At 51.7% G+C, this 57,671-nt stretch carries 50 protein-coding genes and 1 riboswitch (1 of these 51 running past the window's edge); of the genes, 41 read left to right on the top strand and 9 right to left on the bottom strand.

Annotated elements, in window-relative coordinates:
• The 7 genes from ppc to glmS form a co-directional block, all read left to right on the top strand.
• Positions 1 to 287, top strand: the final stretch of a protein-coding gene (gene ppc / locus HMPREF9412_RS01790; RefSeq protein WP_009589542.1) for a phosphoenolpyruvate carboxylase. Its footprint begins 2,500 nt before the window's first position; 287 of the gene's 2,787 nt are visible here — the last part of the coding sequence; its start codon lies off the left edge, out of view; it ends in the stop codon at positions 285 to 287.
• Positions 288 to 529: 242 nt separating this feature from the next.
• Positions 530 to 1,099: an RNA polymerase sigma factor SigW gene (gene sigW / locus HMPREF9412_RS01785; protein ID WP_009589526.1), complete on the top strand. Its 570-nt coding sequence runs from the start codon at positions 530 to 532 to the stop codon at positions 1,097 to 1,099.
• A gap of 221 nt (positions 1,100 to 1,320) precedes the next feature.
• Positions 1,321 to 1,935, top strand: coding sequence for a zf-HC2 domain-containing protein (locus tag HMPREF9412_RS01780; protein WP_009589556.1), 615 nt, complete (start codon positions 1,321 to 1,323; stop codon positions 1,933 to 1,935).
• Between the two features lie 313 nt (positions 1,936 to 2,248).
• The gene (gene cdaA, locus HMPREF9412_RS01775) at positions 2,249 to 3,082 is read left to right on the top strand and encodes a diadenylate cyclase CdaA (protein ID WP_015737608.1); all 834 of its coding nucleotides are present in this window, start codon (positions 2,249 to 2,251) and stop codon (positions 3,080 to 3,082) included.
• Positions 3,075 to 4,559, top strand: coding sequence for a CdaR family protein (locus HMPREF9412_RS01770; protein ID WP_009589541.1), 1,485 nt, complete (start codon positions 3,075 to 3,077; stop codon positions 4,557 to 4,559). The genes cdaA and HMPREF9412_RS01770 overlap by 8 nt, the downstream gene beginning before the upstream one ends.
• Positions 4,560 to 4,591: 32 nt before the next feature.
• Positions 4,592 to 5,932, top strand: a complete 1,341-nt coding sequence (gene glmM, locus HMPREF9412_RS01765) for a phosphoglucosamine mutase (RefSeq protein WP_009589545.1) — start codon at positions 4,592 to 4,594, stop codon at positions 5,930 to 5,932.
• 735 nt (positions 5,933 to 6,667) lie between these two features.
• Positions 6,668 to 8,500, top strand: a complete 1,833-nt coding sequence (glmS, locus tag HMPREF9412_RS01760; RefSeq protein WP_009589530.1) for a glutamine--fructose-6-phosphate transaminase (isomerizing) — start codon at positions 6,668 to 6,670, stop codon at positions 8,498 to 8,500.
• A gap of 169 nt (positions 8,501 to 8,669) precedes the next feature.
• Here the strand turns inward: glmS and HMPREF9412_RS01755 are convergent, their stop codons facing one another.
• The 3 genes from HMPREF9412_RS01755 to HMPREF9412_RS32745 all read right to left on the bottom strand — a co-directional run bounded on the left by HMPREF9412_RS01755 (position 8,670) and on the right by HMPREF9412_RS32745 (position 11,682).
• On the bottom strand, positions 8,670 to 10,586 hold the full coding sequence (locus HMPREF9412_RS01755; RefSeq protein WP_009589529.1) for a hypothetical protein: 1,917 nt from the start codon (positions 10,584 to 10,586) through the stop codon (positions 8,670 to 8,672).
• Between the two features lie 15 nt (positions 10,587 to 10,601).
• Positions 10,602 to 11,369 carry a hypothetical protein gene (locus tag HMPREF9412_RS01750; protein WP_254663982.1) on the bottom strand — a complete coding sequence of 256 codons (768 nt, stop codon included), beginning with the start codon at positions 11,367 to 11,369 and terminating at the stop codon, positions 10,602 to 10,604.
• Between the two features lie 160 nt (positions 11,370 to 11,529).
• Positions 11,530 to 11,682: a hypothetical protein gene (locus HMPREF9412_RS32745; RefSeq protein ID WP_009589533.1), complete on the bottom strand. Its 153-nt coding sequence runs from the start codon at positions 11,680 to 11,682 to the stop codon at positions 11,530 to 11,532.
• A 313-nt stretch (positions 11,683 to 11,995) separates the two neighbouring features.
• On the opposite strand from HMPREF9412_RS32745, the gene HMPREF9412_RS01745 reads away from it, so the two are divergent.
• From HMPREF9412_RS01745 to HMPREF9412_RS01715, 7 genes are all read left to right on the top strand, one after another.
• Complete coding sequence (locus HMPREF9412_RS01745; protein WP_009589518.1) at positions 11,996 to 13,783, top strand: vWA domain-containing protein; 1,788 nt, start codon at positions 11,996 to 11,998, stop codon at positions 13,781 to 13,783.
• A 102-nt stretch (positions 13,784 to 13,885) separates the two neighbouring features.
• Positions 13,886 to 17,275: a tubulin-like doman-containing protein gene (locus tag HMPREF9412_RS01740; protein ID WP_009589559.1), complete on the top strand. Its 3,390-nt coding sequence runs from the start codon at positions 13,886 to 13,888 to the stop codon at positions 17,273 to 17,275.
• A gap of 3 nt (positions 17,276 to 17,278) precedes the next feature.
• A complete protein-coding gene (locus HMPREF9412_RS01735; protein WP_009589524.1) occupies positions 17,279 to 19,663 on the top strand; it encodes a hypothetical protein in 2,385 nt (794 codons plus the stop codon).
• Between the two features lie 37 nt (positions 19,664 to 19,700).
• Complete coding sequence (locus tag HMPREF9412_RS01730; protein ID WP_009589562.1) at positions 19,701 to 20,966, top strand: vWA domain-containing protein; 1,266 nt, start codon at positions 19,701 to 19,703, stop codon at positions 20,964 to 20,966.
• 17 nt (positions 20,967 to 20,983) lie between these two features.
• The gene (locus HMPREF9412_RS01725; RefSeq protein ID WP_009589520.1) at positions 20,984 to 21,625 is read left to right on the top strand and encodes a hypothetical protein; all 642 of its coding nucleotides are present in this window, start codon (positions 20,984 to 20,986) and stop codon (positions 21,623 to 21,625) included.
• 80 nt (positions 21,626 to 21,705) lie between these two features.
• On the top strand, positions 21,706 to 22,965 hold the full coding sequence (locus HMPREF9412_RS01720) for a hypothetical protein (RefSeq protein WP_009589557.1): 1,260 nt from the start codon (positions 21,706 to 21,708) through the stop codon (positions 22,963 to 22,965).
• Positions 22,965 to 25,937, top strand: a complete 2,973-nt coding sequence (locus HMPREF9412_RS01715; RefSeq protein ID WP_009589527.1) for a GAP1-N2 domain-containing protein — start codon at positions 22,965 to 22,967, stop codon at positions 25,935 to 25,937. Before HMPREF9412_RS01720 ends, HMPREF9412_RS01715 begins: the two co-directional genes overlap by 1 nt.
• A gap of 132 nt (positions 25,938 to 26,069) precedes the next feature.
• Here the strand turns inward: HMPREF9412_RS01715 and HMPREF9412_RS01710 are convergent, their stop codons facing one another.
• Positions 26,070 to 26,708, bottom strand: a complete 639-nt coding sequence (locus HMPREF9412_RS01710) for a nitroreductase family protein (protein WP_009589546.1) — start codon at positions 26,706 to 26,708, stop codon at positions 26,070 to 26,072.
• A 116-nt stretch (positions 26,709 to 26,824) separates the two neighbouring features.
• Here HMPREF9412_RS01710 and HMPREF9412_RS01705 point away from each other — a divergent pair, with 116 nt between their 5' ends.
• The 5 genes from HMPREF9412_RS01705 (at position 26,825) to HMPREF9412_RS01685 (ending at position 32,967) form a co-directional block, all read left to right on the top strand.
• The gene (locus HMPREF9412_RS01705; RefSeq protein ID WP_254663981.1) at positions 26,825 to 27,187 is read left to right on the top strand and encodes a MerR family transcriptional regulator; all 363 of its coding nucleotides are present in this window, start codon (positions 26,825 to 26,827) and stop codon (positions 27,185 to 27,187) included.
• Between the two features lie 88 nt (positions 27,188 to 27,275).
• The gene (locus HMPREF9412_RS01700) at positions 27,276 to 27,644 is read left to right on the top strand and encodes a YybH family protein (protein ID WP_009589513.1); all 369 of its coding nucleotides are present in this window, start codon (positions 27,276 to 27,278) and stop codon (positions 27,642 to 27,644) included.
• Positions 27,645 to 28,086: 442 nt separating this feature from the next.
• A complete protein-coding gene (locus HMPREF9412_RS01695) occupies positions 28,087 to 31,794 on the top strand; it encodes a glycosyl hydrolase family 18 protein (protein ID WP_009589536.1) in 3,708 nt (1,235 codons plus the stop codon).
• A gap of 149 nt (positions 31,795 to 31,943) precedes the next feature.
• Positions 31,944 to 32,354 (top strand): VOC family protein, encoded by a 411-nt coding sequence (locus HMPREF9412_RS01690; RefSeq protein WP_009589550.1) that lies wholly within the window; start codon positions 31,944 to 31,946, stop codon positions 32,352 to 32,354.
• A 184-nt stretch (positions 32,355 to 32,538) separates the two neighbouring features.
• The gene (locus HMPREF9412_RS01685; RefSeq protein WP_009589534.1) at positions 32,539 to 32,967 is read left to right on the top strand and encodes a MarR family winged helix-turn-helix transcriptional regulator; all 429 of its coding nucleotides are present in this window, start codon (positions 32,539 to 32,541) and stop codon (positions 32,965 to 32,967) included.
• A gap of 47 nt (positions 32,968 to 33,014) precedes the next feature.
• On the opposite strand, the gene HMPREF9412_RS01680 is transcribed toward HMPREF9412_RS01685, so the two are convergent.
• Together HMPREF9412_RS01680 and cls are read right to left on the bottom strand one after the other, a co-directional pair.
• Entirely contained in the window at positions 33,015 to 33,419 is a 405-nt protein-coding gene (locus HMPREF9412_RS01680) for a VOC family protein (RefSeq protein ID WP_009589558.1), read from the bottom strand.
• A gap of 123 nt (positions 33,420 to 33,542) precedes the next feature.
• Positions 33,543 to 34,991 (bottom strand): cardiolipin synthase, encoded by a 1,449-nt coding sequence (gene cls, locus HMPREF9412_RS01675; protein WP_009589535.1) that lies wholly within the window; start codon positions 34,989 to 34,991, stop codon positions 33,543 to 33,545.
• 223 nt (positions 34,992 to 35,214) lie between these two features.
• Here cls and HMPREF9412_RS01670 point away from each other — a divergent pair, with 223 nt between their 5' ends.
• From HMPREF9412_RS01670 to HMPREF9412_RS01610, 13 genes are all read left to right on the top strand, one after another.
• Positions 35,215 to 36,294, top strand: a complete 1,080-nt coding sequence (locus HMPREF9412_RS01670) for an AI-2E family transporter (RefSeq protein WP_009589554.1) — start codon at positions 35,215 to 35,217, stop codon at positions 36,292 to 36,294.
• 245 nt (positions 36,295 to 36,539) lie between these two features.
• Entirely contained in the window at positions 36,540 to 37,493 is a 954-nt protein-coding gene (locus tag HMPREF9412_RS01665) for a ring-cleaving dioxygenase (protein WP_009589519.1), read from the top strand.
• Positions 37,490 to 38,101 carry a flavin reductase family protein gene (locus tag HMPREF9412_RS01660; RefSeq protein ID WP_009589552.1) on the top strand — a complete coding sequence of 204 codons (612 nt, stop codon included), beginning with the start codon at positions 37,490 to 37,492 and terminating at the stop codon, positions 38,099 to 38,101. Before HMPREF9412_RS01665 ends, HMPREF9412_RS01660 begins: the two co-directional genes overlap by 4 nt.
• Before the next feature lie 183 nt (positions 38,102 to 38,284).
• Positions 38,285 to 39,028 carry an SDR family NAD(P)-dependent oxidoreductase gene (locus HMPREF9412_RS01655; protein WP_009589549.1) on the top strand — a complete coding sequence of 248 codons (744 nt, stop codon included), beginning with the start codon at positions 38,285 to 38,287 and terminating at the stop codon, positions 39,026 to 39,028.
• A 366-nt stretch (positions 39,029 to 39,394) separates the two neighbouring features.
• Positions 39,395 to 39,541: riboswitch (cyclic di-AMP (ydaO/yuaA leader) on the top strand.
• Positions 39,542 to 39,896: 355 nt separating this feature from the next.
• Complete coding sequence (gene ehuB, locus HMPREF9412_RS01650) at positions 39,897 to 40,751, top strand: ectoine/hydroxyectoine ABC transporter substrate-binding protein EhuB (RefSeq protein WP_085981253.1); 855 nt, start codon at positions 39,897 to 39,899, stop codon at positions 40,749 to 40,751.
• A 1-nt stretch (position 40,752) separates the two neighbouring features.
• A complete protein-coding gene (ehuC, locus tag HMPREF9412_RS01645) occupies positions 40,753 to 41,406 on the top strand; it encodes an ectoine/hydroxyectoine ABC transporter permease subunit EhuC (RefSeq protein ID WP_009589548.1) in 654 nt (217 codons plus the stop codon).
• A gap of 3 nt (positions 41,407 to 41,409) precedes the next feature.
• The gene (gene ehuD / locus HMPREF9412_RS01640) at positions 41,410 to 42,072 is read left to right on the top strand and encodes an ectoine/hydroxyectoine ABC transporter permease subunit EhuD (RefSeq protein ID WP_009589563.1); all 663 of its coding nucleotides are present in this window, start codon (positions 41,410 to 41,412) and stop codon (positions 42,070 to 42,072) included.
• A gap of 12 nt (positions 42,073 to 42,084) precedes the next feature.
• Positions 42,085 to 42,936 carry an ectoine/hydroxyectoine ABC transporter ATP-binding protein EhuA gene (gene ehuA, locus HMPREF9412_RS01635; protein ID WP_009589522.1) on the top strand — a complete coding sequence of 284 codons (852 nt, stop codon included), beginning with the start codon at positions 42,085 to 42,087 and terminating at the stop codon, positions 42,934 to 42,936.
• A 24-nt stretch (positions 42,937 to 42,960) separates the two neighbouring features.
• Positions 42,961 to 43,473 (top strand): diaminobutyrate acetyltransferase, encoded by a 513-nt coding sequence (ectA, locus tag HMPREF9412_RS01630; protein WP_009589531.1) that lies wholly within the window; start codon positions 42,961 to 42,963, stop codon positions 43,471 to 43,473.
• 16 nt (positions 43,474 to 43,489) lie between these two features.
• Positions 43,490 to 44,782: a diaminobutyrate--2-oxoglutarate transaminase gene (gene ectB, locus HMPREF9412_RS01625; protein ID WP_009589525.1), complete on the top strand. Its 1,293-nt coding sequence runs from the start codon at positions 43,490 to 43,492 to the stop codon at positions 44,780 to 44,782.
• Positions 44,779 to 45,171, top strand: a complete 393-nt coding sequence (locus HMPREF9412_RS01620; protein ID WP_009589551.1) for an ectoine synthase — start codon at positions 44,779 to 44,781, stop codon at positions 45,169 to 45,171. Before ectB ends, HMPREF9412_RS01620 begins: the two co-directional genes overlap by 4 nt.
• A gap of 14 nt (positions 45,172 to 45,185) precedes the next feature.
• The gene (gene thpD / locus HMPREF9412_RS01615; protein ID WP_009589538.1) at positions 45,186 to 46,094 is read left to right on the top strand and encodes an ectoine hydroxylase; all 909 of its coding nucleotides are present in this window, start codon (positions 45,186 to 45,188) and stop codon (positions 46,092 to 46,094) included.
• Complete coding sequence (locus HMPREF9412_RS01610) at positions 46,091 to 46,621, top strand: DUF2179 domain-containing protein (RefSeq protein WP_009589515.1); 531 nt, start codon at positions 46,091 to 46,093, stop codon at positions 46,619 to 46,621. Before thpD ends, HMPREF9412_RS01610 begins: the two co-directional genes overlap by 4 nt.
• 137 nt (positions 46,622 to 46,758) lie before the next feature.
• Here HMPREF9412_RS01610 and HMPREF9412_RS01605 read toward each other — a convergent pair whose 3' ends face one another.
• Positions 46,759 to 47,280 (bottom strand): DinB family protein, encoded by a 522-nt coding sequence (locus tag HMPREF9412_RS01605; RefSeq protein ID WP_009589516.1) that lies wholly within the window; start codon positions 47,278 to 47,280, stop codon positions 46,759 to 46,761.
• Positions 47,281 to 47,355: 75 nt separating this feature from the next.
• Positions 47,356 to 48,315 carry a helix-turn-helix transcriptional regulator gene (locus HMPREF9412_RS01600; RefSeq protein ID WP_009589547.1) on the bottom strand — a complete coding sequence of 320 codons (960 nt, stop codon included), beginning with the start codon at positions 48,313 to 48,315 and terminating at the stop codon, positions 47,356 to 47,358.
• Between the two features lie 97 nt (positions 48,316 to 48,412).
• Between HMPREF9412_RS01600 and HMPREF9412_RS01595 the strand changes: the two genes are divergently transcribed.
• From HMPREF9412_RS01595 to rnhA, 3 genes are all read left to right on the top strand, one after another.
• Positions 48,413 to 49,069, top strand: a complete 657-nt coding sequence (locus HMPREF9412_RS01595) for a hypothetical protein (RefSeq protein WP_254663980.1) — start codon at positions 48,413 to 48,415, stop codon at positions 49,067 to 49,069.
• Between the two features lie 105 nt (positions 49,070 to 49,174).
• Entirely contained in the window at positions 49,175 to 49,399 is a 225-nt protein-coding gene (locus HMPREF9412_RS01590; protein WP_009589514.1) for a hypothetical protein, read from the top strand.
• A gap of 28 nt (positions 49,400 to 49,427) precedes the next feature.
• Positions 49,428 to 50,093, top strand: a complete 666-nt coding sequence (rnhA, locus tag HMPREF9412_RS01585) for a ribonuclease H (protein ID WP_009589560.1) — start codon at positions 49,428 to 49,430, stop codon at positions 50,091 to 50,093.
• A 359-nt stretch (positions 50,094 to 50,452) separates the two neighbouring features.
• Here the strand turns inward: rnhA and HMPREF9412_RS01580 are convergent, their stop codons facing one another.
• On the bottom strand, positions 50,453 to 51,331 hold the full coding sequence (locus HMPREF9412_RS01580; RefSeq protein ID WP_083829899.1) for a helix-turn-helix transcriptional regulator: 879 nt from the start codon (positions 51,329 to 51,331) through the stop codon (positions 50,453 to 50,455).
• A gap of 159 nt (positions 51,332 to 51,490) precedes the next feature.
• Here HMPREF9412_RS01580 and HMPREF9412_RS01575 point away from each other — a divergent pair, with 159 nt between their 5' ends.
• The 6 genes from HMPREF9412_RS01575 to deoD all read left to right on the top strand — a co-directional run bounded on the left by HMPREF9412_RS01575 (position 51,491) and on the right by deoD (position 57,645).
• Entirely contained in the window at positions 51,491 to 52,225 is a 735-nt protein-coding gene (locus tag HMPREF9412_RS01575) for a ThuA domain-containing protein (protein ID WP_009589543.1), read from the top strand.
• 173 nt (positions 52,226 to 52,398) lie between these two features.
• Positions 52,399 to 53,334: a sugar-binding transcriptional regulator gene (locus HMPREF9412_RS01570; protein WP_009589544.1), complete on the top strand. Its 936-nt coding sequence runs from the start codon at positions 52,399 to 52,401 to the stop codon at positions 53,332 to 53,334.
• 389 nt (positions 53,335 to 53,723) lie between these two features.
• Positions 53,724 to 54,389 (top strand): deoxyribose-phosphate aldolase, encoded by a 666-nt coding sequence (deoC, locus tag HMPREF9412_RS01565; RefSeq protein WP_009589523.1) that lies wholly within the window; start codon positions 53,724 to 53,726, stop codon positions 54,387 to 54,389.
• An 84-nt stretch (positions 54,390 to 54,473) separates the two neighbouring features.
• Entirely contained in the window at positions 54,474 to 55,652 is a 1,179-nt protein-coding gene (locus tag HMPREF9412_RS01560) for a NupC/NupG family nucleoside CNT transporter (RefSeq protein ID WP_009589540.1), read from the top strand.
• 84 nt (positions 55,653 to 55,736) lie between these two features.
• Complete coding sequence (deoB, locus tag HMPREF9412_RS01555) at positions 55,737 to 56,915, top strand: phosphopentomutase (RefSeq protein WP_036671013.1); 1,179 nt, start codon at positions 55,737 to 55,739, stop codon at positions 56,913 to 56,915.
• Positions 56,916 to 56,937: 22 nt separating this feature from the next.
• Entirely contained in the window at positions 56,938 to 57,645 is a 708-nt protein-coding gene (gene deoD, locus HMPREF9412_RS01550) for a purine-nucleoside phosphorylase (protein ID WP_009589537.1), read from the top strand.
• The last annotated feature ends 26 nt before the right edge of the window (positions 57,646 to 57,671 follow it).

The following is a 57,671-nucleotide window of genomic DNA, read 5'->3' as shown; positions in this document are numbered from 1 at the left end:
ATCAAGCCCGCGAGCGCATCTTCGGTTTGATTCAGGAAGAATTCAAATTGACGAAAGAGCTGGTTCTTAAGATTACAGGACAACAGGATATTCTGGATAACCAGCCGGTTCTGCAGGAATCGATAAGACTGCGCAACCCTTACGTGGATCCGCTCAGCTATCTGCAGGTTCAACTGCTTAACGAGCTGCGTGAACTAAGGGAGCAGGAGCAGGATGATCCGGATCTGCTTCGGGAAGTACTGCTGACCATCAACGGCATTGCCGCAGGGCTTCGCAATACAGGCTGATCCTTGCAGAAGCCAAAGCTGTTTGAAAGGGATAGTATAAGGCGAGGTTCCCTAGAGGGACCTCGTTTTTTTCATCTAGGCGCAGCTTGCGTCCTAATGATTAAAGTATCGGCTTCAGGTGAATTGTCTTTGATACACGAATGGGATTCTTTTTGAATTATTGTTGATTTTTAGAAACAGTTGAATTACGATTTGAATGATGCGTTTTTAGACGTTACCCATCAGACCATTCTGGGGGAATTATGGTGGACAATTTGGATGTAAGACTGGCAAAGCTGGCCCGAAAAGGGGACCAAAGGGCATTTGCCGAAATCGTAGAGCTTTATAAAGACAAGATTTTTCATTTGGCTTACCGGATGCTGAGCAACCGCCATGAGGCCGAGGATGTCGTCCAAGAGACTTTTTTGCGTGTTTACAAGAACCTTGACCGATATGACGAGAACCAGAAGTTCTCAACTTGGATATACCGAATTGGCACGAATCTAAGCATTGATCGGCTGCGCAAACGCAAGCCTTCTTTCTCGTTGGACGCCGACCTGAACGAAAGCGAAGGTATGGACGGCTACTCCCTGATCCCAAGCGATAACCGTACGCCTGAGAGCGAAATGCTGCTATCGGAAACGCAGCGCATTATCCATCAGGCCATTGACGGACTTCCTGCCAAGTACAAGACCATTATGATCTTAAGGTACATCCAGGATTTATCCCTGCAAGAGATCAGCGAGATTTTGGACCTGCCTGTAACAACGATCAAAACGCGTGTACATCGTGGACGCGAATTTTTGCGAAAAAAATTAGAGTACAAATTGTGAGAAAAAAACGCCTATCGCCGTTCTTTGAGGAAGAGAGACCGCGTTTAAGGGCGCTTTTTTTCTTGCGGAAATCAGAAAGTCAGTGCCCGTAATTTTTTTCTGATTTTCTTTTAAAAAAGTTGAAACATCCCCGATTCCGGCACGTATGAACAATAAGCAAGTCTTATGCCCCTAGGGGGATAGACCCAGCAAAGAGATTGAATGAAAGGATTGGCTCACAAATGGATTGCAAATTAGCCGTCTCTTTGATGCACGATTATCTGGATAATGACTTGTCCGACCCGCAGCAGCTAGAATTGCAGAAGCATTTGCTGGATTGTGCTGACTGTCGGAATTACTTCGAGAAGCTGGAGCATACCGATATGCTTCTTTTTTCCTTAACTCATCATGCGACCAAGCCATCCGATGATTTAACGGAACGTATAATGGGCATGCTGCCGCAGCCCAAGAAACAAAAAGCTTGGGTCAAATGGGTTAAGAATCATCCTGCGCTCACGGCTGCAGCTTTGTTTTTGGTCGTCATGCTCTTTAGCACGATCAGTTTCTGGAGTCAGGACACTCAGCTGGTTGTAAAGAGCGATGAATTCGAAAAGCTGGTGATTGAAGGGGATACGGTCATTATTCCACCGGATCAGATCATCACGGGAGATATTACGGTCGAGAACGGAAAGACTAAGGTTTACGGTCAGGTTAATGGCAATGTGACCGTTATCGACGGAGAATTATTTCAGGCTTCCACCGCGCATATAGCGGGTCAAGTGAAGGATATAGATAGAGCCATGGATTGGATATGGTATAAGATCTCCACTCTGTTTACAGATGCCGCTTACCGCTAGGTGAAAACCGCAATTACGAAGCAAAGGCGCCTCTTTTCAGTGAAAAGACGGCGCTTCTTTTGTTGATTTTACGCGGATTTGCATGGAAAGCGGAGGGAGTCCGCTTGCATCGGAAAGATTAACGTTATAACCTAGAGAGTGTAGAGTACATACTACATATATAGTCTCATGCGTTATTAAAGAGGATGTTCAAGAATCTCCGCGTGATTAGAAGGATGATGGAAAGCAGGCCCGGTTTCAAACCAGGGCGTTCATCTTCGAAGGAACCGGATTTTTTGGGCCCGCACTTAAAGGAAATGACGGGGGTTGCTGTATGGTGGAGTATTTCACAGATATGACCTGGGGTGAATCCATTAAAGATATCATCGATATCCTTATCGTTACTTATATAATATACCAAATGATTCTGCTCGTCCGCGGCACGCGGGCGGTCCAACTGCTCAAAGGGATTTTGGTGCTGGTGGTCATCTGGGCGCTAAGCACCTGGTTTGATCTGTATACGCTCAAGTGGCTGATGAACCAGATCTTTACCTTTGGGGTGCTGGCGATCTTTATTATCTTCCAGCCTGAGCTCAGACGCGGTCTGGAACAGCTCGGCCGAGGCAAGCTGTTCGGGCGGACCGCGGATATTGACGAGGAAACGAATAAGTTAATCAGCGAAACCATTAAGGCCGTTAATTATTTGTCGCGGCGCAAAATCGGGGCGCTGATCGTGTTTGAGCGGACGACAGGCCTAAATGAATACGTAGAATCGGGAATTCCGATGGGATCGGTGATCAGCTCGGAATTATTCATCAACATTTTTATACCGAATACGCCTCTCCATGACGGAGCCGTCATTATTCAGAACGGCCAAATCGCGGCCGCTGGCTGTTATTTACCGCTATCGGAGAATCCTTTCATCAGTAAGGAACTGGGGACGCGGCACCGTGCCGCTATCGGAATCAGTGAAGTGGGGGATGCGATTTCGGTTGTCGTATCCGAGGAGACTGGGCAAGTATCGCTGGCCTTAAATGGACAAGTGGTTCGGGATATTAAGGAAGAGTCTCTGATATCGAAATTGTATGAGGAGCTCAGACCTGCCGCGTCCATCAAGGAGAAACGCACGTTCTTCTGGAAACGGAAGGGGGACGGCAGCAATGGATAAATGGATCAAGAACAACACGGCAAGCAAACTCATTGCACTCGCTGTCAGCATTCTGTTATGGGCAATGGTTCATATGGACAGCGGAACGCCCGCACCGCCCACGACCTTTTATGATACCAAGATCATTGAAGGCGTTAAGATTCAAACCTATGGATTTGATGACGGCGAATATGTGCTTACCGGCATTGATCAAGATCGGGTGAATCTCGAGGTGCGGGGGAAGAAATCCAATATTTCGCTTTTGACCGACGAATATAAAGTAAAACTCGATCTGAGCAACGTCAAAGAACCGGGTACGCACACACTTCCCCTGACCTACTCCATCCCAAGCGGCGTGGAGATGGTATCGATGGAACCATCCGTTGTTACGGTGACCGTAGAGCCGAGAGTGTCGAAATCCGTGACGGTAAGTATTGGAACGAAGGGCGAGCCTGCTAAAGATTACCGGGCCGGAACGCCCGTGCTGATTGACCCAAGGCAAGTCACGGTTACCCTGCCGGAATCGTCGATGGCAAATTTAGGGCAGGTCAAAGGTAACGTGGAGCTTGATGGAGCCAAAGAGAAGATTACGGAGAAACGAGTCAAGCTAACAGCATATGATAAAGAAGGCGCCGAAATGGAGGATGCGGTCATTGAGCCTGCTACAGTAGCGGCTGAAGTACCGATTGAGCCTGCATTTGTCACGCTGCCGCTGGAGCTTCAATATACCGGGAGGCTGCCGGAAGGGTTCGTCTTATCCAAGGTAGAACAGAAGGTCAAAGAAGTGAAGCTGTTCGGCAGCAAAGAGGCACTGGCAGGAGCTGAGACCTATATCGAAGCCGCCATCAATCTGGGAGAAGTTAGAAATTCGGGAACAACAGTGCTTACGGCCGACTTGACGCCGCCTGAAGGTTTTGAGAAAATCGAGCCGAGCTCTGTAACGGTTGAAGTTACGGCTGTATCGCATGGAGAACGGGTGATTACCGGCATTCCGATCACGTTAAATGGAGTCGCCTCCGGTCTGGACGCCGTCATTACGGATCCAAAGACGAAGACGATCTCCCTGACGCTCACCGGTGCGCCTGACTTGCTTAATAGTCTGGAGCCGACGGATATTGGAGCTGAAGCGAACGCGACCGGCTTGAAAGCCGGCGTCCATGAAATTCCGCTGCAGATTACGCTGCCTAATTTCATCAACCGCACGGATCAGGATCGCCCTGTGATTAAGATAGAGCTCAAGGATAATTCGAAACCCGTGACAACGAACCCGGGTACTTCGAACAACGAGGGAACCGACAAAGACAAGCCTGATGTACCGGGAACCGGAACTGGCACTGGAACCGGAACAGAGACAGGCAATGATCATGGGGAGGATCCGGAGACGCCTCCCGCGAATGAGGGCACGGATAACTCCGGGTCAGGAGAAAACCCATCACATCCGCCGGGAGACGGATCAAGCGATGGAACAACGGGCACAGAAACATCCACTGATGGATAATATCGAAGAGTAGATAAAGGAGTATATAAAACATGGGGAAATATTTTGGTACAGATGGAGTAAGAGGGGTTGCGAATCAAGAATTAACGGCGGAAATGGCTTACAGCATCGGCCGCTGCGGCGGCTATGTGCTTACGGGCGATAAAGAGAAGCCAACCGTCATCATCGGGATGGATACCCGGGTATCCGGCGCTATGCTGGAGTCGGCTCTGGTTGCAGGCCTGCTGTCCATTGGCGCACACGTCATTCGCCTTGGTGTCGTAAGTACGCCGGCGGTGGCTTATATTACAAGACTTTTGAAGGCTGATGCGGGCGTTATGATCTCGGCTTCGCATAACCCGGTGCAGGATAACGGCATCAAGTTCTTTGGTGGCGACGGCTTCAAGCTGTCAGATGAAACCGAGCTCAAGATTGAAGAGCTGATGGATGCGGAAACCGACAATCTGCCGCGACCGATCGGGGCTGATCTAGGTGAATTGCTGGTAGATAACGATTCTAAGTATAAATACCTGGAATATTTGAAAACGACGATCAGCAACCGATTCGACGGCATGAAAATCGTGCTGGACTGTGCAAACGGGGCTGCATATGAGCTCGCTCCGAAGCTGTTCCGTGAATTGGGTGCGGATGTGATCACCATCGGCGCTGAGCCGAATGGCCTGAATATCAATGATCACTGCGGATCGACTCACCCGGAGAAACTCGTTGAGGCTGTACTCCAGCATGGCGCTGACCTCGGACTGGCTTTTGACGGAGATGCGGATCGCCTTATTGCCATCGATGCAAAAGGCGAGGAAGTGGACGGCGATTTCATCCTGTGCATTTGCGGGGACGCCATGAACCGTGCCGGCAAGCTGAAGGAAGGTACGATCGTTTCGACCGTGATGAGCAACATCGGTTTCTATAAAGCATGCGACAGCCTGAAGCTGAAGACGGCAAAAACGGCAGTCGGCGACCGCTACGTCATGGAAGAAATGCGCCGCGGCGGATACAACCTGGGTGGCGAGCAGTCGGGACATGTCATTTTCCTGGACCACAACACCACAGGAGACGGCATTCTGACCGGGATTCAATTGGTGGATACGCTGGTAGCCTCCGGCAAGCCGCTGCATGAGCTGAAGAGCAGCATGCGCAAGTATCCGCAAGTACTCGTTAATGTCCGAGTTGGCGATAAGAGCAAGTACCAAGGCAATACCGTTATCGAGTCTGCGATTGCTGAGGTTGAAGGCATTCTGGGGGATAACGGTCGTGTCCTGGTGCGCCCATCGGGAACGGAATCCCTCATTCGCGTCATGGCGGAAGGCCCGGACAAAGATGAGCTTGACCGTTATGTAACGCAGATTGCAGACGTGGTGAAGCGGGAATTGGCGTAAGACTAAGGGTGTATTTTTCAAGGAAAGCAGACTAATTTCTGTCAGGGCCAGTGAACTATGAAGTTTCGGTTCACTGGCCTGCTGTTTTCCGGAATGCCGGTCGAATGAAAGCGCAACACCCCCTGTCCTGCCTGCAAAGGGGTGCTTGTTCGGCATCGCTTGAGAAAGTAGGTCATTCGGTGTCATTGATGGGGTTCATCCTAGGTAGGGCTTGGCATTGTCAAGAACCAGCCGAGTTGCCAAAGTGATAGGGCATGAATATAATAAAGGATGTCATTCAAGAATAGAAAGCGAGGATCGTGAGGTTACTTCAAGCTTCATAAGCGCCAGAGCTTGTACCTGCGCGGGGATTGGTTATTGTCATGCTAAGGATAACCAAACGGCAGAACGCAAGTTGACGAGGTAGAGGTGTTCGGATTATTCGGCGGGGACCTCTCGGTTATGCATCAACCGTAAGCGGATAACGGAAAAGGAATGGGCGACCGTTCTTACAACGTATTCGCAGATGCTTATTCATCACTTGTATACAAAACATGAATGTGCGATCTAGAACAGGGCAGCGCGGTGGAAGAAGAGTGCATTCATGTCTGTTCAACTAAACAGCCTAACGAATTGCTGAGTTTCTTGAACGTTGATAATTGAATAGATCATTCTTCTTTCCTGATGCCGCACAGATGCTGCCGTGTTCTATTTCCGCCTAACTATTATAGGGAAATCGAACGGAGGAATCATACGATGTGTGGTATTGTCGGATATATTGGAAATCAGAAAACGCAAGCGGTGTTGATCGAGGGATTGAGAAAGCTTGAGTATCGTGGATACGATTCAGCTGGGATTGCCGTCTTTACGAATGAAGGCCTGCGCGTTGCGAAGGCACAAGGACGTCTTGCCAATCTGGAGGAGCGACTGGAATCTGCACCACTGGTAGGGACTGCAGGTATCGGTCATACCCGCTGGGCAACCCATGGCCGTCCATCGGACGTGAATTCGCATCCGCATACGGACGAAAGCCAGAAGTTCTCCGTTGTTCATAACGGGATCGTTGAGAACTATCTGGAGCTGAAGGAAGAGCTGATCAGTCAAGGACACCAGTTTGCTTCGGAGACCGATACGGAAGTTATTTCCCATCTCATTGCCCGCGAATATGACGGGGATATCGTTAAGGCTGTGCAGAAGGCGATCTCTTACATGAGAGGCGCATTTGCCCTTGGCGTATTGACCGAGTATGAGCCGGATCGATTGGTAGCTGTACGTCAAGCAAGCCCGCTTATAATTGGTCTTGGCGAAGGAGAGAACTTCATCGGTTCTGATATTCCGGCTATTTTGAAATATACGCGTAACGTCTATATTCTCAACGATGGAGAGATGGCTCTGCTGACGGCAGATGCTGTCGAATTAATGACCATTGAGGGGAACTTTATTTCTCGGGAAATGATTCGTGTCGACTGGGATGCCGTTACAGCGGAAAAAGGCGGATTCGATCACTTCATGCTGAAGGAGATCCACGAGCAGCCAAAAGCATACCGGGATACGATGCTGGGCCGTGTGGATGAGAGCGGACGTAAAGTCGTCCTGCCGGAGTTGAAGCTGACACAGGAACAGATCAAGAACATTCGCAATGTTCAGATCGTCGCCTGCGGTACGGCTTACCATGCCGGGCTTGTGGGACGCAGCGTGATCGAAGAGATGGTGCGCATTCCGGTCGAAAATGATGTGGCGTCCGAGTACCGTTACCGTTCGCCGATCGTTACGCCGGAGACCCTTGTCATCGTAGTAAGCCAATCCGGCGAGACGGCTGATACCTTGGCTGCGCTTCGTGAAGCGCAAAGCCATGGCGCTCATGTCCTGGCCATCACGAACGTGGTAGGCAGCTCGATTGCCCGTGAAGCCAACGATGTGCTTGGCACCCTGGCTGGTCCGGAGATTGCCGTAGCTTCCACGAAGGCTTACACCTCGCAGTTGATCGCGTTCTATCTGTTTGGTCTGTATCTGGCACAAGTGCGCGGTACGATGACGGAAGACGCCGTTGCTGAAGTGATTGCAGCAATGGAAGCACTGCCTGAACAGGTAGAGTCCATGCTGACCAACGCGGAATCGATCAAGGGGTATGCCGAGCAGATTGCTGAGCATGAGAACCTGTTCTTCATCGGCCGCGGCCAAGACTACGCCGTGGCTCAGGAAGGCTCCCTCAAGCTGAAGGAGATCTCTTACATTCACTCCGAGGCTTATGCTGCCGGCGAACTGAAGCACGGTACGCTTGCCCTGATTGAAGAGGGAATTCCGGTCATTGCCTTGGCAACCCAAGAAACCGTACTTGAAAAAACGGTAAGCAATATCAAGGAAGTGAAGGCCCGCGGCGCGGAAGTGATGGCCATTACGCATGAAGAGCATGTGGCCGGCCTGCTGAAATCCGTGGATCAAGCCTTCGCCATTCCGAAGACCTTGCCGATCTTGACGGCAGCTTTGTCTGTCGTACCGCTGCAGCTGCTTGCCTACTACGCATCGCTTGCCCGTGGCAACGACGTGGATAAGCCGCGCAACCTGGCGAAGAGCGTAACGGTGGAGTAAGGCAGGAGCGGGCAATTAAGATCTGCTCTAGTTGTTCTGTTAATGAAATTTAGGATTCATATCGCATGAATTTATTAATGAAAAGGCTTCGCCCCTGGTGATTAGGGGCGAAGCCTTTTGTCATGTTTAGAAGGATTCAAGATATTAAAGTGATTAAAGATTCAATAACTTACTCGATCGATTCCACCTGAATGACTGGCATCTTCGTGATCTGACCGGATGCGGCGCTTTCGCTGCTTCCGCTATGGTCTTGTTGAACATCATCCGGATTGATCTCCTCGGAAGTGACGGGATCGCTTGGATTCTCAGTTTCATCCAGAAGATCTCCGTCAACTTGTCCGGTCTCCGGCTCGGCAGGGTCCGGAGACGCAGGTGGTTGGCTGCTTACCGGGATCTCCAGCTGCTGATACTCGCCATTGAACGTTCCGATTAGCGTTGCGCTCCCCGCAGGGAAATCCAAGTCTCCCCTTAAGACGATATAGTACCCATTACGTTCGGCAATGACTTCGCCATAGCCGCCTTGCGGGATATGGACAGAGAAGCGTACTTTCTCATTCGGATAACCCTCGATATTAGCGATATCGATGTCGGTATATTGAACCTGATACCCAGTGAATCCGTATTGGTCTCCTTGACGCTCAAAGATGGCGATCTCGTCCGGACTGACTCCTTCCAGATTCGTGACCAGCAAAGATTTGTCCGGCAGCACCTGGTAGCCTTCGGCCGTAAATTGGAACAGCGGCGTCAGATTGGAATCTCTGGCTTCATAGGCTGAATAGAATACCAAGTCAGTTCCCGCAGAGCCCTCCACAAGGATGACCGGATTCTTCTCGGTGCTAAGCGATTCCTCGACTGAAACCTCATGGATCGCGACATCGGACGGGTAATCGTGGTTTTGGAATAATTGCACCGTTTCATCGGCATCCAAGACCGCTAAGTAGATGATGCTCCCCTCGTCGACCCCTATGGCATAGGCCAATCCTCCGAAACGATTGCCGCCTCCGCTGACGTAGCTGAAGCTGCCTTTCAGACCGGCCATGTGGAACAAACGAATCGGATCGTGGATCGTCCAGGCCAATTCGGCAGCTTGCAGTTTACCGCTCATATCCTGGTACCCCGACAAGGCCACATAGAGCGCGACCGCTTCCTCGTAGTTCTGGCTTTGTACCATCCCATCGGCCGCTGCGACCCAGCGGTTGATCTCATTCTGAATATACGCCATGATCTCCGCGTTCTTCCGCTCGTTCCGTTCCAGGTACTGTCTGTAGCCTGAGGCGTGAGCTGCAAAAACGGCCGGTTGTTCCCGCTGCACATCCCTTTGCAGCATGGCATACACAAGTTCATCGGCCTTTCGGTTCAACCAGGCAGCCGATATCGACCGGCTGGCATACTCGGAACCCATGGATTGCGACCAATTCAACAGGTCGGCATACTGCCCTGCCCCTGCCAGACGGGTCAAAACCATCTCGTCGTATCGCTGGAACAGGCGGAGCAGCTTCTCATCCTTCTGTTTCTCGCTGCCGTAGAAGGAATCCGGAATGCGAAGCAGATTCCATTTAAAGCTGTTATCCTCGTACTGCTGCTCATCAAGCAGCTCGTCGGCCCTGCGCGTAAACAAATCGATGAATTGCAGGAATGTCCGTTTCACATCATCGGGTATGCCATAGAACGCCGCAATTTCGTTGTAATACGAGGCGTGTGATCCCAGTTGTTCCGAGAATTTCTTCTCCGCCTCAAGCAATTCGGCATATACGTTCATGAAGCCGGAGAAATCGCCGGCCTCCCCGACCTGGCTCAATCGATGATCAAGAGAGGAGAGACTTTCCTCAATGGACGTAATGGGCGCAAGCTCTTGCAGCCTTGAAGCAAGCAGATCTTCTTTATATAGAAGGGAACGGTTATTCCGGGCCTTCTGATACCTCTCTTCCGCCTGAACGAGCTTTTTCTGGGCATACAACGACTCGGCTTGCGCCATCGTCTCGATTTTTTGATAGATGTGAATTCCCTTATACCCGATCAGCAGCAGAAGGACGATACATAAAAAAAGATACAAATTTCGCAGGGTTAGCGTGTTTTTTATCGTCATAACGGTATAGCCCCTCTAATCCCATTTTTGAAAATCAGGGTCCGAGCGGTAATGTTCATTATAAATCGCCGATACCCGATCCCGAAGGCCGTTCCACGACAAGCCGGGATTGCGGCGCACGATCTGATACAAGCGGAGGAAGCGATACCTTGGCAATCCATCCGCATAGCGGCTAATGAAATCAGGAAATGTATCGATATATTTTTTCTTCCGTACCGCTGCTCCGGCAGCGTCGATCATAATCTGCCTGCCATGCTCCATCCGTAAAATGTCAGCTTCATGATCGAGCAGGTACCGAATGGCTTTACTGTTGATCAGCTCGCGTTTAATTTTGGCGATTTCCCCGATATAGGCGGCCAGGTCCGGATCAAACTCATCCAGAAGCAGGGGCTCGAGCTCAAGATCCATATCCTTGCGGAGGCTGAAGCTTTGCAGAAGGACGATCTGCTGCAGGCGGATCCGGTCATTCCGGACCAAGGAAGCAATTTCCCTGACGATCTCAAAGCCTAGCTGAGCATCTTCCTTGATGGCGGCGGAGGCCGTCGCTTTGTTCAGATCGAGGCCTTCCAGAATCTGTTCTCGATGACTTCTTATAAGCTTGTCCAGAGCGTGCAGGGTTTCGGAATGCAGCATTCGCCGCTGGATGAGCCATAACCATACAAGCAGGATCAGCATGCAGGCAAAAGCTATCGCGATCTGCAAGAAGGTCTGACCGAGAAGCACGGCGGAGAGCCCTATAATGTAGAAAAGAAGCCGGTCGCTCTGCATGGAACGTTTGGCCATGCCCCCTGCAAATTCCATAACGGGGACCAGGGACTGGCGTTTGCAGTAAGCGCAGCTGTCTTCCCAAAGAATCGTGAAATTGTGGCAATGTTTGCAAACCCTTAACTTTTGGTAGACATATCTCGTTTTAGAATAGGGGCGAAGTTGTACCGGCTTTTTCTTATCCATGCTGTTCCCTCTTGGAGTTGGCCGCTTCAAGCAAAGTTTGCTGCAGCTGCTCCGGCGTCGGGGCGTTCTTCTTACGCTTGGAATAGGCCGTGATCTTGATGATGACAAAAAGAAACAAAATCCCGAGACATCCGTATGTAATCATATGTCGGTTCCTTTCGGTATCGAAATTGGTTCAAAAATGGCGGGTGAGCCTTGTGTCCTAAGTCCGGGTGGCACGACTGATAATGTTGAACTTTGGCAGGTATAATTATATCATATGGACATAGTGCTGGGATATTTTAGTGACTGGCATGGTATTTTCTATATAAACACAGTAGGAATATGGATATTCCGATGATTATTTTAAGCTTCCTTTCATGTGATTTTAAGACTTTTTGCCTACAGTTAGACTAGTCTCTGACGAACGAACCGAGACATCCGCCGATGCTCGACTAAATGGATGAAGGAGTAAATCTATGCAACGTAAAAATAAATGGCTGCTCTCTCTGATGGCAGCGGTGCTGCTGATCATGACCTGGAGCGGAGGAGCCTTGCCTAAGGCAGCGGCTGCCTCCCAAGGCTCCAACATCGATGCCGTACTGGTGATGGATGCCAGCAATTCGATGAAAAATAGCGATCCGGAGCGGATTAGCGGCGAAGCGATGAAGATGTTCATCGACATGCTGGCGACAACCGGCGACAAGGTCGGCATCGTTTCCTATACCGACCGGATTCAGCGGGAGAAAGCCTTGCTTGAAATTCAGTCGGAGGCGGACAAAACCGCACTAAAGGAATTTATCGATCAGTTGGATCGCGGACCGTACACCGATATGTCCGTCGGTCTCGATGAAGCCGTAAAGGTGCTGAAGCAGGGGATGGACCCGGCCCATGCGCCGATGATCGTTGTTTTGGCCGACGGTAACAATGATCTGGACCCGAACACGGGCAGGACGAGCAAGGAAGCGTCAGAGCAGCTGGCCCAAGCCGTCAAGGAGGCCAAGGGAAGCGGTATTCCGATTTATACGATCGGACTCAATGCCGACGGGAAGCTGAACAAAGAAACGTTGGCTGAGCTGGCCAACCAAACGGGGGGCAAATCCTTTACGACCAGTTCGGCGGATGACCTTCCGCAAATATTAAGCGAGATTTTTGCCAGCCACCAGCAGCTCAAGATCGTTCCGGTACAGTCGATTACCGGCAACGGAAGCTATCAGGAGGTTACGGTCCGCGTGCCGAATGCCAACGTATTGGAAGCGAACATTTCCATTATGTCCTCCAGCCCCGTGGACGTGAAGCTGGTTGATCCCGCTGGTGCTGAGCAGAGCATCCCTTCGGCTAGTGTGCTGCGCTCCACGTCCAATTCCTATTCGCTGCTCAAGCTGCTGAAGCCGCAGCAAGGCGACTGGAAGCTGCAGGTGAAGGGCGTATCGAAGGACAAAATCGACATCAACCTCGTGTTCAACTACGACCTGGAGCTGGCTATGGATCCTCCGCCATCTTCCAAGGTAAAGGCAGGGGATACGATTGACATTAACGCGTACCTCGTCAGCAATGGACAGAAGCTGCAGGATCAAGAACAGTACGGCAATATGACGGCCAAGCTGCTGATCAAGGACCTGGACACCGGGGACGAGTCGGAGGTCGAACTAGAGAACAAAGAAGGCAGCTTTGTAGGGGATTACAAGATTCCGCAGAAGCATGACTACGAGCTGAGGGTGCGTGCGGAGGAGCAGAGCTTCTACCGTGAAAGCCCGCCTGTCAAGATTAGCGCGAAAACGGCAGCCTCCGGCTCCGGTAATGGCGGGAAGGAGATGACCGCGGGCGAGGATGCGAAACCTTTTCCATTATGGCCCGTAATCATTGGCATTGCGGCGCTGCTCATTGTTGGAGCGGCAGCTTATTTCATTCTCGGCGCGATAAAGAAAGCGAACAAGGGCTTTGTCGGCCAAATCGTGATTGAGATCAGGGATGAGAACACCGGGGAGAAGACGTCCCCTCAATACAAGAAGCTGACTTCCTTCAAAGGGAAGTTTAATCTGCATCAGCTTCTGCAGCTTGCTCCGGAGCTCAAGGAAACGGAGAAAATCCTGTTCATGCCGGGCAAGAACGACCGCATTATACTTAAGAACCTTTCTTCAGCCGTCATCGAGAAGTCCGGACGGGCTCTGGATGCAACGAACGGGACGGAGCTGAAGAACGGAGACCGGCTGAGAGTTTCCCTTCAGCAGGCGGACAAAACGATATTATTTGAATATTTGGCTTAAAGTGCGAGTTCAAAAAGTCGAATTGACCTCGATGGGTATTCTTATCAAAAGCGGACTTTTTGAACAACCTCTTAAAGCCATGACCTATCAGGAGGGGAAGTTATGAAACCGGTAGTTAGAGAACATATACAACAGCTTGACGTTTCACTCGGAGGCGGCATTGTCAGCGAGAAAATACGGGTGGATACCATCGACAATCCGATCCTCATCATCGGACTTGGAGGGACGGGGATCGATGCGCTGCTGCGCTTGAAATATCAGATTAACCGCCGTTTCAAGCTGCCGGAGGATCCATTGTCCAAGAAAAGAATGGACAAGCCGGATAACGTGGAGTTTCTGGCTTTTGAGACCAACGAACAGGATAAGAATAAGCGATACAAGGGGATCGGACTGGATCCGATCAATGAATTCGTGCTTCTCTCCAATGCCGAGATCGGAGGCCTTCTCCAGAACCGCAGCATCCTGGAGCCTTACATTACGGATTGGCTGTCGCCCGAGCTGAGCATTACCGACGGCATGAACGGGGCCGCAGGCGTACGCCAGGCGGGCCGCTTGCTCTTGTTCACGAAGATTACCCAAGTGGTGCAGGCGATCGACAAGAAGATCAAAACGCTGTCGGTTGGCACGAACAAAAAGCTGATGGTCTTCCTGCTGACGGGGCTGTCCGGCGGTACGGGCAGCGGCTGCTTCTTGGACATCGCCTATATCGTCCGCGGCATTATCGAACGCGACCACGGCTCGGCAGGCATTGACCGCGTGAATACGCTCGGCTATCTGTTTACGCCGGATATCAATCTGGCGAACAAAAGCTTGAGCGAGCATACCCGCGAGTACATCAAGAAGAACGGTTACGCCGCGCTCAAAGAGCTGGACTACTGGATGAATGTGGATGCCAGAGGCGAACGGTTCAAGCAGCAGTACGGCAACATTCTGAACGTGAACTCTCCACTGCCTCCATTTAATCTATGTCATCTGATATCCGCTACGAATACGGAAGGCAAGCTGCTGGAGAATGCCTACGATTACTGCATGAACGTTACCGCAGAGAACATCACGAACTTCATGGCCAGCGAGGAAAAACAGTCCGGCGAAGAGTTTGCGATCCATGACTATATCAGCAACATCCGCACCAATATTGCGCAGATGAACAAGGCGTATCCTGCCAATTACGACTACAACATCATCGGCGCATCTTCGGCCGTGCTGCCTATTGAAGAGATGACGACGTATCTGGCATACCGCGTCTTCGGCAAAATGCAAACGATGTTCGAGAAAGCGCCGAGCCAGGAGGACGTCGAGAAATTTGCGAGCAAGCTGGGCATCGATCTGGATTCGATGACCAAGAACTTCGAATCCCGCGTTCCGGAGCCGCTGCCCGGATATCAGAACAGCGAGCGGCTCAGCTATGCGAACGTGGTGAAGAACCAGGTCATAAATATGGATACGGAGCTGGAACAGAATTTTCTGGCCAGAGCCCGCGAGGAATACATCAAAGCGAAGAAGCAGCTTCCGGGCGAGATCGTGGCTCAGTTCAGCGATCAAATCCGCCGGATGTTCCTGCATCCGCAGCAAGGACCGTTTTACGTATCGCGGTTGATCTATACGGAGAAGGGCTTTAGCCTGCTGAAGATGCTGCTCTCCTATATCGAAGCGCTGCGGGAGAATCTGACCCGCATACCGCGGGACATCGAGTCGGCCAGAGAACAGGCGATCGATCGTCTGGGCGATGCAAAGAGCGCTTTTGTCTCGAAGGATAAGAAGAAAAACATCTATATTGAAGCCAAAATCAACGAATATTGGCTGGAAGCGGATGTGGAACGCACCGAGCAGATGATTGAATTCTATGAGGATTTGTACGATCTGCTGAACCAGGAAAATAACCGGATTTATAGCGTATATACGGAGATTCTGAATGCGCTGAATTCGATTTTCGCCAAGAACGGCGACATTCTCGTAAACGGGGAAGAACAGCAGGATCATAAAGGGAACAAGACGTATTACTGGAACCTGGTGAGCGTTCCCGACATTTCCGACGTCATCAACAAAATCATGGATCAGAAGGATGTGGACGATCTCATCCGCGATTTCGCTCAGGAGCTGCTGAGTCATGCCAATCGTTGGACCCGGGAGCAGGAGATCGATGTCGTTCGTTCCATTTCGGAGTTTCTTACCGATAAATTCGGCGATCTGATCACCCGTTCGATGGAGGATTTCCTGGTCATGAAATTCGGGCAGGAGGATTCCATCGAAAAATTTGTCGAGCGCAACATCGCCAGCAAGCTGGATGACGAAGCTGTCCCGGTCTTCCATCTGAGCAACAGCGCAGGCAATCTGTACTTCCCTTCCTGGGGCTTCGTGTCCGTGCCTGTACAGGCTCCAAGTATTCTGAAAGGGATTCGCAATTATCAGAATAATTCGGTCGGGAAGTCTCACTTCACCGTGAAGGAGAGCGAAGTGAAGAACCGGATCTTCTGGCTGAATACGAAGAACGGTGTGCCGTTGTTCGTTTATACTCCGCTTAAGGTTTATGAGGAGAGCTACGAACGCACGATCATGGACAAGGAAGGCGTTGGGCGTCACTTGGTACAGACAGATCGCAACAATTGGACGTATCTGCCATCGCCGATTCCTGAAAAATCCTGGGGGGATACCTACGTCAATCCGCGGGTTCAGGACTACAATGCCCGGGTCCGTGCCGAATTTAACCAGGCGCTTGAGTTTAAGGTCGTTATCCAGAAGGACGTTGACCAGAATACGAGCAGCCGCTACGCGGTTGTGTTTACGAAGCCGTTTGACCTGAATGAGCTGCTTCGCGCTTATGATCTGCAGCTCGATAGTCCCAAGCCTAACCTTGGCGAAGTCAAACGGGCATGGACCGAGCTGAAGCGATTGATGAACGAAGGGCTGGAGCGGGTTGGCTCCAAGGATATTTTCAATAGCATCAACGAGGATATGGCCAAGGAAAATCTGATCCGTTCGCCGGAAATGATCCGCATCGTGCGGGAAGAGCTGAAGAAATATGCCGCCATCGCGGCCAAAATCACGGAATTCGAGCTCTTGATCAGCGATAATCAGAATGAAGAGAAATGGCTTGATCAATTCATTGAGGCGTTGTACACCGGGACGATCACCAAGAAGGGTGCGCTCTTCGTTTATGATCGCGATCCGGAGGAGGATTCCTGGGAGCCGTTTGCCAACCTGCTGAAAAGCGTGAACGACGTGGAGTATGAAGTCTACAAGCACTTCCGTCAGCTGGACGAGAAAAGCCGTAGCACGCTGCTTCGCAAATCCTCCCGCCGCGATCAGGAGCTGACCGCTTCCGAGGATATTACGCCGCTGCTCACGAAGCTGGGAGAATTGTCCGAACGGTTCCTGGAAACGCGCGACCGGCTCGAATACGAGAAGGTGGAGCTTGCGGACGGTGAAGAGCGATACCAGTTCTACAGACAGGTATCCTCGAAATTAAATGACATCCGAAGAAGGTTGAAATAGACGATGAGGGAGATTCTTCGCCAGTATGCTGCCGGCTATGCCAAGTCGGAAGAGCAGCTTACCTTGATGGAGGATGATCAGAGCAGCATCCACTATCCGGAGGTATACTTGTTCATTGGTGACAAGACAGCGTCTGCCATCGAACCGATCATGGAAATTCAGGACCGCAAATGGGATAACAGCGCCAGCGTCGTTTATTTTCATGTAGGAACGGACCGAAGTGAAGGACCGGAGCCCCAAGGCCCCGGACTCTCCGGCCGGCTTCACCGGTACCATCTGCAGCTGCCGGTGTCGGACGCAGCATCCAAATCGATGCGCAAGGAGCTGTACCAGAGCTTCTATCAGGACCCGCATCATCTATCCGGGTTGAATCAAGCGATTCGGAAGTTAAGCCACCATATTTCAGACTTTGGACGCAGCTATGCTTCGTTTGACCGGGTTCATCTGTCTGTCATTACACGGGTCGATGACCCGTTTAATGTATTTATCCCGGAAATTTCATTGCTGGCTGAATCCATCTTCCAGCAGTCGTTCAAGTCGGTGCAGATGGATTTGTACGCGCTCATTAATGAAAGGGAGCAGATTGAATCCTACGGCTATGCAAGCTCCGTAGGCGTTGCGTTCCTACGGGAATTGGAGCTGATGCAGAGCAGGGAGTACACCTTCTCCGCGCCGCTGCAGGTAACCGAGGACGGGCTGACGATTCCTGTCGTCCACCCGGCATCCGCATTATTTGATCTCGTCTATGTGCTGTCCGATAAGAATGAACGAGGCATCTCGGGTTACGCCGGCATGCAGGATATCTACGATATCATCTGCCACCTGGGCCTGCTGAAGAACCGGAAGCAGAAGGATGAAACCTATGACGGCATCCGAGGCATTTACAACAATACGTCATTCAAAAGCAATATCATGACCGAATCCGGCCGCCAAGGCTTTGTCTCCGCCGGCTTTGCCAGGGTGAAGAGGCCCAATGAGCCGATTGCCCTAACGGTCCTTTACCATCTGTGCCGCGGACTGCTGGGTCGCATGAAGGACAGGCCAGAGCCGGAGATTCATGAATGCCTGGCCTATTTCGGTCTCGACCCGGAGGCCGTAACGGCAAGAGCGAACCGGATGCTGCCGGACCCCGAGCATCTGGACGGTCTCAAGGGCATGATGTCGCATCCCGTCAGTTATGCCGAGCTGAAGCGAATGAATATTCGCGAGGCGGAAGAGGCGCTCTTCGGAGATGGCTGCCGGAAGTTTTTTCAAGGAAATTACGAGCTGGCGGCCCGAAAGAGACTGAGCGATATGAGCACCGCAGAAGAATTGCACGATGCGCTGCGCCGAACTTTGGCAACTCATTCGCAAATCGGGTGTTATCAAATTGCCGCGTGGACGAGCGATAAGGCCGGAGAGGGGATTTTGATTGAAGCGGTTCGGTCCCGGATTCGGGATCTCGGCAGCTTGCTTAAGACCGAGCAGGACGGATTAAACCGATATTATGAGGAAAGCGTTGAAAGCCAGCCGTTTAAGAAGCTTCCTTTTCGGGATAAACAGAATGTGCGCCATTTCATTCGGTATTTCGTGGGCGAGGTCTATCGACGCAAGTATGAGCTGCTGCAGCTGGAAACGGAGCTTGAGCTCTACAGGCTCTATGAGACGGAGCTTGAACGTATTCACCGTCAGTACAAGCAGCAGGCAGGCATGCTGGATCAGCTGGAGGCGGAGTTGATGGAGGCGGCCCGTTCCAGCATCCGTGCCGCAGACGATTATATCGGCCAGAACCTGATGGAGTATTACGGCCTCGTGACGGAGGAATTGATGCTGGAGCTGGAGAGCAAGCGCGGCGAAGGCGTGTTCTTCGAGGAACGGTATGTCGGCAATCTCTCCATCGTTATGCATGAAGGGATCGAACCGATCCTCTCGAACATGATCCGGGTCTGTCTGAGGGATCTATTGACGGCAGAGCCGTTCGTGCAGACCTTCGAGGAAGAACTGCTGCGGCGGGCGAACGTCACCATCGACTACGATAACAAGCAGGTGCTGGCCAAGGAAGACCTGTTTAAGGTGTTATACCGGATGCTGGAGGAGAACTCCGTTACGTTGGTCAGGCTGCTTGATTATACGCAGGAGCATCGATACGAGGAGAAATATTTCTTTGGCGATGCCGACAGCGAATTCGTCCGTTACGCGATCCATGTCGATGAAGCTTTACGGGTGTACAAGCTGGGCATCGTGCACGAGAAGCGCACAAGCGGGGTCGAGAAGCTGAACCTGATGGGAGGTTTCCATCTGGAGGATCTGATGTATTACCGGAATGGCAGAACCTACTACGAGACCTATAAGGCAAACGGTTATGAATTTCATGGCATGGAACCGGCGCAGCTTCCCGAGCTGCGTTAGCGTTCTTCGATTCTGATACAGAGAGTAGGCGTGTATTGTGCAACGAAAATTAAACCCTCTCCTGCTGCTGCTTAGCCTGGTCGGTGGGGGACTCGGATTTGCCATTGGGGAGTTTTTGCTTCGCCAGTGGGGGACAGGGCTTCCTGTTATCGTGGTTACGGGGATTTATTTCGGGATTCTGGCCTTATGCATCGGCTTGGCCTGTTTAATCGCAGAACTGATCTCCCCCCGTTTGAGCGGAAGCTCATGGAGACAGCGGTACACGGGCACATCATGGAAGCTGCTGATTCCATCCACGTTGGTGGCCCTGTTCCTGCTAGGCATGCTGTTTGAATGGGTGTACCAGTTGAACCCAGGCAGCGCCAAGCCCGTGAAGGATATCGTGCTGGTCATTGACAATTCGGGCAGCATGAATGAGACGGACCCGAATCAGGACCGGTACACGGCAGCCAAAAATCTGATCAACCGCATGGATCGGGATAACCGCGTATCCGTGATAATGTTTGATCATGCAACAACGTTGCTGCAGCCGTTCACGCGCGTGAATAACCAAGAAACCAAGGATGAGATCATCGCGGAAATCGACGGTTTGGCAACGACCGATGGCGGTACGGACATCAGCCTTGCGTTGGAGGATACCATGTCGCATATCCAGGAAAGCCGGGATGCCGGCCGAAGCGCCATGGTCATCATGCTGTCGGACGGATTCAGCGAAACCGACCATGATCGTGTGCTTGCGGAGTACAAGCAGCAGCAAATCGCGGTAAATACGATTGGCCTCAGCCTGGTCAACCCGGACGGTGCCCAGCTGCTTCAGACGATTGCGGCGGAAACGGGCGGACAATATTACGACGTTCAGCATGCGGAGGATTTGTCATTCGTTTTCCAGAAAATCTATGACGACGTCGGAGACCGTTCGCTGTTGACGAAACGTACGGGCGCTATGGAAGACAGCGTGTATCATCAGTTCGGAAGAATAACTGCGATGCTGCTAATCGGCGCCGCCATGGGCCTGGCCCTCGGCACGGTGTTTGACAATCGCCATCTTGCGCTGAGCTTCAGCATCGGCGGCGCGGTATCGGGCGTACTGGCAGGCATGGTTCTGGAATACGGCCTCTCCGGCGAGGAAATCGGGGATGCCTCCGTTCGTCTGATCGCCTGCCTATTGCTTGCGGGGATCATCGCCTTGTTCACGCTGGTGATACCGGTTAAGGAGAGCAGTAAGATCATCTCCAACGTGCAGCGGCCGGGCCGAACGGGAAGAGGGCAGCAGCCAAATGATTCAACAAGCCGAGGATTTTAAAGCAGGGGGCGTTCGAGATGCGGTTTAAACATGCGGAGCCCGGAGAATGGGTCATTCAGGGATTAAGCTATCAACTGGACGATGGTTACTGTACGCTCCGCTGGAGCTGGCCGCCGGGTCTTCAAGCGGTATACATCCACCGTGCGATGGACGACGGATTCGGCCCGCCTGCAGGCGATTCGCAGCCAGGCGGGATGCGTCTATACACCCGTGACGAGTATAAGGCGAATAACGGGTACCGCGACCGGCTGGACGGGATCGGTCAGATCACGTACACGGTCTACGCCTTGTCTTCCGAAGACGGAGAGATGGCGTTAATCAGGCAGGAGGATGAAGCGAACCGCATTCGGTTCAGTACCGGCAAAGCCAAACTGGTCTACTCCATTCGCGAAAAGAGCCGCTGGCTGCAGCCCTATAAGACGATCGAAATCCAGGTGACGGCGGAGGCGCCGGTACCGAAGGAAGCTTTGTGTTACGTGAAGAAGCAGGGCGCTTATCCGGTCAACAAGGAAGACGGCATCTTGTACCCGTTCGTGACGGATTTTGCTGCCGGACGCAACGAATTGCCTGCGATCGAGGTAGGCAAGAACGATTACGTTCGCCTGTTTTTTACGGACGGCAAGAAATACGGACAACGATATGAGCTGGTGCACAGATAGATAGAGACCGATGAACACACGGTTAACCACGATAAGCGCGTCCGTGTGTATTTCATAGGGTTCAGAGGGAGGTACGAAAGATGGGCATTTTTGATATATTCAAGAAAAAACCGGAGCCGGAGCCAAGGCCGCTGTTCTATGATATTGTCTGCCCTTACTGTTTCAGTAAGTTCGCTCCGAAGGAGGTTGTCTTCCGGGCTGCCCACGACCGCGAGGATGACGAGGATTATGCGCTTGGGGAAGATGAGGAGCTGAATCGGTACCGTGAACGCTTCGGGCTGGATTCGGTGTATGATATCGAAGCGATCATCCGTCCGAGCGACATCCCGGAGGAGCAGCACATTTATTCGGAGCACGTCCTGGTTGGATTGAATGACCGTTACGGCATCGTCACGCGCAGACGGTTATGCCCGAAATGCCACAATGAGCTGCCGGTAACTGCCGGGAAGGTGCCAAGCAACATTATCTCGATTATCGGTGCTTCGCAAGTGGGCAAATCGGTTTACATGACTTCGCTGATTCATACGCTGCAGCATACGACGGCAGATCATTTCGATGCGGCCTGCATGCCGCTGAATGCCGAGATCAGCCGCAAGTTCCGCACCGGCTATGAGGAGCCATTGTTTGAACGCGGGGATTTGCTGGCGTCTACGCAGAAGGAGAAAATGCAGGAGCCTTTTATTTTCCAATTCGTGTTCAAGGATGAGTCGAAGCCGCCGTTGACGCTCGTATTTTTTGACGTGGCGGGCGAGGGCATGGTGGATGAGGATTATTTGGGACTGCACGGACAGCATATCAAGAATTCCGCGGGCATTCTGTTTATGGTGGATCCGCTCCAAATCCGCTCCATTCGGGAAAAAATCCGTTTGAAATTCGGCGATCAGCCCGGGGAGTGGGTATCCCAGTATGATGAGCCGCGGGATGTCGTGCTGACCATGTTCGGCGATTTCATCGCTTATGAGGACAAAGGCAAGACGGATATTCCAACCGCCGTCGTCTTGACCAAGAGCGACATGCTTCACGCGCTTAAGGATGAGGATGGCGAATACGTGAAGCTGAACAGCAATATTTTTAACAATGTGGTGCACCGCAAGTTTTTGAATTTGACCGAGTTCGAAAATATTGACGGCGAAATCCGCCGATTTATCGAAAAGGTCGATCGTCCGTTCAAAGGGACGATGGATGTGTACTTTTCGAATACCGCCTATTTTGCCGTGTCGGCGCTGGGCAGCAACCCTGTCGATCAGAAGCTGCAGAGCGTGGTCAGCCCGATTCGGGTGGATGAACCGTTCATCTGGCTTCTGTACAAGCTGAAGTACATTCAGGGGAGGGAAGACTAGTGCCGGAATTCCCAACCCGAAACATACAGCAGCAGATGTACACGCGGGAGCGGCGAGGCATATTCCGCTCGGCCGAAGGTTTTGACACGGTGGCCCGTTCGTCCGGATTGGAGGCTTCCTTTATTAAAAAGGTGCTGCATCCCTTCTGCCAATACGAAGCACCTGCCGAGCTGACGGCGCGCAGTGAACGGGACGCTGCGTCTTATCCGGCTGCCCTTCATCTGTTCCATACCGAATCAGGGGAAACGGTGCTGGGCCGAAGCGTGTTTCAGCCTGCGGATTTCACGGGGCTGCGCAGCGCCTTTTTTACGCATCATTACGTCGTTCCGGAAGGCTTCCATCGAGATGATCATAACGCTTACCGGACATGGCTTCAGGCCGCTTTTGCCGATCATTACGATATCGAAGAAGGCGTCGATCTGCCGCAGCTTCCTGCGATTCCGGTCCAGGCCGATTCCCGGGCCGCTGTCTCGTCCGAGAGGACGCCGGCCTTGCTGGAGGAGCTCGGGATCAATGAGAAAGTATTCAAGCAGCTGATCTATGCCTGCATATCCGCGGCTGCCGGGAAGAAAAAGGTATACATCGTTCTGGATGTCCCGGTGGAACAGTTGTCCGCGAAGGCGGAGCAGCTGCTCTTTGTGCTGTTTGGCCGATTGCCCTATGCGCTGCGCCGGGTGCTTGGATTCGTAACTTATGCCAAGGAGCCGCAGAGCAAGAAGGGGCTTCATCTCATGTTCGTGGAGAAGGGCAGCCTGCGCCTGAATGACCGGAGCATCGAGAAGGATTATTTGTTTGAGCTCGCAGCAGGCCGGGTCATCAATGCCGATCTGAAATGGTCCGAGCAGCCTTATCTTGATTTTGCTTGGGATACGCTGCTGGACCCGGATCGGTCCGAACGTTTTTTTGCCTTCGCCGAGCAAATGCTTGCGGACATGGAGCCGATACATCAAATCTCGCTGGACAGCTATGATGATTTATGCATGCTGTTCCAGATCGAAGAAGGCCATGAAGGCCTGTACCATGAGCATAAACATGCCGTGCTGCGTGCTTTGCTGCTATATCTGCAGCCGGCAGGCGCCCTGGATTCGAAGCAACGGCTGGATCAGCTGTTTCTTGCCCTGTTTGCCAAGGAGTTCGAGCTCGTCAAAGGCGGGCATGTTCCGGATGCCGCGATCGCGGGATTCCTGAAGGATTATCATGGCATCAATCCCCGGCAGCATAACGATTGGATCGTGGAATATTTTATCCGCTCCTTAAATAATGCCTTATCGAAGCAGCGTCAGGATACGACCATGGCGATTTACGAGCTGCTGGAGGGCAGCCCGTCTCTAAGCCGAGCCTTTTATGCGAGGGTGCTGACCAGTCCGGGGCTGCCGGCGCTGATGTTCGATCCCTACATGAAAACGCGCATGAAGCAAGCGGCAACGCCTGCAGACCTCGTGGATTTGATCGGCTTGTGGGTTCGGAATCACCCTCTCCTGCTGGAGCAGGAGAACTATGTCCGGCTTGCGGAAGCCCAGCTTATCGATAAGCTTCAGCAGGATTCGGATCCGGTGAGAACGGTCAATGCCGTACTGGATCAATTGGATGCGCTGGAACGCGATCCGCAAAAGGGAATCGGCCGTTATCAAGGCGGGCGTGCCTTTGCGGACCGGATGATCTATGCAGCCAATCTCTTTCTCTTGCGTGAGCTGGAGCCTGAGCAATTAAGCCAGAAGCAGCTGATGGATATCGGGTTCCTGCAAATGCCGAAGGAGTTCAAAGGCTGGGTAGAGCGGTTCGATTCCCGGATTCGGTCCAAAGCCGCGGTCATGCTGGCCCTTCACCAGTGGTCCGGCCATGAAGAGGTTAGAGCGGAAGTGCTGGCGGAACTCTCGGCAGAGGAACGGGAGCGCACCCAGCATATCATGCGGAAGTGGCTGCAGCATCATGTGGAACCGTCCAATTTCGAGAGCATAACCTTGGCTTTCTGCACGGATATCAATTCCAGTGCGGTAGACTATCGGAGCTTGCTGGATTACTTGCACAGATACGGTAAGAGCCCGAAAGTGGTATACCAATATATTCAGTGGTCTGCCGAGCAGCCGGTATTCGTTAGACCGCGCGGACTTGTTCCCGCTTATGCTGCCGCCATCATCGATTATTTCAAAATCCACGACCGCGAAGCCTTTAAAAATAAGGATTACGTAAAAACTTATTTCAGTTCGCCTGCACCCATCCTCAAACCGGTGTATGCGCAGGTTAAGGCCGAGTTGGCTTCGCCGTTGGTGCGATGGTTTCGCCGGCATTCGCGGTTCGTAAAAATCACTTCTTCCTTGCTTGTGGTAATCGTTGTTGCTGGCGCTGCCTTCATGATGATCCAAAACGGCAAAGGTCCCGCGGACGGCGATGCCGATCCGAATCCGGCCGTTACGCCGCCGGTTACGGTACCGCCGGCTTCTTCCGAGACCGTAGATGAGCAGCCTTTATTAACGGCGACGGTGGTGGAGGAAGGGGAGCAGGGGGGAAGCACCGAGCTGAATTTCCATTTTAAACAGCCGGCGGCTTGCCGGGATTTCAGTGTGGACAAATTACAGATTATAGGCAAGGATGGAAGCACGCTGCTTGAAGCGGCCAGTCCTGAATTATCGCGGGTGTGCGCGGATGAAACCACAGGGGAAGCTGATGCTGCTGATTCGTCAGGATCCGAGACGGATTTATCCGGGAACCAAGCGAATCTGAATAGCGGGACAACAGAAGGGGAAAACACGTCTGATCCTGTTGAAGCTGAGGACGTGGAGTCCTCGGATAACGTCGGTACCACTCCGGCAAACCAGGTTTATACGAGTCAGGTCACCGTGAAGCTGGATCAGGCGCTTGACGTGTCCCTAGTCGAGAAGGTCGTAGTGGATGGTGTCTCGTATGAGCTGTCTGACGAAAGCGCGCTTTCGGAGGAGCAGGCTCCGGAGAATGAGACCGATGAAGGAGTTTAAATATTATTACGAGCAGACGATCATTCGTCTGCTCGTTTTTTCGGCCTCTTTTAATTTTTCGTAGGCTTAAACCTGCGGTTTGAGTCTAAAGTTATTTTGAAGTAAGAATGGTGAATATCGTACGGATCATGGTTATCTCCAGAATGTAATCTTGTCGGGCTCTAATCGAACGGACTCATGCCCATCTTCCTTGGCTTTTCCTAATGAAATAATCATGACTGGAGCATAGCGTTCTTCATCTAAATCGAATGCTTTTGCTAACTGATCAGCTTCAAAGCCTGCCATTGGATTCGTGTCATACCCATGCGCACGAGCTACTAACATGAACTGCATGGCAAAGAGGCTGCTATCGATTTTTGCAATTTCAACTTTCATTTCTCTTGATAGAGTCGGAAACAGGGATAGAATGGTTTCGAGTTGACGATCTCGTACTTCTGCCGGCATTTTTCCTTGTTCCACAGCTGTATTGTAAATTTCTTCAGCATATAAATAGCTCTGGGTATCGCCAAAAATCAATAACATGGCTGATGAAGTATCATTCTGTAACGTATTGAACCTCACAAGAGGTCTTAGCTTTTCTTTTCCTTCCGGAGTATCGACTACAATTACACGCCAAGGCTGCATATTTGCAGAGGATGGAGCCAAACTGGCTTCCGAAATCATGTCGCTCATCTCTTCTTTCGATATTTTAAAGTTCTCATCATAATTACGGACAGAACGTCGGCCCATAACGATATTGGCGAAATCGTTATTTTGAATATGGTTAAACATAGAACCTCTCCCTTTGATAACATCGATTTTTTTTGACATTGTGGATGTCGTTCGTTATCATATTTCGTATTATGAACTATGAACCTAGGTTTATAGCAAGAAATAAAAGAGGTCCTATGATGAAAATAAACGAGGTTTCAAAATTAACGGGTCTGCCCATATCAACATTGAGATTCTATGAACGGAAGAACCTAATTCCGGATAGTTATGTTAAAAGAGATACCAATAATTATCGGATTTATTCCGAAGAGATTGTGGAGTTTCTAGATGATGTGAAGGTACTTTTATCGGTAGACTTTTCTATAGAAGAATTAAGTTTGTTAGTCAATCAACAACTTAACCTGTCATACGAGGCAAAGACGAAAATGGTAGAACAAAAAATCAAAGAAATTGAAGAGATCCAGAAGCGATTGAAAAAGTCGAAGACATTCTTGAATGCCGTCTTGGAAGGAAAGGCAAATTTTCAAACCAAGTGTTAGGAGATTATATATTAATTAACCAGGATAGAGCCATCATACTTTGGTTCATAACTAATATGCCTAGTTAAGGGAATGGAGGTGCGGGACAATGTCATATGAAAAAGCCCTTGAGGTATACATAGCGGCTACGAACACGCATGATTTTGACCAGGTAGCCCGGCTGCTCGATGAGGAAGCGGTGTATTGGTTTTCGGACCGGAGCTGCTGTACCCTGGAGGAAATCAGGGCCTATTTCGAGCACGCTTGGGATGTCATTCGAGATGAGGTGTACCGGGCAGAGGACGTGGTGTGGATTGCGACTGATGTACATTCGGCTGTCTGTATATACACTTATCACTACGAGGGGTATTTTCAGGGGAAATTCACGACCGGGAGCGGGAGAGCAACGAACGTATTCGTTCGAAATGCCGACGGCGCATGGAAATTAAAGCATGAGCATCTAAGTTCAATGGAATGAATCGGCCGTCACCTTTTATATAGTAAACAGAAGAAGAGCCTTTCGAGGGCTCTTTTTTTAGATTGAATTTATTAACAGAATATAAAATTAAAAGAATTTATCCCATGTCTATGGAAATGTATCCCTTCTCAATCGATTGCGCAGGTTCCATGATACAACTATATGAATATGGATTGAACACCATGGATTTCATTGAAAGGGGGGCCGTAGTAGAGCGATTGAACAAGTGAGTGTAGGTATGGAGCGAAAAGGGGGATGGGATGAATCTTACATAGTTGAGTTCACCTGGATTGGTAACCGCTTTCAAAACGAGTGGATTTCGAGCGATATGCGAAGCTGGGCAAGTCATCAAGGATACCACCGGGTGACACCGAGAGGAACAGACATTCATGGAAATGCTGTATCATTTGCAATCGAAATTTAATCGACAGAGGTGAAAACGGTGATACCCTTTATCACGAAAAGACGCCCGAAATGGGTACTGTGTTTTTTGGCCCTTATTCTCATGTTTACCCCACTGCTTCATGCGCCTGCATCCTATGCAGCAGAAGGCGCATCTCCTTCAGAAATTACCGCAACGAGCTCCGGCATCGATTCGGTGACGGTAACAAGCTCGACCTATGGCTCCCAGGATCCGCTAGCACCGCAGAATCTGCGTATTGAAAGTGTCTCTCATAATATGGCGATATTTCAATGGGATTTTAAGTCGGATGAAGATGAAAACAATATACAAGTGTGGAATGCGGATACAGACGGCTGGGTGGCATGGGGAAATTACTGGACCCGAGCCGTCACCGGATTGACACCCGAAACGACCTATAGGATATATATAACTTGGGATGGCGACGCGAAGAAGGAACACAAAAGTAATGTATTGGAATTCACCACAACTAAAGACGAAGCCGAATATAAGGCCGCACCGTTAACACCCCCAAGCCATCTTCAAATTCAAGAGGTAACGGAAGATACGGTTACTTTGAATTGGGGATCAAGTCCGGGTGCTGAAGCTTACGATATATATGTCAATGGAGCATGGAAAGGCGGCACTTGGGAAAACTCCGTCACCACGGCTACCTATGGACCTTTGGAAGCAGGAGAGACGTACACTTTTAAAGTAGGTGCACAAAGAAACGCAAATGGAGCTTTGGAAGCATCGGCTAATAGTAATGCCGTTACCCTCAAGTGGGGGGAACTGGCTCAACCGCAAGGGTTACAGGTAATCACGGCTACACGATCTACGGTTTCACTGGGCTGGGCACCGGTGCCCGGGGCCACAAGCTATGATATTTATCAGGATGGAGCAAAGGTTGGTTCGAGTGGCGAGAGTCGGTACGTAGCTGTTGGACTTGAAGAAGGCAAGACCTATTCGTATAAGGTAGTGGGCCATAACAGTCTATGGACTTCGCCTGAAAGCGAATCAGTATCGGTAGTACCGGGCAGCAATTATAACAATATTTCGTACTACACCTCTTGGTCAGCTAGTACCAAAGATCGTAATTTTCATCCTGCTGAATTGGACATATCTCAATTAACTCACATTAACTACGCCTTCGCCGATATTTGCTGGAAAAAATTCGGGAGCGGGCCGAGAGCCTGCGAGGATCCTAATATTCCTGCACAGGATCGATACGTCCATGACGGAGAAATTGTGATTGGCGATCCGACATTCGATTTTCAAAATTTCCAAGCCTTCGAATCCGTCAAGGCCGCTAACCCCCACTTGAAGCTTATGATATCGGTAGGCGGCTGGTCCTGGTCCAATCATTTCTCCAACATGGCCAAGACCGAGGAAACACGCCGGGCGTTTGCGAATTCCGCGGTGGATTTCCTTCGAGAATACAAATTCGATGGTTTGGATATCGATTGGGAGTATCCTGTTGAAGGCGGGGAAGACGACAACTCCCGGGGACCGGAGGATACGGAAAACTTCACACTGTTAATGAAGACCGTTCGCGAGGCGCTGGATGCTGCCGGATCAGAAGACGGGGAGTACTATCTGTTGACGATTGCTTCCGGACAGGGCGATAATTTCGTTAAAAATGCCGATCTCGCTAATTCGGTGACCTATCTCGATTTCATCAATATCATGACTTACGATTACAGCGGCAGCTGGGAGACGCTGGGCCATCATAATGCACCGCTGTTCTTTGACCAAAAGCATCCGAAAGCCGCTTCCTCCGCTCCGAGAAATCATGTGCTCGGCGGTTTGTTGGGCCATCTGAACGGCGGGGTGCCGACGCACAAGCTGATCGCCGGGGTGCCATATTACGGTAAGGGCTGGGATGATTGCCCGCCAACCGGCCAATATCAGACTTGCAAAGGCGGATCTGCCTTAAAGACATGGGAAGCGGGCGTTTTCGATTTCAGCGATCTCGAGAATAACTATATCGACAAGAACGGTTATAAGCGATACTGGAACGAATCCGCCAAAGTTCCATACCTGTACAATGAGCAAAATAAAGTTTTCATCACTTACAACGATAGGGACACCATGAAATATACGGCTTCCATCGTGAAATCGCTGGATATCGCAGGCGTCATGAGCTGGGATATCAGCGGCGACCGCAATAAGACGCTGACGACCCAACTCGTTCACGATTTGCCCATCAACGGCCAAGTCCATGCATCGGCACTCCCGGCTCCAGGGAATCTGTCCAAGGTAAGCGCCGATTCCGGCTCCATCCAGCTGAAATGGGATGCCGTGACGGGAGCAACGGGATATGAAGTGTACGTGAATCATGCGTTGTCCGGCTCGGTGGCAACAAACGGTTATACCGTGAAGGGCCTCAGCCCCCTAACGAATTACAAGATCCATGTACTTGCCGTGGATCGAACGGGAGATGAGATCAACCGCATCTCCAGCGCATCGAATCAGCTGAGCATCACGACTTCGGGCAACGGCTCCGGCGGATCGGAAGGCGGAGGAGGCTCCGGCGGATCCGGTTCTACAACGCCATCGACGCCACAGCCGCCTAAAGGCAAGGATCAACTCGAAGCAAACGTTGTGCTTGAAGGAGATAAGGCTCTAGTTACCGTGCCTGCGGCTGCGGCAGTTAACAGCATTAACCAATCGGAATCCTCCAACTTCCAGCTCCATGCGGGTCCGGGTGCGAAGCAGGCGGTGCTGGAAATTCCGGAAGAAGTGATTGGAGCCATTGCGAAAAAAGGGGCCAAAGCCAGTCTGTCCGTTTTCCTAAACGGGACGGAATACCGGATCCCGGCTTCGCTGATCTCGGTTTCCGGGCCGGTGAGAGTCTCGATTGTGGCTCCAGACGATAAGGACGCAGCAAGCCTGGCCGCCTTGCTTCAAGGGAAAGAAACACTGGCGAGTCCGCTGCTGTTCAAGCTTGAGCAAGTACACGCGGATAAAACGGCAACCGAGCTGATACGCTTCGGGAAATTCCATGTCAGCGAGTTTGTTACCTTGGATGCGAAAAAGATAGATATAAAACGTGCGACCGGAGTGGTCTTTATACCGGGTACAAACGAGCTTCGATCCGTTCCGACGTTGTTTAAAGTGAATACGGATGGCACGGTGACCGTTGAAATCAAGAAAACCGGCAGCGGCATTTATGCGCTGCTACAGCAGGATATCCGGTTTAGTGACGCGATTCCTTCGTGGGCACGGGAAGACGTGGCGCAAGCTGCGGCCAAAATGATCGTATCCGGAGAAAATAACGGTTCGTTCGGTGCGAATAAACACATTACCCGTGCCGAGATTATCTCCATCCTGGTGAAAGCGCTGGGTCTATTGCCTGACGACAAGGATTCCAGCTTCAAGGATGTGGATCCGAAATCCCGATATGCCGGAGAAATCGCGGCTGCCAAGGCTGCAGGACTGGTGAAGGGACGCACAGGCGATCTCTTTGATCCCAACAGCTTGATTACGCGCGAGGAGTTGGCGGTTATTCTAAGCCATGTGCTGGAGTATGCCGGTAAGAAGAATGAAGCCGGCCAAGGCCTGTTAAACAAATTTAAAGATCACTCCAAGGTTTCGTCCTATGCGAAGTCGTCCGTCGCCTTCGTCGTGGAACAGAAGATTATGCAGGGGGTATCCGCTGCCAAGCTGGATCCGCAATCTCATGTGACCAAAGCTCAAACGGTAGTAACCGTTATGAGATTGCTGCGTGCAGCGGAGTTATCGAATTAATATGCCCGTATAAGAGAGCGGAGGCCATTTTGACGGATGTGTTTTTCACGGAATTCGACGAACAATGGTTTGAACATAGCAAGCGAAAAGAAATGCCAAGCCGCTGCCCATGCTAAGATGGATCTATCAAATGGATGAGGTGATCGTAGATGGCATTAAAAATCGATAATATTTTTGTGAATCTTCCGGTTAAGGATCTGGAGAAAACGAAAGACTTTTTCTCGAAAATCGGTTTTGAGTTTAACGAGCAGTTTACGGATAAGAATGCGGCCTGCCTGGTCATAGGCGATAACATCTTTGCCATGCTGCTCACCGAGGATTATTTCAAGACGTTCACCAAGAAAGATCTGTCGAATGCGGCCAACACAACGGAAGTGATTCTGGCGCTGTCGGCAGAAAGCCGGGAGCAGGTGAATGACATCGTGAACGCTGCGCTGGCTGCTGGGGGATCGCCTTCCAACGACCCGGTGGATCACGGTTTTATGTACGGATGGAGCTTCCAGGATCCGGACGGACATCTATGGGAAGTCATGTACATGGATCAGAGCCAGGTCGAATAAAGCAGCGTTATCCTAAGCAGGATCGCAACCTGAACGACATATTCTAATAGAATGAAGCGGCAGATGACTCCATGAGATGGGGGAAACTGCCGCTTTACTTTTATTTGGAAATCCACTATATTTGTATGTGCAAACAATATGTGGCGTTTCAACATGATGAACTTCAGCGAAAGAGGTAACCGTTATGCTCAATACGTATATCAAGGAATGCCTTTACTTCACAGCCAATCGCCTTAGCCGGGTCATTACCAAGATGGCCGAAGACGAGTTTGCCGCAAGCGGATTGTCGCCTACGTATGCATATCTGCTTATGGCTGTATATGAGAAGGAAGGGATCTCGCAGAAGGAATTAGGCGAAATTCTTCACCTCCAGCCATCCACCGTAACCCGACTGGTTGAGAAGCTGGCCGTTAAAGGGCTGGTATACAATCGGGTGGAAGGAAGGATGTCGCTGATCTATACGACCGATAAAGGAAAGGCTCTTGAGAAAGTAATACACGAGTGCTGGAACAATCTGCGTAGTCGATACGGAGAAATTTTAGGCAATGCCCAAGGGGATGAATTATCCCTGCGTCTATACGAGGTCAGCGATCGATTAGAGAATAAGGACTGAACGCAAAAAAGGCCCTTCAAGCCAAACTTGAAGGGCCTTTTCCAGAATTAATTGACTTGAACTTCCGTCGTGACCTGCCATAACACGCCGAACTTGTCTTCCAGCACCCCGAACAGCGCTCCCCAGAATTGAGTCTTCAGCGCATCAATCACCTTGCCGCCCTCGGCCAAGCGGTCAAAAGCTTCATGGGCTTCGGCATCGCTCTCAAACGACAGGCTCAGATGAATCCCGTTCCCACGCTCCAGGGTTTGGAAGATCGAGTCCGACATAAAGATCGGGATTCCTCCGGCTACCAGACTCAGATGCATGACCTTGTCCTTCAATTCTTCCTTGGTTCCGGGAACCTCGCCATGGGTTTGCACGGATAAGATTTCGCCTCCCAGTGCTTGGGTATAAAACTCAGCCTGCGCTTTTGCATCCTCAGAGAAAATATACGGTGTCAGTTTAGCCACGTTCAACATCCTTCCCAGGTTTTAATATGATGGATTCGTTTTCCGTGGTTTTAGTATAAACGGTCTCTGGCCCTGACATTTCTTCTGGATTGCTAAATGATACGGCAGCGTCTCGGGGTTGTCCTATAGAATAGGCGACAGCAGGCGGGAGATGGATTCCTTGAACTTGATCCACCGCGAACGCTCCAGATACTGCTTCATCGTAAGCTGGCTGGATACCCGCAGATCCTGGTGGAAGATGTGGGTCAACTGTTTCGATAAATGCTCATCGTACAGGAATGCGTTCACTTCGAAATTCAGCTTGAAGCTTCGAACATCGATATTCGCCGTGCCCACGGATGAAATCTTCTCATCGATGATGATCGTCTTGGCATGAATAAAGCCATTATTGTAGAGATACACATTAGCCCCGGTACCCAGCATTTCCCCGATATAAGATAAGGTAGCCCAATACACGAAGGGATGATCCGGTTTATCTGGAATCATCAGATGCACCTCTACGCCAGAAAGCGCCGCAATGCGCAGTGCATCCAGGAGGCTGGCATCCGGGATAAAATAAGGCGTCTGAATATGAATCGATTTCTTGGCGGACGAAATCATTTTGATATAACCGTTCTTGATGTGTTCATATCGGGAATCCGGACCGCTGGTGACAATCTGAATCCCGACATTGCCGGGCGAATTGATCTTGGGAAACAGATTCGATTCGTAAGTGATATCGTTATGATGCGAAGCCTGATTCCAGTCCAGAATGAAGCGAACCTGCATCGCATAAACGGCCTCGCCTTGGATGCGCAGATGCGTGTCCCGCCAATACCCAAACCTGGAGTTGAGGCCCAAGTACTCGTCCCCGACGTTGAATCCGCCGACATACCCGATATTGCCGTCGATGATCGCCAGCTTTCGGTGATTCCGGTAATTCAGCCGCAGGTTAATGAAGCGCAGCTTGGACGGGAAGAAGGCCTCGGCTTCTCCGCCGGCTTCGCGGAATGCCTTGAAGAAGCCTTTGGTTAGTTGACGCGAGCCCAGCTCATCGTATAGAACCCGGACCTTCACGCCTTCATTAGCCTTTAGGGTCAACAGGGAGATCAGCTTCTTGCCAAGCTCATCGCGGCGGATAATGTAGTACTGAATATGTATATAGTCTTTGGCTTCCTCGATATCCTGAAACAACCGTTCAAACTTCCTGCGTCCATCCGTAAAAATTTCAACATGGTTGTCGTCCGTAAGGATCGCCTGGTTCTCGTTGATATGCATATGGATCAAATCGCTGTTGTCCGCCGCCGCTTGATTGGTAAACGGGTATTCGCCGTTGTTCATCCCTTCCATTTGGGACAGCAATACTTTCTCGATGCCGGTTTTTTGCAGATCGTCCCAATGAAAGAGACGGATTCTTCTTAAATTCTGGGCGAACAGCAAGTACAGCACAAAGCCCAGAATCGGGATAAAGGACAGCACCAGCAGCCATGCCCAGGTGGAGCCGGCATCCCGCCGTTCCCTGAAAACCACGAACATGGAGAACACGATATTCAGAACGATGATCAGACCAAGAATGATGGATGTAACATGCATGTTTATGATATCCTCCTACACTATAGCCTTGCCCTAGCAATCCTTCATATTATACGTGAGGCGTTAGAAGAAGTATATATCGGCGGCATGGAGTGAAACCGAAAGGTCGTAAAACGTTGGCGGCTAGGATAAGGCCTCTCGTAACGAATATAGAAGGAGCCATTTGAATCCGTACTCGTTGTCATGATACGATGGTGAAAAAATAGGAGAAGGGGCATGCTTTTTGCTGAAAATGAACAAGTTTTTCAAATTGTGTCTTGCCGTGATCCTGGTGCTGACCATCATTTATTTGGGATCACTGGTGGATTTTATATTCAGACCCGTACTTTCGTTCTTCTCCATCATCCTCGTGCCGTTAATGCTGTCGGGATTCTTCTATTACCTGCTCAGACCGCTGGTTGATCTCCTCGAAAAACGCAAGCTAAATCGCTCGCTGGCCATCCTGCTCCTGTATGTCGTGTTCGCGGGCATCCTTACCGGCTTTATCCTGGGGGTATGGCCATCGCTGCGCGATCAGATCGTGGCTCTCGTACAGAACGCTCCAGCCTTGTTTGCCAAGCTTGGCGAGCAGCTTCAGGAATTGGAGAATAACGGCTTTTTCCAGGACATTTTTCCGGAGAACGCCAACCCGCTTACACAGCTCACCGATTATTTGAATCAAGGCTTCACGTTCCTGACGAATTATATTATGAATCTGTTCTCGTTCGTGTCGAATTTTGCCATCGTATTGTTTACGTTTCCGATTCTCCTGTATTACATGCTGAAGGAAGGCGGGAAATTCGGGAAGATGGTGGTCAGCTTTTTGCCTGACCGATTCAAGGGCGAGGGAGCCTCGGTGCTGGATGAAATCAACAATGCACTCAAAGGCTTTATCGTAGGCCGGGTTCTCGTCAATTTGGCGCTGGGGGTTCTGATGTATATCGGATTCCTGATTATCGGCCTGCCTTATGCGCTGCTGTTGACGGTCGTGGCGGTCATCGCGAATTTCATACCGTTTATCGGCGCCATTCTATCCTCGATCCCGATCGTGATTATCGGCTTTATTCAGTCCCCGGGAACCGCGATCTGGTCCCTTGTCGTCATTCTGGCGGCCCAGCAGATTCAGGATAACCTGATTGGTCCGTATATCTTCGGCAAACAGCTGGCGATCCATCCCATAACGATCATTATCCTGGTGCTGGTGGGACAGGATCTTGGCGGGATTATCGGAATTCTGCTGATCGTACCAATCTATATGATTATTAAGATTATCGTTACCCGGGTGTATCAGCTGTTCTTTAAGGAGAAATGGCAAAAGGCTTAAGCGTGGGATAGGGAGGCGGCCTTTAGCCGCATATTAAAGCCGCCCAAGAGCGAGGAATCGTTCTTGGCGGCTTTTTATATATTTGGGGTGCACAAGAGCTTGACAATGATAAGAAAATTATATAATCTCTAATTAAAGATATTCAAAATAAAGATTATTTATGGTTTATGGCTCATCCATCATGCAAATCGGATTATGAACGGAAATAACGGGTTTCGACACGAACGGTGAGGGAGAGATGGGATATGGCATTACATACGGCAGGCATTCATCATATTACCGCTTATGCGCAGGATCCGCAGAAGAACGTTGATTTTTATACAGGCGTGCTAGGACTCAGAATGATAAAGAAGACCGTGAATTACGATGCGCCCGAGGTATATCATCTGTATTTCGGGGATGAAGGAGGACAGCCCGGAACGATCATCACTTTCTTCCCTTCCTCCGCTTCGCGAAGAGGGCTGCGTGGAGGAGGACAGGCAGGATATACGACCTTTGCCGTTCCTGTAGGGGCCCTGCCTTATTGGGAACAGCGGCTGCGGAGCTTTGGTGTTCCTGTCATGAAGGCTTTCCGGTTTAACGAACAATACCTTCAATTCTCCGATCGGGACGGACTTTCGCTAGAGTTGGTGGAGCGGGAAGGCGGTCCGAATAACGGCTGGTCCGTGGACGATATAACATCGGCTACAGCCATTAAGGGATTCGGCGGCGCGGTTCTGTTCAGCAGCAAATGGGAGGAGACGAAGAAGGCGCTGGAGAATGTCATGGGACTGACCTACATTGGAGAGGACGTCAATTATGCCCGGTTTCAAGCTGCGGGCCACTTCGGCAACGTGATTGATCTGCCGATGCGGGATATCCCTTTGGGAGCCGGAGGTGCCGGAACGACCCATCATATCGCATGGCGGGCTCAAGATGATGAGGAGCACGGCAAATGGCATGAATGGGTGAAGGAGCAGGGCTTTCGCCCTACGGATATCAGGAACCGTAACTATTTCAAAGCGTTATATTTCAGGGAACGTGGTGGGATCCTGTTTGAGATCGCAACCGATCCGCCCGGATTTACGGTGGACGAAGACCTGGACTCGCTGGGGGAACAATTAAAGCTTCCTGCCTGGTTCGAACCGGAGCGTGCCCGAATCGAGCAGGGGTTGGAGCCTATACAAGTCAAACATACAGGAGAGGGGCAACTCAAGTGATATCCATTGACCCGAATACCCAAAGCGAACGGGACACATACAAGCTGCTGATAGGAAGCGTCGTTCCGCGTCCGGTCGCTTTCGTTACGACATTATCGGCGGATGGCGTGCTGAATGCGGCCCCGTTCAGTTACTTTTCCATTGTGTCGAGCAATCCCCCTTTGCTGTCGGTTTCCGTTCAGCGAAAGAACGGTGCACCCAAGGATACGGCAAGAAATGCCATGCAGAGCGGCGAGCTTGTCATCCACATCGTGGACGAAGATACCGTTGCAGCCGTGAACGAAACGGCGGCGAACCTGCCTCCGGACGAAAGTGAGCTTGACCGAACCCGTTTAACCCCGGTCGTTAGTGACGTTGTTAAGGTTCCCGGCATTATGGAATCCAAGATTCGCATGGAATGCGTGCTGGAGCAGGTCGTCACGTTGGATGGTACGGATCAGCTGCCTGCCGCTGATCTATTGATTGCCCGCGTCGTCCGATTTCACGTGTCCGAGGAGCTCTACGAGCATGGCCGGATTGACGCATCCAAGTTGAAACCTGTGAGCCGCATGGCAGGAAATATCTATTCGACCCTGGGAGAGATGTTTACGATTGAGCGTCCGGTCTGACAGGGCTTGAGCTTGAATAAGGTTATTGCTTTGCGACTGTTATTTAGCGAACGTCCTTTTTATTTGATAGTATGCTGGTCATTCATTAGGAAACGGGGTATTGGAATATCATGGTCGGTTTTTGCCCATTCTACATGAATGGATAGCCGGTTGATGAATTTACAACATAGGAGTGATCAACGCATGAAATTTGATTCCAAGGTTGTCATTGTGACGGGGGGCGCCAGCGGGATTGGCGAAGCGGCAGTCAGACTTTTTGCAAAAGAGGGAGCCAAGGTCGTTATCGCGGATTATTCCGACCAGGGCCAAGCGGTTTCCGACGAATTGAGAGGAGCCGGCTTTGAAGCGCTGTTCGTCAAAACGGATGTAACCCAAGAGCAGGAAGTCGCGAATATGGTGAATCAGACGGTACAGCATTTTGGCCGTGTCGATGTATTGTTCGCGAATGCAGGCATTGCCCATGATGCTCCTGCCGATCAGTTAACGATGGATAACTGGCAGAGAACGATTGATATTAATCTGACAGGGGTCTTCCTGTGCGATAAATATGTCATTCAGCAAATGCTGTCCCAAGGAACCGGAGGGGCGATCGTAAACTGCGGCTCGATCCATAGCCATGTCGGAAAAGCAGGGGTAACCGCCTATGCTTCGGCTAAGGGAGGCGTCAAGCTGTTAACCCAGTCGCTCAGCGCAGACTATGCCTCCAAAGGAATCCGAATCAATGCCGTGTGTCCGGGATATATCGATACGCCGCTGATCAAGGGAAGAACGGAAGCGATCACGCAGCACCTGGTCGGCCTTCATCCGATGGGCCGTTTGGGACAGCCGGAAGAAGTGGCCAAAGCCGTATTGTTCCTCGCCAGTGAAGATGCCTCCTTCATTACGGGCACGAGTCTGCTGGTGGATGGCGGCTATACCGCGGTATGACGAGAAAAGCCCTGATGCTAAGCATCGGGGCTTTTTGCAAGTCATTCCAGGCGTTGTTATCGGACTTATTATGGAGTGTTTCAAAAATTTTTTTCGGCCCCGTATTTCATATGGGCAGACTTCCTGATCCGGGGCTCATTCATGGCATTAAACGTATATGTCATGAACGATTTCCGCAAGACCCGTCAAATGCCTGCTATATAGCGGAAAATGGAGCATGGATTCCATGACCAATCCGGTGTATGGACAGCCTTAAATAAGGTGTTCAAAAGGCTCGATATTTTCGTTGCAAAAACGGTATTTTCACTTCTGAATTTCCAGAAAAAGCGGTTAAAGGGGTTTGACTTTTCCTGAGCTTCCCTTTATCATGAACACACGCTTAGTTTCCGGCATACATATTCCGGAAAGCGGGGGAACCAGTTTCACCAGGGGCGAGTCACTTGGAATTCACGAGTGTAGGGTACCATCTTACCCGAGTCCGTCAGCTAACCTCGTCAGCAGTGGATGGGTCTTGCATACATAATGGATGTTCATACAAAAGGCCCTTTATTCTCTATAGGGGCCTTTTCTCTATTTTTTGACCCCCTGCTGGCGGAGCTATGTCTAGATCCCCTGTTTGGTGGTCTTTTTAGCATTCAATTACAGAGGAGGGGCAACGTCTGCAAATGTGGAATGAATTGAATCGATCAGACGGCATTGGGTCAAAGCGTGCAAGGAAGCCGATGAATCATCTTCCCTGAAGCCTCGTCCCATGCACGGGTATCTGAATGTCCATATATCCAAGTTAACACATGTGCTAACACGGATAATTTCGTCATGCCGTTTTTTTAAGAAAGTGAAAAGCTATTACGAAAGGTTGTGGAAGGTTTTGAAGAAAGTGGTTGTGCTGGTGTTGTCCGTGATGATGGTGGTACTGCTCGCGGCTTGCGGCGACAAAGGAAGTACGCTGGATCGAGCCATAGAGCAGGGATATATCACCGTAGGGTTTGCGAACGAGAAGCCGTATGCCTACAAAGAAGCCAATGGGGAGCTCACGGGCGAGGCGGTTGAGATTGCCCGCGTTATTCTGGAGCGTCTTGGCATCAAGGAGATGAGAGGGGAGCTAACGGAATTCGGTTCGCTGGTCGCCGGATTGCAGGCCGATCGGTTTGATCTGATCACGGCAGGCATGTTCATTAATCCGGACCGCTGCTCTGCCGTCCTGTTCGCGAATCCGGAGTACAGCATCGGGGAAGCCCTTGCGGTAAAGCAAGGGAATCCGATGGAACTCGGAAGCTATGAGGACATTGCCAAGAATGAGCAGGCCAAGGTGGCTGTCATGACCGGCGCGGTCGAAATCGGCTACATGGAGAAGTCAGGCATTCCTGCGGACCGGATCGTACAGGTCCCTGACCAGGCTTCGGCGATCAGCGCCCTCCAGGCCGATCGGGTGCAGGCGATTACCATGACGGGGCCGTCCCTGCAGGCGATGCTGGATTCAGCCAGCGACGACAGCATCGAACGCGTGGCTGATTTCGAACAGCCGGTCATCGACGGCGAAAGCGTTCGCGGTTACGGGGCTACGGCTTTCCGCCAAGCGGATACCGAGTTCCAGGAGGCTTATAATGCAGAGCTTGAAAAGATGAAGGAGTCGGGCGAGCTGCTGGAAATTTTGCAAGAGTTCGGGTTCACGGAAGAAGAGCTCCCGGGTGAGATGACGGCCGCTGCGCTCTGCGGGGAATAGCATGCCGAATTCTTGGATCGATTTTCTTCCGACGCTGCTCAAAGGAGCAGAGATCACGATTATCGTCGCGTTCTTTTCAGCCATCCTGGCTATCGTGATGTCCTTTGCAGCCGGATTGTGCCGGCTGTCGAAGCTGTGGATCGTCCGCACGGCGACGGTCGTGTACGTCGAAGTTTTTCGGGGAACCTCTTTGCTGGTGCAGCTCTTCTGGTTGTATTTTGCCCTTCCGTTCATCGGCATCGAGCTTCCGAAAATGCTGGCGGCGATTCTCGCGATCGGACTTAATTTCGGCGCATACGGCTCCGAGATTGTTCGCAGCGCGGTGCTGGCCGTTCCGAAAGGACAGTGGGAAGCTGCCGTGGCGCTTAATATGAGGCCTTGGCAGAGGCTGTGGAACGTTATACTGCCCCAAGCGTCCCTGCGAATGCTTCCCCCGTTCGGGAATCAGCTTGTGGAACTCATCAAATCCACCTCGCTCGTTTATTTCATCACGATGGCGGATTTAACGTATCAGGCGATGGTGCTCCGCAACAATTACATCTCCTGGACCACCGAAATTCTGGTGCTGCTGCTCCTCATGTATTTTGTCATTGCGACGCTCGTCTCGATGGCGGTTCGACTGCTGGAGCGCAAACTGACCGCGGGGAGGCTGTAGCGGATGTGGGATTGGAAATATGTGTTTGAAATACTGCCGCAGCTTCTGAGTGCATTAAAAATGACGGTATGGGTCACACTCTGTGCTTTTGTGGTGGCATTGATTATCGGGCTGCTGCTTGCCTTTGCCGCGCGGAGCAAATTTAAGCCCTTGTCGCTCATAACCAAAGGAATCATAGAATTTATTCGCAATACCCCCTTGCTGGTACAGGTGTTCTTCCTGTATTACAGCTTGCCGCTGCTGACGGGCATTTCGATTCCGGCCTTCTATGCGGGAGTCATCGGCCTGGGGCTGCATTACAGCACGTATCTGTCGGAGGTGTACCGTTCCGGCATTGAAGGGGTGCCGAAAGGACAGTGGGAAGCCGCAACCGCACTGAACTACACGAAATCCCAGACCTGGCGGAGCATTATACTGCCGCAAGCGGTACCGCCGATCATCCCGGTGCTGGGGAATTATTTGATTGTCATGTTTAAGGAAACGCCGATTCTATGCGCCATTACGCTGGTCGAGATGATGCTGACGGCCAAAAATATCGTGTCGCAATCATTTCGCGCTTTCGAACCATACACGCTGGTCGGGATTCTGTTCCTGATCATCAGTTATATCGCGTCGTTGCTGGTGCAAAGGCTGGAGAAGCGTTTGAATCTGCAGCGTGGAAAATAAGGAGGGAGTCTATTGAATGCCGTTGTAATCGATGAGCAGGCTGAAGAGGCGAAGAAGCCGCAGCGGGAAAGAAGCCCCGTTACGGGCTCACAGCCGATCGTGAAATATGCGGGCGTGACCAAGTCGTATGGCGACCTGCAGGTGCTGAAGGGCATCGATTTGGAGATGCAGCCTGGAGAAAAGGTGGCTGTGATCGGACCGAGCGGATCTGGCAAAACGACGATGGGCCGGATGCTGATGACGCTGGAAGAACCGACCGAGGGGACCATCGAGATCGATGGCGAGCTGCTCTGGCATATGGAGGAGAAGGGCAAGCTGGTCCGTGCAAACGAGAAGCATCTGCATCGGATGCGGTGCAACGTCGGCATGGTCTTCCAGCACTTCAATCTGTTCCCGCACATGAATGTGCTTCGCAACGTGACGGAAGCCCCGCGCAAGGTGCTGGGGTTGTCCAAGGAGGAAGCGGAGGAACGGGCCGTCTCGATGCTGGGCAAGGTCGGTTTGGCCGACAAGCTGAAGATGCACCCGTCCAATCTGTCGGGAGGCCAGAAGCAGCGCGTCGCCATCGCCAGAGCGCTGGTCATGCGGCCGAAGGTGATGGTGTTTGACGAGGTAACCTCGGCGCTGGATCCAGAGCTGGTCGGCGAGGTGCTGGAGGTGATCCGGGAAATTGCCGAAGAAGGCGAAATGGCCATGATGCTGATTACGCACGAGATGGATTTTGCGAAGGAAATCGCGGACCGGGTCATCTTCGGAGCCGACGGCAGGATCGTTGAGCAAGGAACACCCGAGGAAATATTCGATCATCCGAAGAGCGAGCGGCTGCAGAGCTTTCTGCAGCGGTTCCGCTCGAACGGAAATTAGTGCTGGAAAGAGGTGTTTATGTAGATGGCTGTGGATACCGGAACCGAAGTGGTTTACCGAAGACCGGAGGCGCGGGACGGCACCCGGGTATGGGAGCTCATACGCGACACCGGATCGCTTGATCTGAACTCGCCTTATTGCTACATGCTGCTAGGGGATTACTTCAACGATACCTGCATGATTGCGGAGCATGAAGGAGACATCGTCGGTTTTATCTCCGCTTTCCGTTCTCCGCGCAATCCGGAGACGCTCTTTGTATGGCAGGTGGCGGTTGCAAGCTCCCACCGGAGGCAGGGGATCGCGAAGGCGATGCTTACCGGCCTCATGAACCAGAAGGCCTGCCATGGCGTCCGTTTCATTGAAACGACGGTATCGCCCAGCAATATGGCATCACGCCGATTGTTTCTCGGTTATGCCGAGGAGAAATCCATTCCGAGCACCGTAACGGTGGGTTACGGAGCAGAGATGTTTCCGGATGGAACGGCACATGAAGATGAGCCGTTATTCGTGATTGGCCCCTTTTTCAATGACATTTAAACAAATGGAGGGAACTATGGACAACCAAGTCATGGAGAAACCGAAGCTTACCGTGTTTAACAAGCTGGAATCGGAAGTGAGAAGTTATTGCCGGAGCTTTCAGACGGTCTTTGACAAAGCCCGGAATGCGAAGCTGTGGGATACGCAGGGCAATGAATACATTGATTTTTTTGCCGGCGCCGGCGCCTTGAATTACGGGCACAACAATGAGAGGATTCGCGAGAAGCTGGTCGACTACATCCTGCAGGACGGCGTTACGCACAGTCTGGACATGGCTACGGGAGCGAAGGAAACGTTTCTGACCCGCTTTCAGGAGATTATCCTGAAGCCGCGCGGGTGGGATCACAAGGTGATGTTTCCCGGACCGACCGGAACCAATGCCGTGGAGGCCGCGCTCAAAATCGCCAGAAAAGTGACGGGGCGCAGCACCGTTTTGTGTTTCACGAATGCCTTTCACGGCATGTCGCTGGGATCGCTGGCGGTGACCGGCAATGCCTTCAAGCGCCAGGGCGCCGGCGTGGATCTAAGCCACTCGGTATTTATGCCATATGACGGTTACTTTGGCAGCGACGTGGACACGATGGCATATATGGAGAAGCTTCTGGATGATCCGGGAAGCGGCATTCCGCTGCCGGCAGCGGTCATCGTCGAGGCGGTGCAGGGGGAAGGCGGCTTGAACGCTGCCAGCAGCCAATGGCTGCAGAAGCTGGCGCGCATCTGCAAGGATAAGGGGATGCTGCTCATTCTGGACGATATCCAGATGGGCTGCGGCAGAACCGGTTCGTTCTTCAGCTTCGATGATGCGGGCATCGAGCCGGACATCGTGTGCCTCTCGAAATCGATCGGCGGCTTCGGCTTGCCGATGGCGATTACGCTGATCAAGCCGGAGATCGACATCTGGGAGCCGGGCGAGCATAACGGCACCTTCCGGGGCAACAATCTCGGATTCGTTGCCGCTGCCGAAGCGCTGAGTTATTGGAAGACGGAGGATTTTCAGCTCGATATCGGCATTCGCGAACATCGGATTCGCCAATCGCTCGATGACGTCGTGAGGGATTATCCCCGGCTTAAGGGCGAAATCCGCGGCAGGGGCATGATCCAGGGGGTAGCCTTTGATAAGCCGGAGCACGCAGGAAGGCTATCCGAAATCGCCTTTGAGCAAGGACTGATTATGGAAACGTCAGGACCGCATAGCGAGGTTGCCAAGCTGATGCCGCCGCTGACCATTGAAATGAACACGCTGGCAGAGGGATTGGGGATTTTTGAGAACAGCTTGAAACAATTAGCTGCAGAGGAGAGGTTGTCATGATCGTTAAACATTTGGAAGAAATCGTGGATACGAAAGACGATATCGATACAACGACATGGAATTCGAGAAGGCTACTGCTGACCAAAGACGGCATGGGCTTCTCTCTTAACGACACCCTGATCAAGGCCGGAACGGAGACGCTGATCTGGTACAAAAACCACGTCGAGGCCGTGTACTGCATCGAGGGGGAGGGAGAAATCGAGGTTGTCGGCGGCGAGACCTATCCCATCACCCCTGGCATGATGTATGCGCTGGACGGACACGAGAAGCATTATTTGAGAGCCCGTTCGCAGATGCGGATGGTCTGCGTATTCAATCCGCCGCTAACCGGCGCGGAAGTTCACGATGAGGAAGGAACCTACCCGCTGCTTGCCCCCATTACGGACTAAGGAGATGATATGCGATGAGTAAAAATCATGCGTCGGCCCTTCAGGAAAAAGAAATGGACGTCTACCCTTCAAGAGTGCATGCGGAGCCCCGGATCTTAAAAAGGCAGGATCCGGTCGTACATTCGGAGTGGACGCCGGATGCACCGCTAACACAGGAGCAATCCGACTTCTACGAGCGCAACGGATATTTATTTCTGGAAGGCTTCTTTGATCGGGAGGAGCTTTCGCGGTATCAGGAGGAGGCCCGCAGGCTGCAAATAACGGCACGGGAATCAGAGAAAGATGAAGTGATCCGGGAGCCCGGCGGAGACGAAGTGCGATCGGTATTCGCGGTGCATGAGAGCGACGAAGTGTTCAAGAAGCTGTCCCAGCATCCTAGACTCCTGGCAATCATGGAATACCTCTTGGGAAGCGAGACGTATATCCATCAATCCCGAATTAATTACAAGCCGGGCTTTACGGGCAAGGAGTTCTACTGGCACTCCGATTTCGAAACGTGGCATGTCGAGGACGGCATGCCGCGCATGAGAGCGCTAAGCTGTTCCATTGCCCTGGAGGATAACTATCCTTATAACGGGCCGCTTATGGTGGTGCCTGGATCGCATAAGGAATTCGTCGCCTGCATCGGCCAAACGCCGGAGGATCATTTCAAGGATTCCCTGCGCAAGCAGGAGTACGGCGTTCCGGATCATGACAGCCTGACGCGGATGGTGAAGGAGGGCGGGATCGACACGCCGGTCGGCAAGGCGGGCTCGATCGTGATTTTTGACTGCAACATTATGCACGGCTCGAACAGCAACATCACCCCGATGCCGCGCAGCAATATATTCATGGTCTATAACAGCGTGGAGAACAAGGTCAAGCAGCCGTATTCGGGCCAGAAGCCGAGACCGGAGTATATCGCCACCCGTGATTCTCTATGATCTCGCTGTCGCTGATCGGCTCCATCATCAGTATCAATGTGGTCTATGTCTCGATTTTTTCGCTGCGGCTGATCCTGATGATCAAGGGCAGGAGAGGGATAGCTTCCCTTCTGGCCATGCTGGAGGTATTCGTGTACTTGCTCGGCCTCAATCTCGTCCTGCAAAATCTGGACAATCCCTTTAATATGGCGGCCTACTGCCTGGGCTTTGGCCTAGGCGTGTATGCCGGCAGCCGAATTGAGGAGTATCTGGCACTCGGATACATCGTGGTGCAGGTGATCGTCAATTCCGTTGAGACGAACCTGGCCATGAACCTGCGGGAGAAGGGATACGGAGTGACCGCTTGGGAAGCGGACGGCAAGGATGGCAAGCGGCTGGTGCTTCAAGTGCTCGTGAAACGGAAGAATGAGCGGCGGCTGATGGAGTCACTTTCCAAAATGTCGCCGCAAGCGTTCATTATCTCCCATGAACCGAAAAGCTTCAAAGGCGGCTTCTGGGTGCGATTGACGGAAGGCCGCAAATTGTAACAAGCGTGTATACGGAATGTAGGATAGAAAGCCTGCTTCGGAACCGGGTTCCTGAAGCAGGCTTTTTGGTTGTTGTCGGGTTGATACCGGCATGGAATTTCAGAGATCCTGGACTTCCGCGGCTGTTCTGAGCGCCATCAGGCGAAGGCGGGCTCCGGTTTATTCTGGTACCAAAAAAAAGCGTAATCGGTCATCGCGGAGGAGCTCCCGAGCTGGCGCAGCATGGCGGCAATATTTCCACGATGGTAAGTGCCGTGGTTCACGACATGCAGCACGATCTCGGATAGACGGGTATCCCGGATGCCGGCATAAGGATTATCCAATCGGATCATCCGCTCCAGGTCAGGCTGCTGGCGGAGAAACGCAGCGTATCGATCCGACAATTCGATAAACCGCAGGTTCAGGTCTTCCAGCGAAATCGCTTCAAGCTCTTCCCGTAGCTGGTAGGCCTCAGCCAATGCAGAGCCCATGTCCTTCCCGGACAAAATGTTCATCCAACCGAGATCCACCGTGTAAATATGAATCAACGCTTCCGATACGGTCGGAAAGATACTCGTGATGGTCCGATTGTACAATTCGCCCGGAAGTTCCAGCAGACGGTTGAATATGGCCTGGTTGGCCCATACATGGTATTCATACATTTTTACAGGATAGTTCATCGAGATCGTCCCCTTTGGCTTCGTGTTATTTCCTTCTTGGGAACATTGTAATTAAAAAAGTATGACAGCGGACTGTCATACTTTTGCGTACACTTGCAGCATTTTTTCTAATTTGGCTTGCATGCGAATCCTTAAGTCGGCCGGCTCCACAATCTCGATCTCCTCGCCAAAGCTCAGCAGGGTAGACCAGAACCACCGGGAATCCGGATCATTGACCTTGAACGTGAGACGGAGCGAGCCGTCTTCATGAAATTCCCGCTGTACGTCATAGAATTGGTCCATCGCTTTGGCCAGGGCTCCGGGGGACACGTGAAGCACGACTTCTACGGCATCGGGCGATGATTCCCAGTTATGCCGTTCGCTCCGCCCATCTGGATGCTGCTCTTGAAGCTGAGGTCCGTGCGTATGCTCCTCGGAGTGCTGGCGCATAAAGGGCTCGGCGGAGGGGGACAGCTCCGACATTCTCGAGATCCGGAATTCGCGGTAATCGTTCCTCGTTCTGCAGAAGCCGTACAAGTACCAGGATCCGAATTTATACATAAGTCGCAAGGGCTCGACTTTTCGGTAAATGCGTTCATTCTTGGCGCTTATGTATTGAAAGGAGATCACATGCCTGTCCGTGATGGCGCGGCGAAGAAGACGAAGGATTTCGTTGTACGACCGCCAGCTCCCGATATCCATGGACAATCCCTGCGAAGCGGGGTTGGCGGAACGGTCAATGGTCTGCAGGCGCTGAATCGTATCCAGGGCCCGCTCATCCTCGAACACCGTAGACATGCTGTGCAGGATGGTGATCAGGGCGCTGACATCGTAGGAACCGAGCAGGCTTTTATCCATCTTGTATTGCTCCATAATGCCGTATCCGCCGTTTACCCCTTGATAGGATACGACCGGAATGCCGGCGGCGCAGATGGCATCGATGTCGCGGTAGATGGTTCGCTGGGACACGTTATATTTCTCTGCCAAGGCTGACGCGGACAGAATCTCATTGTTCAGCAGCATGTAAATCATGGATATGAGCCGCTCCAGTTTCATCGGTACACTCTCCTATCATAATTGGATCTATTCTCCAATGATTCCGTATTATATCATAGGTTTACAGGAGGGAGAGGATTTAAGGATGGGCCGGAACATGAAAAAACTACTACTATTAGGGTTGATCGTATTATCGGTTGCGGGAATGTCCGCTTGCGGCGGCTCGGGCTTGTCGGAGAACGAACGGGAGCAGATTGTGAACCAGGTCGAGAAGCTGGAGACGGCGGAATATAAGCTGCTGCATTTTCAAATGGATTATCCGGAATATCTGGCCGAGGTGGACGGGATTGTCAGCGAGTCTTACATGCAGGCTATGAGCGACCGGATTATTTTTGGATATAACGAGAAGGAATATCGTGCAAGCGACATGATGGAGATGTCCGCCGAAGAGTTCGAGAAGCATAAGGAGTATATGCGGGGGTTGGTCAAGTCCATGGGAATGAACGAGGAGAAGTCCTCGATTCGCATTTCGGCCCCCTATAAGAGTGAACAAAGCGGGGAAGTGTTTATATATGCATCGGAATCCAGGGAGCTGAAAGGAAAAACGCTGACTCAAATGAACCGCAGGTATTCCCTAGACAAGACGGAGGGGGCCTGGATCATCACCGCCGTGGAACAGGATAAGGTCACAATCGGCAGCGATGGGACGGAGACGGACGCCGAAGCGAAGCTGGATGCACTGAAATACCGGACGCATGAGGGAGCGGACGTACAATACCGGGATAATATCCTCACGTTTAAGGGATGGGAATAAACGGGGGTCAAATGGGTGGCGGGGTCCCGAGCGGCTCCGGTTCCATTCCCTTCGATTTTGCCGTACAATATAGGGAGTTCTATATATAGAAGGAGTGTGAGCCTCATGGCCCGTACCAAAACGCAAAAAGCGCTCCGTAAAGCGGAACGCGCCGGCATATGGTCAGCCGTCTCGATGAGAAAGACCAACGAGGATTATAGCGCGCTGTCACAGCATGTGAGAGTGAAGCCGACGAAACAGGAACAATTGAATAAGGTCAAACATAGAAAGCGGATCGGAGACGATGGCGCTTTTTTTGTTGGTTTCGGAGGATGTGATATAGTACGCTAGAGAGGTTAGTTCAGGATGGAGGTTTATGATGGCAAAGCAAAAATATTACGTAGTCTGGGTAGGCAAAGTACCCGGAATTTATACAAGCTGGGGCGAGTGCCAGCAGCAGGTGAACCAATTTACAGGTGCGAAATTCAAGGCGTTCGAATCCCGAAGCGAAGCGGAACAGGCCTATGCGGCAGGGTATAAAAATTACTGGGGGCAGTCCGGAAGCGGACCAAGCAGCTCGGGCTCCAAGAGCAAGAGCTTTAAGCGCAGCAGCGCCTCCGCGGCCGAGGATCCGGGGGAGATTGATTATGACAGCATCTCCGTGGATGTGGGAACGCGGGGAAACCCGGGACCGGTGGAATATAAAGGCGTGGATACGCAGACGGGGGATGTTCTGTTCTCGTGCGGGCCGATCCAGAAGGGGACGAACAATCTCGGCGAGTTCCTGGCGATCGTCCATGCGCTGGCTTATTTGAAGAAAATCGGCAGCACCAAAACGGTGTACAGCGATTCCATGAATGCGCTCAAATGGCTGAAGCAGAAGAAGGTGGTCTCCACGCTGCCGCGCGACGCGTCAACCAAAGAGATATGGGATCTCGTGGACCGGGCCGAGCACTGGCTTCGAACCAATACATACGAGAACAAGGTGCTGAAATGGCAAACGAAGAGCTGGGGAGAGATTAAGGCAGATTACGGACGCAAATAAAAGAAATATCCTGTCCCGGAATATGCGGAAAAATCCAAATCTCCGGATGTGGATAATTGCATTCTATTAAGCGGATGGAGTCAGCATGAACTGTGCATAACCTATTCATACGTTACTTTATACACAGAGTTATGAACATGATCCCCATTCATTCAGCGCAAGCTGCATTTTGGTCCCTGAATCCAGGGGAGTTATCCAGCGTTTGTGAACAAATGTGGAGAAGTGCAAGGATAACTGGGCGTTAAATCGCGGGAGGCGGCGGGTTATCCCCAAGGAAGGAGGGGCGCCCGGAACGTTCGCTATGACTTATCCATGATGCGCCAACCATGATGCCGGACGCTGGCCCCCGGTCCCCCTCCTTATTCCTTGTCGCGAACCTGCTTATAGTATTGGTTCGGCGACATGCCGACGTATTTTTTGAACACCTTGCTGAAATAAAAGGGATCATCCAGGCCGGTCAGATATCCGATCTCCCCGAAGCTGAGATGGGTGGCCTCGATTAACTCTTTGGCATGATTGATCCGGACCTGATTCACATATCGCATGATCGTATGGCCCGTGAGCTTGGCAAACACCCGATTGATATAGTCATAGTTGCATTCGAAGCGCTGTTCGATATCCGAGCTGGTGATTTTCTCGGCATAATGTTCGTGGATGTAGTCGAGCAGCGCATGCACTTTCATATAGGACTTGGTGTGTGGGCTGTTCTTCTCCAGTTCATCGAACAGGCTTTCGCGGGACAGCTCGATCAGCATTTCCATGAATTTGAGCGCGGTCAAACTGCGGTTAAAGTGCTTTCTTCTGTAAAGCTGCAGCATTTCACTGAGGGCATGGTACATGTGATGAAGGCTTTTTCTCTGGGTTAACGTGCAGGTCTTCGGAAAGTACAGCGGCCTGCCTTCATCCTTGCCTGCCGGCTGATTCTCGCTCATGATCCACTGCTTGGCCAGCAGGGATAAGGGCCGTTCGGGCGCCTGCTGAATATCGGGATGCTCAAAATGAATATAGTAGTAGTCGCAGGGATGCTTCTGGGTTCCCTCATGGTCCAGATGCGGCTCGAGCACCAGCATGTCGCCTTTTCGGAGCACATGGGATACGCCGTTCTCCCGCATATGAAGCTCGCCGCTCTTCACGAAATACAGAATATGCTCGTGGGTGTTCCGTTTGAAATGAATCCAGGGGTTCTTATAGGAGACGAAGCCCATCAGTTTGATTCTAGGCACATAGTCAGCGTTCATCGATAGCACGAAGTTCCACCCTCTCCCCTTAAAAAACGCGAAGTCGTTTTTGTACAAAAAGAGTAACTTTCACACATTCCCGTTCATTGTAACACAGCCTATACTTGGGTTGAATGTATAAGAGGTCTTTGGATTTCAATTTAAAGGAGGCCGCCATCCTTGGCTACTATCAATGTAACGGTATGGAACGAATACCGGCACGAAAGACATAATGAACAGATCGCGAAGATTTACCCCGAAGGCATTCACCGGACGATTGCCGATTTTCTGGGAAAGGATGCACAGTTCGTCGTACGCACCGCCGTGCTGGATGATCCGGAACACGGGTTGACGGACGACGTACTCGCTTCAACGGATGTTCTGATCTGGTGGGGGCATGTCGCGCATAGCGAAGTACGGGATGATATCGTGGAAAAAGTGCGCCAGCGCGTATTGGACGGCATGGGGATCATCGTGCTGCATTCCGGCCACGGCTCGAAGATTTTCCAGCGCCTTCTCGGCACGAATACCGGCGCACTGAAATGGCGCGACGACGGCGAGAAGGAACGGTTGTGGGTCATCGATCCCGGCCATCCGATCGTCAGCGGGCTCGGTGAGTATATCGAGATTCCGCAGGAGGAAATGTACGGGGAGCGTTTTGAGATTCCGGCGCCGGATGAGCTGGTGTTTGTCTCCTGGTTCGAAGGCGGCGAGGTGTTCCGCAGCGGCTGCTGCTACAAGCGCGGACGCGGCAAGCTCTTCTATTTCAGACCGGGTCATGAAGCGTTCCCTACCTATCACCAGCCTGAAATTCAGCAGGTGATTGCCAATGCCGTGGCTTGGGCGGCACCGATTCAAGGTGCGAAGACGTCCTATGGCCGGGTATCTCCGCTCGAATACGTACAGCCGGTATAGGCTGATTCTTAGCAAGCGCCCGTTGTCAACGCGTGAATCTCCTGCGATGTCAGGAATTTATGCGTGGATCGGGCGCTTGTATGTGTTTACAAAGACGGTGCTATCGAAATCCGCAGCATAACGATGTATAATGGACCCAATTCGATTACGACATAATAAAAGTGGGTTGGATCATGGATCAGGATAAACAGCGCCTCAGCATTGAGGCGGCAAGATTGTACTATATGTCGGATTACAGCCAGCAGGACATCGCCACGAGACTCGGCGTTTCCCGCCCTACGGTCTCCAGGCTTCTTCAGCACGCCAAGGAGCAGGGGTATGTGCAGATCAGCATCGTGGACCCTCTCGAGGACCTGGGCGCTTTGGCCGAAAGGGTGAAGAAGGCTTACGGTTTGGAACACGTGCTGGTGAGTTATTCTCCCGTCAACGAATACCGCGAAATCCAGAAGCATATCAGCAAAAAGGCAGCCGATTACCTGCATGAAACGGTCCAGGATGCGGATATCATCGGCGTAACCTGGGGAACGACCATGCATGCCGTTGCGCTTCAGCTGCAGCAGAAGCCCGTTCGGGGCGTCGAGGTCGTGCAGTTGAAGGGCGGCGTCAGCCATTCGCATGTGAACACGTATGCCGCCGAGATCGTCAATCTGTTCGCTGAGGCGTACCACACAATGGCGAGATATTTGCCGCTGCCGGTCATCTTCGACACCACGGAGCTGAAGGAAATGGTGGAGAGGGACCGGCATATCCAGCGGATCATCCAATTAGGCAAACAAGCCAATATTGCCATGTTTACAGTGGGTACCGTTCATGAGGACGCGCTGCTGTTCCGGCTCGGTTATCTGAGCAAGGAAGAACAGAAGCTGCTGCAGCGGATCGGCGCGGGCGATATTTGCTCCCGGTTTTTCGATGCGGAGGGCAGGGTGTGCAGCCAGGATATTAACAATCGCACGGTCGGCATCGATTTGGATGATCTGCGGCATAAGGAGAAATCCATTCTAGTGGCTGGCGGGCAGCGCAAGGTGGAGGCCATCCGAGCTGCGCTGATCGGCAAGTATGCAAACATCCTGGTAACGGACCAGTTTACGGCGCAAGCCTTGCTTCCCTGAAATGTTCAACATATTGTGCAGTTTTACGGCACCTCGTTCCGGAAGATCGAAGCGGCAATCAGCTTCCTCTGTCTGGACGGGGTGTTTTTTTGCGTATTGGAAATCGGCTTCCTCAAGCCGCATGGGAGGCCTATTCTCTGTTTATGTTTACGCTGACAGGGTATAGAGCATAGTAAACGGTGTGAATTGTTAGATTATTCCTGAATGATGAATAGTCCTTCAGCGAACAATGATAAATATCATTGCCATAAATCGGAATGAACATATTTTCAATATATGTTTTACATATGTTCAAGGCTGTGATATGATGGTCCCGTCTAAAGGATTGAGCGTTATGATAGCGCTTTTACAAGATTGCATAAAAACAATATAAGGAGTGTTTTAACCAGATGAATATAGCAGGAATGATCGACCACACGCTGTTGAAGGCGGATGCAACCCAGGCCGAGATCACGAAAATTACGGATGAGGCCAAAAAGTACGGATTTGCTTCGGTTTGCGTGAACCCGACTTGGGTATCCTACTGTGCTGAGCAGCTTGCGGGCACGAGCGTCAAAGTATGCACCGTTATCGGCTTCCCGCTGGGAGCTAACACGACGGCTGTAAAAGCTTTTGAAGCGAAGGATGCCATCGCTAACGGGGCTACGGAGGTGGATATGGTCATCAACATCGGGGCGCTGAAAGATCGGAACGATGAGCTGGTGCAGCAAGATATTCAGGCTGTCGTGGATGCAGCCAAGGGCAAAGCCCTGGTCAAGGTCATCATTGAGACAAGCCTTCTGACCGAAGAAGAGAAGGTGCGTGCGTGCCAGCTGTCCGTGAAAGCCGGAGCCGATTTTGTCAAAACCTCCACGGGATTCTCTACAGGCGGAGCTACTCCGGAGGATGTCGCCTTGATGCGCAAAACGGTCGGAGAAAACACGGGCGTTAAGGCTTCCGGCGGCGTGCGCAGCAAGGAAGACATGGATCGCATGATTGAAGCGGGCGCAACGCGTATCGGAGCCAGCTCCGGCGTGAAAATTATGGAGGGCGGCCAATCCAGCTCTTCCTACTAAATCGTTTATTAGGGTATAAGGTTTTCGATGATTCGGTGGCCATGCCATCTATCAAAAAAATTCACCTATGGGGGAACATCGACGATGAAATTTCTAATCGCCATACTAGGTTTGCTGGTCGTATTCGGTCTTGCGTTCCTTATCAGCAATGATAAGCGCAACATTCGTTATCGTCCGCTGGCTGTCATGATTGTGCTGCAGCTGATCCTTGGATTCATACTGCTGAACACCAATGTCGGCGAGTATCTTGTCAAAGGGATAGCGAATACGTTTAAAGCGCTGCTTGATTACGCCGGAGCCGGAATCGGGTTTGTATTTGGCGGCTTTGCCATTGAAGGTGATGGTCCGTTCTTCTTAAACGTCCTGCTGCCAATCGTGTTTATTTCCGCGTTGATTGGTATACTTCAATATATTAAGGTACTGCCGTTTATCGTAAGATATATCGGCCTCGTCTTGAGTAAAGTCAACGGCATGGGTAAGCTGGAGTCTTACAATGCGGTAGCTTCCGCGATCCTGGGGCAATCCGAGGTGTTTATCTCGGTCAAAAAACAGATCGCCTTAATTCCGAAGCACCGCATGTATACGCTCTGCGCTTCCGCGATGTCCACGGTATCGATGTCGATCGTCGGCGCATACATGACCATGATCGAGCCGCGGTATGTGGTGACCGCGCTTGTATTGAACCTGTTTGGCGGATTTATCATTGCTTCCATCGTCAATCCCTACAAGGTGAAGAAGGAAGAGGATATTCTGGAGGTGCAGGAGGAGGAGAAGCAATCCTTCTTCGAAATGCTGGGCGAATACATCATGGATGGTTTCAAGGTCGCGATTACCGTTGCGGCGATGCTCCTCGGCTTCGTTGCTTTGATCGCAATGATCAACGGCATTTTTGATATTATTTTCGGAATCACCTTCCAGGAGCTGTTGGGTTACATCTTTGCTCCATTCGCTTTTGTGATGGGCGTGCCTTGGAAAGAGGCGGTGGATGCAGGCAGCATCATGGCTACCAAGCTGGTATCGAATGAGTTCGTCGCGATGCTTGATCTGGCCAACTTCACGAATATGTCCGAACGCACCGTAGGTATCGTCTCGGTATTCCTGGTGTCCTTCGCCAACTTCTCCTCGATCGGCATCATTGCCGGGGCGGTCAAAGGCCTGAACGAGAAGCAGGGGAACGTGGTGGCCCGCTTCGGCCTAAAGCTGCTGTACGGCGCGACGCTGGTGAGCGTGCTGTCGGCCACGATTACCGGACTGTTCCTGTAAGCCTGGCAGGAAGGGAACTACTGCAAGCGAGCCTTATGGATAAGTTTGGATTTAACAACTCATATATGAGGGGGAGCAATGGATATGGAACGTTTTGACCGAATTCACTTGATCGTATTGGACTCCGTCGGCATCGGGGAAGCACCGGATGCGGCTGATTTCGACGATATCGGCTCCGACACGCTGGGACATATCGCCCGCGAGTGCGGCGGGCTGAACATGCCGAACATGGCAGCGCTCGGGCTGTCCAACATCCGGGAGATCGAGGGCGTCCCTGCAACGGATCAACCTCGGGCTTACTATACGAAGATGCAGGAAGCTTCGAATGGCAAAGACACCATGACAGGCCATTGGGAGATCATGGGCTTGTATATCGATACGCCATTCCGCGTGTTCCCGGACGGGTTCCCGGACGAGCTGATTCAGCGCATCGAAGAGAAAACCGGACGGAAGGTCATCGGCAACAAGCCGGCCAGCGGAACGGAGATTATCGAGGAGCTTGGCGAAGAGCATGTACAAACAGGGGCCTTGATCATCTATACCTCTGCCGATTCCGTGCTTCAAATCGCTGCTCATGAAGATGTGGTTCCTCTCAAGGAGCTGTACGAAATCTGCGAGTTCTGCCGCGAAATCACCCTGGAAGATCCGTATATGCTCGGCCGGATCATCGCCCGTCCTTTTATTGGCGAGGCGGGGAGCTTCAAGCGTACGGCGAATCGGCATGACTATGCCTTGAAGCCTTTCGGACGTACGACGATGAACGAGATGAAGGATGCCGGCCTTGACGTCATCGCCCTCGGTAAAATCTCCGATATTTACGACGGGGAAGGCATTACCAAGGCAGTCAGAACCGTATCGAACATGGACGGCATGGACAAAATGGTGCAAACCCTGGATGAATCCTTTAAGGGGCTGAGCTTCCTGAATCTCGTGGATTTCGATGCCGTCTACGGACACCGCCGCGACCCGAAAGGATACGGCCAAGCGCTGGAGGATTACGATCGGCGCCTGCCGGAGGTATTCGAGAAAATGACGGAGAACGATCTCCTGATCATCACGGCCGACCACGGGAATGATCCTACTTACAAGGGCACGGACCATACGCGAGAATACGTGCCGCTGCTGGTATATTCCCCTCGCTTTGCGAAAGGCAAGGAACTGCCGCTTCGCAAGACCTTTGCCGACATCGGCGCCACGGTTGCCGACAACTTCGGCGTGAAGCTGCCGGAGCACGGAACCAGCTTTTTGAGTGATTTGAAATAATCGACAAGTGGAGGAATGGGACATGAGTACACATATTGGAGCGAAACCGGGAGATATCGCGGAGTCGATTCTGCTGCCAGGCGACCCGCTGCGGGCTAAATTCATTGCCGAGACGTATTTGGAGGACGTGACCTGCTACAACGAAGTGCGGGGGATGCTCGGATTTACGGGAACATATAAAGGAAAACGCATTTCCGTGCAGGGTTCGGGCATGGGCGTGCCTTCCATCGGGATCTATGTCAATGAACTCATTCGGGAATATGGCGTCAAAAACCTGTTCCGCGTCGGAACCTGCGGCGCGATGCAGGAGCACGTCCGGGTGCGCGACGTCATTCTGGCCCAGGCCGCTTGTTCGGATTCCGGCATGAATCGTCACCACTTCAACGGTTATGATTTCTCCCCGATTGCCAGCTTCCCGCTGCTGCTCGGCGCGTATGAGCGTGGCAAGGAGAAAGGCCTGAAGATGCATGTCGGCAACGTATTCACGTCCGATGTATTCTACCGCGAGGACAAATCCGTGGTGGAGAAGCTGATGCAGCATGGCGTGCTCGGCGTGGAAATGGAGACGACGGCGCTCTACACGATCGCGGCACGATTCGGCGTGAATGCCTTGACGATCCTGACCGTGAGCGATCACTTGCTCACAGGGGAAGAGACTTCTTCCGAGGAGCGGCAAACGACGTTTAACGAGATGATGGAGGTCGCGCTGGATACGGCGATTTCGTTGTAAGGAACTGCCCTTGGGGGCAGTTAGCG

It is taken from the genome of Paenibacillus sp. HGF5 (genome assembly GCF_000204455.1).
Lineage (GTDB): Bacteria > Bacillota > Bacilli > Paenibacillales > Paenibacillaceae > Paenibacillus_AQ > Paenibacillus_AQ lautus_A.
This window is presented reverse-complemented; position numbering and strand designations above follow the sequence as displayed.

Excerpts from the sequence above, each read along its gene's own strand:
- sigW (WP_009589526.1), top strand. The coding sequence starts at position 530 with ATGGTGGACAATTTGGATGTAAGACTGGCAAAGCTGGCCCGAAAAGGG.
- HMPREF9412_RS01780 (WP_009589556.1), top strand. The coding sequence starts at position 1,321 with ATGGATTGCAAATTAGCCGTCTCTTTGATGCACGATTATCTGGATAAT.
- cdaA (WP_015737608.1), top strand. The coding sequence starts at position 2,249 with ATGGTGGAGTATTTCACAGATATGACCTGGGGTGAATCCATTAAAGAT.
- HMPREF9412_RS01770 (WP_009589541.1), top strand. The coding sequence starts at position 3,075 with ATGGATAAATGGATCAAGAACAACACGGCAAGCAAACTCATTGCACTC.
- glmM (WP_009589545.1), top strand. The coding sequence starts at position 4,592 with ATGGGGAAATATTTTGGTACAGATGGAGTAAGAGGGGTTGCGAATCAA.
- glmS (WP_009589530.1), top strand. The coding sequence starts at position 6,668 with ATGTGTGGTATTGTCGGATATATTGGAAATCAGAAAACGCAAGCGGTG.
- HMPREF9412_RS01755 (WP_009589529.1), bottom strand. The coding sequence starts at position 10,586 with ATGACGATAAAAAACACGCTAACCCTGCGAAATTTGTATCTTTTTTTA.
- HMPREF9412_RS01750 (WP_254663982.1), bottom strand. The coding sequence starts at position 11,369 with ATGGCCAAACGTTCCATGCAGAGCGACCGGCTTCTTTTCTACATTATA.
- HMPREF9412_RS32745 (WP_009589533.1), bottom strand. The coding sequence starts at position 11,682 with ATGATTACATACGGATGTCTCGGGATTTTGTTTCTTTTTGTCATCATC.
- HMPREF9412_RS01745 (WP_009589518.1), top strand. The coding sequence starts at position 11,996 with ATGCAACGTAAAAATAAATGGCTGCTCTCTCTGATGGCAGCGGTGCTG.
- HMPREF9412_RS01740 (WP_009589559.1), top strand. The coding sequence starts at position 13,886 with ATGAAACCGGTAGTTAGAGAACATATACAACAGCTTGACGTTTCACTC.
- HMPREF9412_RS01735 (WP_009589524.1), top strand. The coding sequence starts at position 17,279 with ATGAGGGAGATTCTTCGCCAGTATGCTGCCGGCTATGCCAAGTCGGAA.
- HMPREF9412_RS01725 (WP_009589520.1), top strand. The coding sequence starts at position 20,984 with ATGCGGTTTAAACATGCGGAGCCCGGAGAATGGGTCATTCAGGGATTA.
- HMPREF9412_RS01720 (WP_009589557.1), top strand. The coding sequence starts at position 21,706 with ATGGGCATTTTTGATATATTCAAGAAAAAACCGGAGCCGGAGCCAAGG.
- HMPREF9412_RS01710 (WP_009589546.1), bottom strand. The coding sequence starts at position 26,708 with ATGTTTAACCATATTCAAAATAACGATTTCGCCAATATCGTTATGGGC.
- HMPREF9412_RS01705 (WP_254663981.1), top strand. The coding sequence starts at position 26,825 with ATGATGAAAATAAACGAGGTTTCAAAATTAACGGGTCTGCCCATATCA.
- HMPREF9412_RS01700 (WP_009589513.1), top strand. The coding sequence starts at position 27,276 with ATGTCATATGAAAAAGCCCTTGAGGTATACATAGCGGCTACGAACACG.
- HMPREF9412_RS01690 (WP_009589550.1), top strand. The coding sequence starts at position 31,944 with ATGGCATTAAAAATCGATAATATTTTTGTGAATCTTCCGGTTAAGGAT.
- HMPREF9412_RS01685 (WP_009589534.1), top strand. The coding sequence starts at position 32,539 with ATGCTCAATACGTATATCAAGGAATGCCTTTACTTCACAGCCAATCGC.
- cls (WP_009589535.1), bottom strand. The coding sequence starts at position 34,991 with ATGCATGTTACATCCATCATTCTTGGTCTGATCATCGTTCTGAATATC.
- HMPREF9412_RS01665 (WP_009589519.1), top strand. The coding sequence starts at position 36,540 with ATGGCATTACATACGGCAGGCATTCATCATATTACCGCTTATGCGCAG.
- HMPREF9412_RS01655 (WP_009589549.1), top strand. The coding sequence starts at position 38,285 with ATGAAATTTGATTCCAAGGTTGTCATTGTGACGGGGGGCGCCAGCGGG.
- ehuC (WP_009589548.1), top strand. The coding sequence starts at position 40,753 with ATGCCGAATTCTTGGATCGATTTTCTTCCGACGCTGCTCAAAGGAGCA.
- ehuD (WP_009589563.1), top strand. The coding sequence starts at position 41,410 with ATGTGGGATTGGAAATATGTGTTTGAAATACTGCCGCAGCTTCTGAGT.
- ectA (WP_009589531.1), top strand. The coding sequence starts at position 42,961 with ATGGCTGTGGATACCGGAACCGAAGTGGTTTACCGAAGACCGGAGGCG.
- ectB (WP_009589525.1), top strand. The coding sequence starts at position 43,490 with ATGGACAACCAAGTCATGGAGAAACCGAAGCTTACCGTGTTTAACAAG.
- HMPREF9412_RS01620 (WP_009589551.1), top strand. The coding sequence starts at position 44,779 with ATGATCGTTAAACATTTGGAAGAAATCGTGGATACGAAAGACGATATC.
- thpD (WP_009589538.1), top strand. The coding sequence starts at position 45,186 with ATGAGTAAAAATCATGCGTCGGCCCTTCAGGAAAAAGAAATGGACGTC.
- HMPREF9412_RS01610 (WP_009589515.1), top strand. The coding sequence starts at position 46,091 with ATGATCTCGCTGTCGCTGATCGGCTCCATCATCAGTATCAATGTGGTC.
- HMPREF9412_RS01605 (WP_009589516.1), bottom strand. The coding sequence starts at position 47,280 with ATGAACTATCCTGTAAAAATGTATGAATACCATGTATGGGCCAACCAG.
- HMPREF9412_RS01600 (WP_009589547.1), bottom strand. The coding sequence starts at position 48,315 with ATGAAACTGGAGCGGCTCATATCCATGATTTACATGCTGCTGAACAAT.
- HMPREF9412_RS01595 (WP_254663980.1), top strand. The coding sequence starts at position 48,413 with ATGAAAAAACTACTACTATTAGGGTTGATCGTATTATCGGTTGCGGGA.
- HMPREF9412_RS01590 (WP_009589514.1), top strand. The coding sequence starts at position 49,175 with ATGGCCCGTACCAAAACGCAAAAAGCGCTCCGTAAAGCGGAACGCGCC.
- rnhA (WP_009589560.1), top strand. The coding sequence starts at position 49,428 with ATGGCAAAGCAAAAATATTACGTAGTCTGGGTAGGCAAAGTACCCGGA.
- HMPREF9412_RS01580 (WP_083829899.1), bottom strand. The coding sequence starts at position 51,331 with ATGAACGCTGACTATGTGCCTAGAATCAAACTGATGGGCTTCGTCTCC.
- HMPREF9412_RS01570 (WP_009589544.1), top strand. The coding sequence starts at position 52,399 with ATGGATCAGGATAAACAGCGCCTCAGCATTGAGGCGGCAAGATTGTAC.
- deoC (WP_009589523.1), top strand. The coding sequence starts at position 53,724 with ATGAATATAGCAGGAATGATCGACCACACGCTGTTGAAGGCGGATGCA.
- HMPREF9412_RS01560 (WP_009589540.1), top strand. The coding sequence starts at position 54,474 with ATGAAATTTCTAATCGCCATACTAGGTTTGCTGGTCGTATTCGGTCTT.
- deoB (WP_036671013.1), top strand. The coding sequence starts at position 55,737 with ATGGAACGTTTTGACCGAATTCACTTGATCGTATTGGACTCCGTCGGC.
- deoD (WP_009589537.1), top strand. The coding sequence starts at position 56,938 with ATGAGTACACATATTGGAGCGAAACCGGGAGATATCGCGGAGTCGATT.